Origin of the sequence: Pseudoalteromonas sp. NZS100 (genome assembly GCF_015864815.1) — a bacterium.
Lineage (GTDB): Bacteria > Pseudomonadota > Gammaproteobacteria > Enterobacterales > Alteromonadaceae > Pseudoalteromonas > Pseudoalteromonas distincta.
In genome coordinates this window covers 1-57671 of the sequence record NZ_JADYWM010000017.1, presented here as the reverse complement: position 1 = coordinate 57671, position 57671 = coordinate 1, and the positions used below count along the sequence as shown (strand labels likewise).

Below are 57671 nucleotides of genomic sequence, written 5' to 3'. Positions count from 1 at the left end.
AAAAAATGTAGATTATATTGCTTATGTTGCACAACATACGAGCCCACAACAAATTCAAATTTATTATCAGTTACTGTTAAATGGTAAAAAAGATTTACAATGGGCACCAGAGCCTCGCTTAGGTTTTGAAATGATAATGCTAAGATTATTAGCATTTAAGCCTTCAGATGTGCAACAAACTGTACACACAGCAAACGAAGAGCCGGCCCCAAATAAACAAGGCCGTGCAAATGCACTGCGAGATATATTAAATAAAAATAAAACATCGCAAAACACCGTAGATGGCCAAAGTAGTGTCCCTGTAAACAATACTAAGCCAGTTAGCAATGCAGAGCAGCCTAAAACCGTTGAGATAGAGCCTTCAGCTAACGCTGCCGCTCAGTCATCAAATAATGAAGTTGTGCAAAGTAATAATGAGCCTGCTCAAGTTGCAGTAGAGCAACCGGTTCAACAAAGTGAAAACGCTTCAAAGCAACAGGCTTTAGCTAAAGAGCAACCACAAACCAATGTTGTTTCAGATGCTCAAGCCCAGCGACAAAGTGAAGATGAAGCTTATATGCTCCATAGTGATGCTGAACAAACGCTGGCCTCGCAATTTGACGATATAATGAGTAGCGCTGTAGATCAGGGTTTTAAACCTGCACCTACTGCAAACTCAGAGTCTTCACCAGAGCCCTTAACAAATCACAATGCAAGTACGCCAATAGCTGAACAAGAAGCGCAGGCGCAATCTGCCATTGCTCGTATTTTACGTGACAGAAACATATCCGGTGCGGGTAGGTTATCAAGCAAGAGTACAAGCACCTCTGCAAATAATGTAGCAGCGCAGCCAAATCAAGCGCCCGCTAAAAAGCCAGAACATCACGCAAGAATGCCTAAAGCTCAAAGTGTTAACCAAGGTAGCACCGCTGAAAATACAAACGAGCTCAACAGCGTTTCAAGCGTAGCACCTAGCGATCCCCCACCTTGGGTGACTGATAGTGCAGGTGCAAGTGAAAAAAAGCATGAGCTCCCACCAACAGGGAGCGAAAGCCAGGCACATGGTCACGCTAATACAAAACCAGCACGAAAAGTTGATTTTAAAGAAAAACATCAAACAATTACCGAAAATTTAGCGCCAGAGCTACTTGAGCAAATAAATCCTCAAAAAGTACCTGAAGCAGCGCCCGAGGAAATTAGTATTCCCGTGCCTGATGATTTTCAAAGTCCAATCAGTGAAATTAGATTTGCACATCAACAAGATGAATGGGCTTATTTAATTAAACGTATGGGACTGGGTGGTCGTATGCGCCAATTTGCGTTGCATTCAATATTTACCAAGCAAGGCAACAGTTTACATATAGACGTTGATGAATCACAAAAGCATTTAGATACACCGATGCTTCGCCAAAGATTAGATGCCGCATTGTCGAGTATTTATGAGCATAACGTGTCGTTAAGTATTAATTTTGCTAAGGGAGTTATTGATTCTCCTTATCTTATTCAGCAAAAAATAGATGCAGGACGTCATCAACAAGCAATCGATGTGATCACATCGGATGAAAACATAGTACAATTTCAGCAAGTATTTAGCGCCGAAATTGACGAAAACAGTATTCAGGCATTGTAATTACTTACAATCGCCCTTATGTTCATGTTAATTAATGTATTAAAAGAAAGAGAGAAAGTTATGTTTAAAGGTGGAATGGGCAACATGATGAAGCAAGCGCAGCAAATGCAAGATCGCATGCAAAAAGCCCAAGACGAAATCGCAACTCTTGAAGTTGTTGGTGAAGCCGGTGCAGGTTTAGTTAAAGTAACTATGCTTGGTAACCACAATGTACGTCGTGTTCAGCTTGATGAAAGCTTGATGGAAGACGACAAAGACATGATTGAAGACTTACTTGCAGCAGCATGTAACGATGCTGTTCGCCGTGTTGCAGAAGAAACACAAGAGCGTATGGGTAAAGTAACTGGCGGTATGCAATTACCACCAGGTATGAAAATGCCGTTTTAAGTAAATAATGCAACTTTCAGATAGTTTAAATCAGCTTATAGAAGCACTGCGCTGTCAACCGGGCATTGGTCCAAAGTCAGCGCAACGTATTGCTTTTCACCTGCTTGAGCGCGACCGAAAGGGAGGCACTCAGCTGGGCAATGCACTCACTAAAGCAATGACCGCCATAGGGCACTGTCAGTCTTGTCGTACTTTTTGCGAACAAGCTCAGTGCGATATTTGTTTAAGTACAAAACGCCAAGACAGCGGTATATTATGTGTTGTTGAATCGCCTACTGACGTACTTGCCATCGAGCAAACAGGTCAGTATTTAGGTCTATACTTTGTATTAATGGGTCACTTATCGCCAATAGACGGTATTGGTCCTAAAGAGATTGGCTTAGATGTTTTAGAGCAAAAGCTTGCCCAAGGCGATATTAATGAGGTTATTTTAGCGACTAACCCTACCGTTGAAGGCGATACTACCGCACATTATATTGCTCAGCTTTGTCATAAATACAAAGTCGGCGCTTCACGTATTGCCCATGGTATTCCTGTGGGAGGTGAGCTTGATTTAGTAGATGGTAGAACACTTATGCATGCCTTTAGCGGCAGGCGCCTAGTTACTCAAGACTAGCTCTAAGTCACTATTTGAAAACAAATTACAAAAGCCTACATGATTAAATCATGTAGGCTTTTTCGTTTTTAAGGTAAGCTTAGAAACAATTTAATATATTTTTGGGCTATGTCTCTAATTAGTAAGGAATACAATGAAAGATAACCAACCCTATCAAGGTGCATTACTAGGTAGTAAGCGTTTTTTACCGCTTTTTATTACGCAGTTTTTCTCAGCGATAAACGATAACGTGTATAAGCAATCAGTGCTTATTCTATTAATATTTCAGGCTGCAACGCTTGCAGATGGCGCACTTTATTCAAATATTGCTGCTGGGTTATTTATTCTTCCGTTCTTTTTATTTTCAGGGATGGCAGGGCAGCTTGCAGAAAAAACAGAAAAATCAAAATTGATTAGAATCGTAAAACTATGTGAAATCCCTATTATGGTTGTAGGGGCAGTTTCTATTTTAACGCAGTATGTGTGGCTAATGTTAGCCACCGTATTTTTAATGGGCGTGCAAAGTACGTTTTTTGGTCCATTAAAATATTCTATTTTACCGCAGCACGTAGCACCTAATGAATTAACAAAAGCGAATGGTTTGGTTGAATCAGGCACGTTTGTGGCCATACTAATGGGTACAATTTTTGGCACTTATTATATTACTCAATCAGTAGGGCCTACGCTTATAAGTATTGCAGTATTAGTATTGGCTGTGATGGGTTATGTGAGCAGTCGCTTTATACCCACTAGTGAAGCGAACGAGCCTAACTTAAAATTTACCTATAATATATTTTCATCCACAAAAAACGTATTTTCAGCACTTAATTCGCAAACAGAATCAGTTGGTAAATCAGTCCTCGGGATCAGTTGGTTTTGGTTAATTGGCGCCATCGTTTTAACATCCCTACCAAATTATGTAAAACACACAATGGGTGGTGATGAACTGGTTGTCACTAGCGCGCTTGTTGTGTTTTCACTAAGTATTGCGATTGGTTCGTTACTGTGTGAAAAGCTTTCTCGCTCACGAATAGAATTAGGAATTGTGCCTTTTGGCGCTATTTTAATTACCTTGTTTTTATACTTACTGAGCCAAGAGCCAGCCATTAGCTCTTATTTACCGCAAAACCTTGAGTTAATGACGCTTCAGGAGCTATTAAAAACAGGCGATATGGTGTGGCACTTTGTATGGATGGCAGGCATTGGTATTGGCTCTGGTTTTTACACTGTACCGCTGTATGCGCTTATTCAACAGCGTACTGAAGAGTCGAGTCGCTCACGAGTTATAGCGGCTAACAATGTATTAAATGCACTGTTTATGGTGGGCAGTGCTGTTTTAAGTATTGTTACGCTGTCTGTTTTTCAGTGGAGTATTTCAGAGTTGCTACTGTTACTTGCTGGGCTAAACTTACTTATCTCTGTTTATATTTATACCAAAGTACCAGAGTTCTTTTTACGATTTATTATATATATTTTAGCTATTTGTATGTACAGAGTGCGTACAAAAGGTGAAAGTAATATACCTGATGCAGGCGCTGCGGTTGTCGTGTGTAATCATGTCAGCTTTGTTGATTGGATGTTTATTTTAGCCGCATCACCAAGGCCTATCCGGTTTATGGTATTTGCCCCTATTTATTATTCGCCGGCCCTACATTGGTTATTTAAAATGGCCAAGGCTATTCCCATTAACAGTGAAAAAACGAATCCAGAAGCGTTTAAAAAAGCCTTTGACGAAGTGGCTGCTGCGCTTAATAAAGGCGAACTTGTTGGTATTTTCCCTGAAGGAAAACTAACCAGTGACGGCTCAGTGGATATTTTTCGCCGTGGAATAGAGCGCATTATTGAGCGCTCACCTGTGCCCGTTATTCCTGTGCACTTAGGGGGTTTATGGGGCAGCATGTTTAGTCGTAAAGCTAAATGGCAATTGCCTCGATTAAAATGGTCTTTGGTGTCGGTTGCAGTCGGTGCCCCGATTGCTGCTGATAAAGTAGTAGCAGATGATTTACGTGAAAAAGTATTGGCTTTAAAAGCGCTTCATTCAAAAGATAGTGACTAATTTAATGATTAACTTAATGGCTAACTCAACATCACATACACCTTCAGAACAACCCATTATAGTTGATGATTTTGTAGCCCCTAAGTGCGACGGGTTTATTGAAATATTATATCAAGATGACGATATTTTACTGATCAATAAACCCAGTGGACTATTAAGTTTATCAGGTAAAAACCCGCTTAACTGGGACTCAGTGCATTACCGCTTAGTAAATGGTCAAAAGGGCTTAACAGCTGCATTTGCAGAGGCTAAGTTACCGCATCGGCTAGATTTGGGCACATCGGGCATTATGATTGTTGGATTAAACGCGATTGCGTCAAAGCACCTTAATAAGCAATTTCAAGCGCGTACTATTCAAAAGCGTTATGTAGCCATATTAGAGGGATGCTTGGCTGTTGATGAAGGGCAAATTACTGCGCCAATTGCTAAAGATAAACTGCTTTTTCCGCGTGTTAAAATTTGCCAATCGACAGGTAAAACAGCGGTGAGTGAATATAAAGTACTTGAGCGGCTCAGGCAACCGTGCAGAACCTTAGTGCAATTTACACCTATTACTGGGCGTACTCACCAATTAAGGATACACAGCCAGTTTATAGGGCACCCAATTTTAGGCTGTGATTTATATAAAAGTGCGCAAAGTGAACATATGGCAGGGCGGTTACAATTACATGCCAGCGATTTATATTTTGAACATCCAACAACAGGTGAAAAGATTCATATTAATTGTCCGCATTCGTTTTAAACAAATTAATGGTTCTTTGTTTTCGTTTCACCTTTTTTAAATTTTTCCCTTGAAGTTCTAACACCTCACCCCATATTAAGTGCATAACGCAGACACTTTGCAAATTGGAGATATATAAATGACTGCAGCACAAAAAGAAACATTAGGCTTTCAAACAGAAGTAAAACAATTATTAAACTTAATGATTCATTCTCTTTATTCTAATAAAGAAATATTTTTACGTGAGCTTGTGTCAAATGCATCAGACGCAGCAGACAAGTTACGCTTTTTAGCATTATCTCAAGGTGACCTTTACCAAGGTGATGCCGATTTACGTGTTCGTATTAGTGCAGATAAAGAAGCAAATACAATTACCATTTCAGATAATGGTATTGGTATGACGCGAGATGAAATCATTAGCTCATTAGGTACTATTGCAAAGTCAGGTACTGCTGAGTTTTTCAAAAACTTAACAGGCGATCAAAGTAAAGATTCACAGTTAATTGGTCAATTTGGTGTAGGTTTTTACTCTGCATTTATTGTTGCTGATTTAGTAACTGTTCGTACACGCAAAGCCGGTGAAACAACCGCATACGAGTGGGAATCTCAAGGTGAAGGCGAATACACACTTCAAGAAATTGAAAAAGAAGGCCGTGGTACCGACATTATTTTACATCTTCGCGATGAAGAAAAAGAATTTGCTGATGACTGGCGCCTACGTAGTATCGTTACTAAATACTCTGATCACATCTCAACGCCAGTACAAATGTTTAAAGCAGAAGTGCCAGAATCTGAAGGTGAAGACGGCGAAAAAATTCCAGCAGTACCAGGTGAGTGGGAAAGCATTAACCGCGCGACTGCATTGTGGACACGCGATAAATCAGAGCTTTCTGATGATGAATACAAAGAGTTTTACAAGCATGTAAGCCATGATTGGGAAGAGCCACTTAGCTGGGCACATAATAAGGTTGAAGGTAAAACTGAATACACTAGCCTTTTATATATTCCTAAAAAAGCACCTTTCGACTTATGGAACCGTGAACGTCAAAGTGGTTTAAAACTTTACGTACAACGTGTGTTTGTAATGGATGATGCTGAGCAATTCATGCCAAGCTACCTTCGCTTTGTAAAAGGCTTACTAGATTCAAACGATTTACCACTGAACGTATCTCGTGAAATTCTACAAGACAACAAAGTAACGCAAGCTATTCGTAAAGGGTGTACATCGCGTATTATTAAAATGCTTGAGCGTATGGCTAAAAACAAAGCTGACGATTACCAAGTATTTTGGAACGAGTTTGGTCAAGTAATGAAAGAAGGCCCAGCTGAAGATGCTGCAAATAAAGAAGCTATTTGTAAGCTACTTCGTTTTTCTTCGACACACACTGATTCAGAAACACAAGATGTGTCGCTTGAGCAATATGTTGAACGCATGAACGAAGGCCAAGACAAAATTTACTACGTAGTAGCTGATACATTCACCGCTGCGAAAAACTCACCGCATTTAGAGATTTTCCGCAAAAAAGGCATTGAAGTATTACTACTAAGTGACCGTGTTGACGAGTGGATGATGAGCCACTTAACTGAATTTGCTGATAAGCAACTACAGTCGATCACACGTGGTGACTTAGATTTAGGTAAGCTTGACGACGAAGAAACTAAAAAAGCGCAAGAAGAGTCTGAAAAAGAAATGGCTGGCCTTGTTGAACGTATTAAAACAGCACTAGGTGATGACGTTAAAGAAGTGCGCTTTACGCACCGCTTAACAGATTCTCCAGCATGTGTTGTAAGCGACGACAACGACATGAGCTCACAAATGCAAAAGCTAATGGAATCTGTTGGTCAAGCAGCCCCTGAAGCAAAACCTGTGTTTGAGCTAAACCCAGAGCATCAACTTGTTAAGCACTTAAATGACGAACAAGATGAAGATAAGTTTGCGCAGTGGTCACACGTTTTACTAGATCAAGCACTACTTGCAGAACGCGGTACACTTAAAGATCCAACAGGATTTGTTACTCGCTTAAATAAATTGATGCTTGAACTAAGTAAATAAGTAAATAAGCAAATAGCTATTTACTCAGTTAATAAAGTATAAATTATGTACTTTAAATAAAAGGGAACGTGTGTTCCCTTTTTTAATGCCCTGTAAACACCCAACGGCTCATCAATTAGTATAAGTTGCTTGAGTATCGGCGGCGCTTGTGGAAGAATTCAGGCTTTAAAATAAATATCCATACTAGGGGACAATAATATGCGCATTATTCTTTTGGGCGCGCCGGGTGCAGGTAAAGGTACTCAAGCTCAGTTTTTAATGGACAAATACGGTATTCCACAAATTTCTACTGGCGATATGTTACGTGCGGCAATTAAAGAAGGCACGCCACTGGGTCTAGAAGCAAAAAAAGTAATGGATGCTGGTCAACTAATTTCTGACGATATTATTATTGGTTTAGTTAAAGAGCGTATTACTAAAGCGGATTGTGAGAAAGGTTTTTTACTTGATGGCTTCCCGCGTACAATCCCGCAAGCGGATGCAATGAAAGAAAATGGCGTAGTGGTTGATCACGTTATTGAATTTGACGTGGCTGATGAAGTCATTGTTGAGCGTATGGGCGGACGTCGCGTTCATCCTGGTTCTGGTCGTGTTTACCACGTTGTTTATAATCCACCAAAAGTGGAAGGTAAAGACAACGAAACTGGGGATGACTTAATTGTTCGCGCTGATGATACTGAAGAAACAGTACGTAAACGTTTAGGTATTTACCATGAGCAAACTATGCCATTGGTTGATTACTATCAAGCAGAAGCGGCTGCTGGTAATACTCAATACCATAAACTAGATGGTACACAAGCTGTTGAAACTGTTAGCCAACAACTTGGTGAACTTTTAGGTTAATTATAAAAGCACATTAAAAAACCGCCAATTGGCGGTTTTTTGTTTTAAGGCTATTTAGCATTGCTTAATTAGTGCTACTTAATGGACTTTACAATGTTTTAAGTTTCTCAATTACGCTGTTGTATTCTGGTTCAGTTGAAAGGCTACTAACTAACTGTTTATAAATGACGTTATGGCTTTCATCTAAAATAAAGACTGTTCGCGTTAGTAAGCCCATATCTTTAATAATCAATCCGTATTTCTGACCAAAATCACGCCAAACAGAATCTGATAACGTAGTGATTTTATCGATATTTTCAGCTTTGCAAAAACGCTTTTGAGCAAATGGTAAATCAGCACTAATTGTTAGCATAACTACACTTGGGAATTGTGAGGCTACTTTTTCATTAAAGTGCTTAGTTTGCAGGCTACAAATGCCTGTATCTAGGCTGGGTACTACACTTATTAATACAGCTTGGCCTTTATAATCCTCAAGTGTCACTGGAATAAAGTTGTCATCAACAACTTTGAAATTTGGCGCACTATCTCCAATTGAGATACCTTGACCTAATAAAGTGACTGGTTTGCCTTGCGCGGATACTTTTCCTGCATCAAGTGTGTTTTCTGGATAGTCGGCTGCAATAGCCACAGAACAAAATGCACTCAAAGCAAAGGCAAGTGAACGTAACATAAGGTATTTCCTTTTAAATTAACGCAATGGGCGTCAGTGTATTATACTGGGCTTTAGTTACCAAGTGATTAAACCTGCTTAATAGAGTGGGTATTAGCTCTGAAATATAAAAATTGTAACTATGCTAAACTTTGATTAACATGAAGTTACAAAAGATATCTTCAATAATAAAAATAAAAACCATCATAAAATGATTTTAATGCTCATTACTGGTTTAGAAACAGAGAGATAATATGTCAACATCGGTATTAATATGTGATGACTCGAAATTAGCTAGACGTCAGTTGGCTCGCTCATTACCTGAAGATTGGGACATTAAAGTAGAATTTGCACTTGACGGCGTTGATTGTATAAAGCAAATAAAGTTAATTGAACCAGAGATACTTTTTCTCGATTTAAACATGCCAGAAATGGACGGTTATGAAGTATTAATCGCTATGAAAGAACAGGGGCTTAATATTCTCACTGTTGTTGTCTCTGGTGATATACAACCAAGTGCACACCAAAGAGTGCTTGAGCTTGGTGCTATCGATTTTATTCAAAAACCATGTTCCCCCGAAAAACTAGCCAGCATAATTGAACACCATGGGATTAAAGATAAAGCCATGCGTGAGCGTCTCTCTCATTCGCTAGGAGAGCAAGTCGACCCTGATGTTCGGGATATATACCAAGAGCTAACTAATGTTGCTATGGGGCAGGCTGGGGATTTACTTGCACGTCTTCTTAATGTATTTGTAGAGTTACCAATTCCTAATGTGAATATTTTGGAAGTTAATGAACTCGATATGGCGCTGCAGTCTATAGATAATAACGCAGCTACATCGGGTGTGTGCCAGGGCTTTATTGGCGGTGGTATTTCGGGCGAGGCGCTATTACTTTTAAATGATTCAAGCTTTAAAGAAATAGCTTCTTTGATGAACTATGACGGCGAGTTAAACGATAAAGTTGAACTTGAGCTGCTTATGGATATTAGTAATATTTTGATAGGCGCTATTTTAACGGGTCTTTCAAAACAGCTCGATATGTCATTTAGTCAAGGGCACCCGATTGTACTTGGCCAACACAGAGATGTGTCTGAGCTGGTTAAATCAAACAAGTCACGTTGGCAACGCACCCTTGCAATAGAGATTAGTTACGGTATTGAAAACCATGATATAAATTGCGACCTCATGCTGTTATTTACTGAAGATTCACTTAAAACTTTGAAATACAAAGTTGCTTACCTATTAGAAGATTAAGTTATGGCCGCTGATTTAGAAATGAATGAGATCCATTGGTTAATGGATATGTTTAATACCGTTGATGTAGGCCTTGTGGTACTCGATAGGGATTATAAGGTGTGTGTATGGAATGGTTTTATGGAAAACCATTCAGGGCTTCTACCAAGCGCAGTAAAAGATAAAGATCTATTTGATTTATTTCCAGCAATAGACGAAAAATGGTTTAGAAGTAAATCTGAGTCGGTTTTTGTTTTAAAAAACCGCTCTTTTACGATTTGGGAGCAGCAGCCATACATTTTTAGGTTTAAAAATTATCGACCTATTACTGGTAAAGCTGATTACATGTATCAAAATGCGACATTCATCCCTCTTACCAATACGATGGGCGAAGTTAGCCACATTTGTATTATTTTATATGATGTAACAGATGTCGCGGTAAATAAAAAAGAGCTTGAAGAGTTAAATAAAAAATTAGAACAAGTAAGTCAAACAGATAGCTTAACGCAGCTTGCAAACCGTGGACACTGGGAAGGTACGCTACGCCAAGAGTTTTTAAGAGTTAAGCGAAGTGGTGGCTGTAGTACATTATTAATGTTTGATATTGATCACTTTAAAAAAATAAATGATGAATATGGTCATAGCTGTGGTGATGAATCGCTTCGTCATTTGTCTAACTTACTACGTACGACGCTGCGCGAGACTGATGTTGCAGGGCGTTATGGCGGTGAAGAGTTTGCAGTGACATTGCTTGATACAGATAAAGAAGGCGCTTTTGTATTTGCTGAGCGTTTAAGGGTATTGATTGAAACTAACCCTGTTAAGTATAAACACTTTGAAATAACAATGACGGTAAGTATAGGGCTGGCTGGTAGCAGTAATGATTTTAAAAATCATGAGCGCTGGATAGAGGCTGCAGATAAAGCACTGTACCAGTCTAAAAATACAGGGCGAAATAAAGTAATAGCTTACGAAGATATAAAAAATGACGCTTAAGCGTCATTTTTTATATCCAGAATTTAGGGTTAAATAATACCGTGTTTTTATAATTTGCTGAGCAAACCCAATCAGTATGAAAATTATATTGCCCTTTATTATTGTGTTGTGTGTCGAGAGTCATCTATTGGGCATTGATCAATCATTGAAACCTCACCAGAATTTGACTCTTGCTCTAGTTTTACTTTAAAGCCCCATAATCTGTAAAGATGCTTAAGCACTTCCTCGTGCGAGTTTGCTAAAGGAATATTGTTATGAGGTACATAGCGTAGGGTTAATGAACGGTCACCTCTAATATCAACATCATACACTTGAATGTTAGGCTCATGATTACTTAAATTGTACTGCGCTGAGAGTGCTTCTCTCACTGCCTTATAGCCGTTGTCGTTATGTATTGCGCCAATTTCTAAATGGGGATTATTAGTATGATCAATAATAGTAAATAATTTAAAATCACGAATTAACTTAGGCGATAAAAACTGGCTAATAAAACTCTCATCCTTAAAGTTTTCCATTGCAAAATGCAGTGTATCTAGCCAGTTACTACCTGCATATTCAGGAAACCAGCGTTTATCTTCTTCAGTTGGGTGTTCACATATTCTGCGAATATCAACCATCATATTAAAGCCTAAAGCATATGGGTTAATGCCTGAATAATATTTACTGTTATAAGGTGGCTGATAAACTACGTTGGTGTGGCTTTGTAGAAACTCTAACATGAAAGAGTCGGTGAGCTTTCCCTCATCATATAAGTGATTAAGGATGGTGTAATGCCAAAAAGTTGCCCAGCCTTCGTTCATTACTTGAGTTTGTTTTTGTGGGTAAAAGTATTGCGAAATTTTACGTACAATACGTATCACTTCACGTTGCCAAGAATCGAGTAATGGGGCATTTTTTTCAATAAAATACAAAATATTTTCTTGAGGTTCAGAAGGGAAATGGCGGACTTTCTTTTTGGTTTCTTGCTGTTGCTCAGGAATAGTTCGCCATAATTCGTTTACTTGCGATTGAAGGTAGTCTTCGCGCTCTTGTTGGCGTTTTTGCTCTTCAAATAGCGATATTTGTTGTGGACGTTTGTAGCGATCGACCCCGTAATTCATTAATGCATGACATGAGTCGAGTAGGGCTTCTACTTGTGTAATACCATGCTTTTCTTCACAGCGGCTTATGTAGTTTTTAGCAAATACCAAGTAATCAATAATTGAACCTGCATCGGTCCAGGTTTTAAATAAGTAATTACCTTTAAAAAATGAGTTATGTCCGTAACACGCATGTGCCATTACAAGCGCTTGCATAGGTAGGGTGTTTTCTTCCATTAAGTACGCAATACAAGGGTCTGAATTTATCACTATTTCGTAAGCGAGACCCATTTGTCCGCGCTTATAATTTTGCTCTGTTTGAATGAACTTTTTACCGTACGACCAATGACTGTAGCCAATAGGCATACCAACACTTGAGTAAGCATCCATCATTTGCTCTGCGGTTATCACTTCAATTTGATTAGGGTAGGTGTCTAACCTATAGTGAGCTGCAACACGAGCAATTTCACCTTGGTACTCATCTAATAAATCAAAGGTCCAATCTGGGCCATCACTCAATCGTTTATCATTCATAATGTTACCTCGCTTTTGGCTATGCAGAGTTTTGCTGTTGACGACCTTTTTTAAATAGCTCCCTAAAAATTGGGTAAATATCTTCAACGCTTTGAATATGCTGTATGGCGAAATTATTATGGCTGTGTGTTATAGATTCATATTCGCGCCATAGGCTTTGATGAGCACGAGTGGTTATTTCAATATAAGCAAAATAACGTACTGCGCTTAAGAGCTTATTACGTAATATTTCACCACACTGCGGGGTGTCGTCCGCCCAGTTATCGCCATCAGAGGCTTGTGCGGCGTATACATTCCACTCATTTGCGTGATAACGCTCTTTTATTATTTCGTTCATTAATTTAAGTGCGCTTGAAACAATAGTGCCGCCAGTTTCTTGGGAGTAAAAAAACTCTTGTTCGTCTACTTCTTTAGCTTGTGTGTGGTGGCGAATATAAACAACTTCTATGTCTTTATAACTGCGGGTTAAAAATTGATAGAGCAAAATATAAAAACGCTTTGCCATGTCTTTTGTTGGCTGATCCATTGAGCCTGACACATCCATAATACAAAACATCACGGCTTTGCTGGTGGGGTGAGGGCGCTTTTCGTAATTACGAAAACGTAAATCGTAGTTATCAATAAACGGAACTGACTTAATTTGCACTTTTAATGCTGCAATTTCTTTTTGTAACAAAGCAATTGCCGCTTTATCGTTATGTGGACCAGCAAGCAGCAGAGCAAGTTGTTCTTCGAGCTCTTTTAAACGGCGTTTTTTACCTGCACTCATGGCAACACGCCGTGCAAGCGAGCCTTGAAGAGAGCGTACAATGTCAATATTACTTGGCATGCCGTCGCTACAAAATCCTGCGCGATGGGTTTTCATTTGCACTAACTTATCAAGTTGGTTTTCTTGTAAGTTAGGAAGTTCTAGATCTTCAAACAGTAAATCAAGGTATTCATCTTTTGATATTGAAAATACAAACTCATCTTGTCCCTCGCCCGAATCGCTGGCGTCACCTTCACCGGCACCACCGCCTTGTCCGCCTTTAGGGCGCTCAATTTTATCACCTGTAGAAAACTGATCGTTACCAGGGTGAATTTGTTCTCTATTCCCGCCTTGCCCTTGATGAAATGTAGGTTCGCTGATATCGCGTTGTGGAATAGAAATACTCTCACCAGAGCTTGAATCGGTAACGCTGCGTTTGTTAATCGCATCTGAAACCGCTTCTTTAATTTGTTTTTTATAGCGCCTAATAAAGCGCTGGCGATTAAGCGTACTTTTATTTTTTCCGTTTAAACGCCTATCTATAAAATGCGCCATATTGACCTCCTATATACTACGACTATGAAGGTTATTGCGATTTTCTAACCCGTAAATACCACTCAGAAAGCAAGCGAACTTGTTTTTGTGTATAGCCTTTTTCGACCATACGGTTCACAAAGTCTTCGTGCTTTTGCTGATCCTCTGCAGACGTTTTAGTATTAAACGAAATAACGGGTAGTAAATCTTCGGTATTAGAGAACATTTTTTTCTCAATCACCGTGCGTAGTTTTTCGTAGCTTGTCCATAGTGGGTTTTTGCCGTTGTTGTGTGCACGGGCACGCAGTACAAAGTTCACTATTTCATTACGAAAATCTTTAGGATTAGAAATACCCGCTGGCTTTTCTATTTTTTCAAGTTCAGCGTTTAGCGCTGCGCGGTCAAATAGTTGTCCTGTATCGGGGTCTCGATATTCTTGGTCTTGTATCCAAAAATCTGCATAAATAACATACCGGTCAAAAATATTTTGTCCGTATTCTGAGTACGATTCTAGATAAGCGGTTTGCAGTTCTTTACCTATAAACTCGATATATTGTGGAATTAAATAGCCTTTTAAAAAGCTTAAATAACGCTCTTCTATTTCACTTGAAAATTGCTCGCGCTCTATCTGTTGCTCAAGCACATAGAACAAATGCACCGGATTTGCAGCAACTTCAGTGGTATCAAAGTTAAACACTCGGGACAAAATTTTAAACGCAAAGCGGGTAGAGAGCCCCGTCATACCTTCATCAACACCTGCGTAATCACGATACTCTTGATACGATTTTGCTTTAGGGTCGGTGTCTTTTAGGGTCTCGCCATCGTATACCCGCATTTTAGAATAGATACTTGAATTTTCTGGCTCTTTTAAACGTGATAGCGTCGTAAATTGCGCCAATGTTTTAAGTGTACCCGGTGCACATGGCGCGTTGTATAGCTCGCTGTGCTCAAGTAATTTGTCGTAAATTTTAATTTCTTCAGTTACACGTAAGCAATAAGGGACTTTTACAATATAAACACGGTCTAAAAATGCTTCGTTGTTTTTATTGTTTTTAAAGGTTTGCCACTCAGACTCATTCGAGTGAGCGAGGATCATGCCATTAAAGGGCAGGGCACTAATGCCTTCTGTGCCGTTATAGTTACCTTCTTGGGTGGCGGTAAGTAAAGGATGCAGCACTTTAATAGGCGCTTTAAACATTTCTACAAATTCCATCAGCCCTTGGTTAGCTAAACATAAAGAGCCAGAGTAGGCGTATGCATCAGGATCGTTTTGGGCAAAGTGCTCAAGCTGGCGAATATCGACCTTACCAACCAGTGCTGAAATATCTTGGTTGTTTTCATCTCCTGGTTCGGTTTTGGCAATGCCTATTTGGTTTAAAATAGAAGGGTAGCGTTTAACCACTCTAAACTGGCTAATATCACCATTGAACTCTTTTAAGCGTTTGCCAGCCCAAGGCGACATAATGGTTTTTAAGTAGCGCGGTTTAATATCGTATTCTTTGCTGAGTACGTCTGCATCTTCGATAGGATCAAACAAGGAGAGGGGGTGGTCGTTTACAGGAGACCCTTTAATTGAATAAATAGGCACTTGTTGCATTAAATACTTTAGTTTTTCAGCAATGGATGATTTACCCCCACCAACAGGTCCAAGTAAATAAAGCACTTGTTTGCATTCTTCTAGCCCCTGAGCCGCATGTTTTAAATAAGAGACTATTTGCTCAATGGCGTCTTCCATACCATAAAAATCAGCAAAGGCAGGGTAGCGCGCAACTACTCTATTTGAAAATAATCGACTTAGTCGTGCATCCGTTGCGGTATCTACCATGTGTGGTTCGCCAATTGCCATGAGTAGGCGTTCTGGTGCGCTGGCGTAGGCAGACTTATCGGTTTTACAAATCTCAAGAAATTCAGCGATACTGTATTCTTCTTCCTGTGCCGCTTCGTATCGTGCTTGGTAATGCTCAAAAATCGTCATAATAACCTCCGAAACCCACTGTAAAAAGGTGCTTACCTTTTAAAGTCTAGTCACGAATGTGTATTTTTGTGCAATAAAATTAAAAATTTAAGTGAAAAAAGATCATGTTACTAAAAGCGTTTTATTAAATGATGAGGCGCTTAGGTGTGATAAACAAGAAACAAAAAAAGACGCCTAAGCGTCTTTTTTACATTAGCGTTTAAAGGCTAATTAAGCGAAGTTAGCGTTCGCGAATTCCCAGTTAACAAGCGACCAAAAACCTTTAAGGTAATCTGGACGAACGTTACGGTAATCGATGTAGTAAGCGTGTTCCCATAAATCCACTGTAAGGATTGGAGTAACGCCATCATCAGTTAATGGTGTAGCAGCGTTAGATGTATTAACGATGTCTAGTGAACCATCAGCAAGCTTAACTAACCACGTCCAGCTTGAACCAAAGTTATTTACTGCTTTGTCATTTAATGCATCTTTAAACGCATCAAAAGAACCCCATTTAGCGTTGATTGCATCAGCAACTGCGCCAGTAGGCTCGCCGCCGCCGTTTGGAGATAAGCTGTTCCAGTAAAAAGTATGGTTCCAGATTTGTGCTGCGTTGTTAAATACGCCGCCTTCTGATGAACATACGATCTCTTCTAGAGATTTGTTTTCAAACTCAGTACCAGGGATTAAACCATTAAGCTTAACCACGTAAGTGTTGTGGTGTTTGCCATGGTGAAACTCTAGCGTTTCTTTTGAAATATGTGGCTCAAGTGCGTCGATTGCATATGGTAGTGACGGTAGTTCAAATGCCATTTTTTTATCTCCATCTTCTTTGGTTGATAGTCCATTTGGTAATACGTAATGCCTGTTGAAACAGAGCAGTTACCTATACCAAGCGGTAATATAGTGTTACTATAATTGTTGAGTATTTTACTCAAGTTTAAGCAAACAGCAATGCTATTGCGAAAGACTATTTCAATTGCGGCTTTATTTGCCCATTTTAAGTTATATATTTGTGGTCACGATGAGTTATTTTCAAGACCTAAATATATTTAGCTATCGTTACTTTGAGGTTGTAGATGGAAACCATTGATAAAATTAAACAGCAAATTTCAGAAAATCCAATAATCCTTTTCATGAAAGGGTCACCAAAATTACCAAATTGTGGTTTTTCTTCACAAGCATCGCAAGCGTTAATGTCATGTGGTGAACCATTTGCATACGTTGATATTTTACTTAATCCAGACATTCGTGCTGAGCTTCCAGCATACGCAAATTGGCCAACATTCCCACAACTTTGGGTAGATGGCGAATTAGTTGGTGGTTGTGACATTATTATCGAAATGTTTCAACGCGGTGAATTACAGCCGTTAATTACTGAAACTGCTGCTAAATACAAAGAAGCTGACGCAGAGTAATTTATTACTCAACCTGAACTCAGGTTATTAAGCTCTTTAAACACAAAGTCACTTTTTTAAGTGGCTTTGTTGTTTTTAATTTGTGTGAATTTATGAATAAGGAAGGCTCACTTGTACGTTTAAGCCGCCCTCTATTTTGTTATGTAAACTTATATGCCCTTGGTGCGCTTCTGCTATTTCTCTGCATAAAGCTAGCCCTAAACCACTCCCCGTACTTTTTGTAGAATAAAAGGGCACTAAAGCATTTGCCATTACTTGCTCGCTCATTCCTTTACCGCAGTCGCTTACATTTATAATACAAGCTTGGGGTACAAACTCGACCTGAATATGTATTTCATTGGCGTTGGAGCCTGACTCGTGTGAATTTTTTAATAGGTTTATGAGCAGCTGCTCGAGTTGTGTTTGATCAGCTTGTAATTCATTGTGTGAATTTTTTATTTCGTAGCTAAATTGCCAGTGATTTTTTAAATTATCGAGTGTGTTTTGCCAGTTAATCCGCGTTTTTTGTGGCTGAGGTAATTTAGCAAACTTGCCATAGCCTTGTACAAATTCAGTTAAGTGACTAATTCGCTCATCAATAGTTGCAAATACACGGGCAAGGCGAGGCTCATCAACTTTATTTGCGAGCAATTGTGCGCTGTGTAGCATGGATGACATAGGGCCGAGTGAATTATTTAATTCGTGGCTAATAATGCGTATTACTTTTTTCCACACGGCAACTTCTTGGCGACTAAGTTCACGGGTTAACTGTTTAAATATATATAAATGATGCTTTTGATTATTGAGTAAAAACTCCCCAGTGGCTAAATGCCAAGTTTGCGAGTCTTGATTCTCTATTTCTATATTAAAGAGGCCATCAATACCGTGCTCTATAGCTGCTACTAATTGCAGAGGCGAATTTTCGAGTAACTTACTTAGTTGCAAACCTTCAAGGCGAGTTGCGCTATTAAATAAACTACGGCTAATTAAATTACTAAATACCACCGTATTATTATCATTGACCAGCAATAACGCTTGCGGCGAGCTTTGCAATACTTTATCAAGCATTAACTCGCGCTGGTAAATCCATTGTTTTTCTTGGCGAAGCTGTTTTGCGGTTTGATTATAAAGTTGGCATAGTTTTCCAAGTTCATCATTACTTTTATACGCAAGCAAACTGGAGAGCTCACCATCTTTAAAATTAAGTAATCCGGTTTCAAGCGATTGCATGCCAAGCTTTATTGGCTTGGAGAGAGCTCTTGAAAGCAGGGTGCTAAATGTAAGCGTTAGTAATATTAAAAACAGAGTGTAGTAAATATCAAAGCCACTTAGCGCGGCAATAATAACAACAGGCAGCGCGCTACAAAACCCGCAAATTAATACAACCTTTTGGCTTAGGGTAAAGTTGCTAATAATGCTCGGCATTAATAATCAATACCCATTTTTTGTAACCGCCTGTAAAGTGCTTGTCGGCTTAAACCAAATTCACGGGCCACTTTGGCTATAACACCTTGATGAGCGCGCATTGCGTGTTCTATTTCTTGTTTGGTCGGCTCTGCTTTTGCTTCTTGTTGAGCAGTAACCGGTGACGAAAGTACAAAGTCATCGACTGTAAGCGCACCTGTAGGTTTTAGTACCGCTACGCGTTTACAAGCGTTTTCTAGCTCTCGAACGTTACCCGGCCATTTGTAATGTTGAAGTGCTTGCTCTGTGTTTATAGTCAGCTCTCGGTGAGGTAAAAAATGGCTAATAAGTGCTAAAACATCATCTTGTCTTTCGCTTAGGGCAGGCACATTGAGCTCAATTACATTAAGGCGATAATATAAGTCTTCCCTAAATCTACCTTGTTGAATTGCTTGTAGTAAGTTTTCGTTAGTGGCCGATATAACCCGCACATCTACTTTTCGTGTTTTTGTTGAGCCTAAACGTTCAAACTCGCCGGTTTGTAGTACGCGTAGTAATTTTATTTGTCCTGAAAGTGGTAAATTACCAATTTCATCTAAAAATAACGTACCGCCATCAGCTGCTTCAAATCGACCAATACGTTGTTTGGTTATCCCCGTATATGCACCGGCTTCAGCGCCAAAAAGCTCGGCCTCTATAAGTTCTTGCGGTAGTGCGCCTGCGTTTACCTTAATAAAAGGTTGCGATACAAGTGGGGAGTTTTTTTGAATGATATGCGCAATGCACTCTTTACCACTCCCATTAGGGCCTGTAATTAATGCAGATATATCAGATTTAGCTACTTGTAGCGCCATAGTGACCAGTCGTTCCATAGCCGTGCTTTTAAATATTAGCCCGGCAAGGTCTGCGCTTTTAAATGTACCTTCACGCTCTTGTTGATGGCGATTATGTGTAGCAACTATTTTTTTAGCACTGCCTAGCTCTATTAAGTTAGCGATACAAACTAGTAGTTTTGCATCATCCCAGGGTTTTGGTAAGTAATCAGCAGCACCGGCTTTTACAAGCTCAATGGCGGTGGCAAGTTCGGTCCAGGCTGTAATAAGTATAATAGGGAGGTGTGGGTTTATTTCTCGTAGTTCATAAAACAAGGCTTTACCTTCTTCACCAGAGGTGGTGTCACTGGTAAAGTTCATGTCTTGAATTACAAGCTCAATTCGCTGATAGCGAACTATTTGCAGAGCATCAAACGGATTTGTTGCAGTGACTACCGAAAAGTCGTGGATCTCGAGCAACAATGAAAGTGCGTCGAGTACTGCTTGGTTATCATCAACAATGAGTATTTTATGAGTCATAGGTTATTTTTATAATTTTTTAATGGCTACACTGCCTTACTAAGCAGTGTAGCATAGTGATTTACATATTATTAAATAGTGCGAGTTGCGATACTGGGCGAAATATTAGCAGCGCGTTTAGCCGGCGCTAATACCGCAAGTAAGCTCATTAAAAATACGGCAATGGCGGTAACGGCTATATAACTTGGCGGTAGTGCAGCTACAGAAAAATACTGCATTAACATTTTCCCAAGCAGTATTGCTGTTACTACACCTAAGGCTAAACCTAGGCTACAAATTAATGCATTTTCTACTAAAAAGTAGCTAACAATAGCTGACTTTCTTGCGCCAAGTGCTCTGCGTGTACCAATTTGCTTAGTACGTTTGCTAATATTAAATAAGGTTAAGCCAAAAATACCGAGAGCGGTTATAAGCACTAAAATAGTGATTAATACTATGAGCATGCGCATCATAAGGCGATCTTGAGCGGTATACTCATTTTTTAATTCATCAAGCCCTTTAATGTTGTTAATAACGCGTTTGCTGTAATTTTCGAGCATAGCATTTTCTATTTCTTTCATTACAGCTGCTCGCTGACCAGGCTCTGTACGAACGGCAACTTGTGCATAACTTGCTGCTTTAATATAAGGAATAAACGCAAGATTATCGGGTTTACTGTCTTTGAGCCACGGGCCTTTCATTTTTCCGATCACGCCAATAATTTTAAGCGGTAGGTCGCCAAAATAAACTATTTTCCCTAAACCATTTCCCTCAGGATATAGCTCATCAAGTAGGGCTTTAGTGACTATAGTGACATTGGTGCGCTTTTGTGTAATTTCGTTTGTAACGAGCACTTCATCTTCGGTAAAATTTCGCCCAGCAATTAAGTTAACGCCGTAGGTATTAATAGCATGGTCATCTATAAAGAAATAAGCGGTTCTTACACTTAGGCCTTCTTGAGGAGCTGGTTTTAAATTAAAACTAGAGGCACTACCACCGCCGGATAGCGGGATGCTACTGCTTAATGCGGCATCGACTACGCCTGGCATTTCTCTGATCATGGTTTCATCAAGCTCAAATTGTTGACTTAAGTTAATATCCTTTCCAAAAGTCATTACATTAAACTTAAATATATCTTGCTCAGGGTAGCCTGTTTCTTGGTTTAAATAGCTAATTCTATCTTGAATAATAAATGCAGCATTACTGACAATTGCCGTGGTGATTGCAATTTGAATTAGCAGTAAAACAGCGCCTACCTTTGAGCGACATAAGGCATTAAATATAGGTTTTATTTCTAACATTGTGGTATTCCCTTACTGGCTCTTAAGATAAATAGCAGGATTGGTTTTGCACACTAACCAAGCAGGGTACAAACCAGCCAAAATGCAGGTTGTAATTGCAATCAATGGGGCGCTTAAGAGCATGGTTAAATCCATTGTCGCTAAGTTTTCATAGTAGTCGTAGCTTTGCCCTACGCCCATTAAGCCAAGTTGTGCGAGTACAATTCCTAACATGCCACCTATAAAACCAAGCATGGCGACCTCAACTAAGTGCTGTAAAAATATTTGCCTTTTACTAGCACCTAATGCGCGCCTTACACCTACTTCTGGCGCTCTGCGTAAAAACTTAGCTAAAAGTAAACCTAAAATATTGGCTAAGCAGACACCTAAAAACATAAAGCTCAGGCCCACTAAAATTTTATTGTCTTCGGTGACGACGTTGTTGTATTGCATCCATTGGTTTACATCGCGAAGTTTATACTCAAGTTCTTTACGATTAAATCGTCCACGCTTTTGTTGTTCTTGCATATAGGCTAATAAGTAATTTTGATAGGCTTGTTTTTGTTCAAGCGTATTTAGCTCTGCCCAAAACTGGATCCATACTTGCTCAGATTGCAGTTTATCTGCAAAGGTTGGTGTGTTTTCGTGTTTCCATCCATTGCTATTGCCCCAACTTACGAGCTCTTTTGCCTTTATTAAGCTAAAGGGCATAAATAACTCTTCTACTTGATTAAATGCACCGTTATTTAAATCATAATACTTAATATTGAGAGGCCAATGGTTAATAACACCAACTACTTGATAGCTTGCATCATCTAAGTAAATCAGTTCTCCGACGGAGTTTTTTCCTGCAAATAGTTTATCGTTTATCTCTTGGGTAATAACAACGACAGGTGCGGCTGAGTCTTCTTGCTCTTTGCTCCAAGCCCCTCCGTATAGAAATGACAAATTAAACATGCTAAAAAAGTCAGGCGTTGTCATGCGGGCACTGCCAATAAAAGGTTTTATTTTGTCTGAGTCTAGATAAACTGAAAAGCCGGTACGCATCATAGCCACTTTTTTCTCTGACGTGGGTGTGTTTAATAAGTTCTCAGCATCTTGATAGGTCAGTTGCAGTGGCATGTTATCTTCTGTCCACCACGTACTACCATCGTCCATTGTTTGTAATTGCACACTGTAAAGTTGGCTGCTTTTTTCTGGGATAGGATCGGCCGACATCATGTGATAAACACTAAGGCTGGTCATTGTTATGCCTATACCTATCGCAATGGCAAGTACCATTAAAAAGCTAACCAGTGGGGTGCGCTTGAAGCTGCGCCAACTTAAATCTAAATAATGAATAAACATTAGTTAAACCCCCGATGCTGTTTTTATAGTTTGCGCGCCCTGATAAAGCGTAAAGTCGGCAAGCTGTCCATCAACTACTTGAATATTACGCGGAGCACGGCGGGCTAATTCGCTATCATGCGTTACCATTACAATAGTGGCACCGTCGCGATTTATTTGTTCAAGTAACTCCATAACTTGGCGCGCCATTAAGCTGTCAAGGTTACCTGTTGGCTCATCGGCAAGTAAAAAACGAGGTTCACCGGCAAGCGCACGAGCTATTGCCACACGTTGTTGCTGGCCACCAGAGAGTTGCTGAGGTAAGTGTTTAGCGCGAGATGCTAAACCAACTTGTTCAAGGCATTGTTCAATTCGACGTTTTCGCTCATTTGCTTTAATCCCTCTGTAGCGAAGAGGAACTTCTATGTTTTCATATAAATTTAAATCGGGGATTAAATTAAAGCCTTGGAATATAAAGCCAATTTTTTGATTACGTAAATCAGCACGTTGGTTATCGTTTAGGCTGCCAACATTAACACCATCCAACAGGTATTCACCTTCGTTAAAAGGCTCGAGCATACCTGCAATATTTAAAAAGGTTGTTTTTCCTGAGCCGCTAGGACCGGTAACAGCAATAAATTCGCCTTCGTTTACTTGCAGGTTAAAGTCTCGAAGCGCATGGGTTTGTACCATTTCTGTTTGGTATACTTTACTTACATTGTTCATTTGTAACATGGTTGTTCCTAATTATTTTTAGCGTTGGTTGAGAACGTCTGTTTAATTTAATAAAATCGTATCGGCTTGCTTAAAGTCGCTGTAGCTTGAAATAATAATTTCATCGTTTTCTTTTAGTCCGCTCAAAAGCTCAACCGCATTAATGCTGGTGGCGCCTATTGTAATAGGTATACGCTTTGCAATATTGCCTTCTACCTTATAAGCAAAAATTCCGCCTTGCTGCATAAAAGCGCCGCGTTTTACCTGCATTACACCTTCTCGGTTGTCGAGTAAAATACGTGCAGTTAAGCGTTGGTTTTGACGAATGTTGTTAGTAACACCTTTAAATCGGACGCGTGCTGTTACTTCACGATTATTAACTTCTGGTGATATGGCGGATAAATTCCCCATCACTGTTTCATTGCCTAACTTAAGCTCTACTTCCATACCGAGCCCTAATTCGTTTGCGTAACTTTCAGGTACTTGAAGTTCCGCTTCGAAATTACTTAAGTCGACGAGTGTCATAAGAGGTTGGCTTTGTGTCACAGCGGCTTTTTGTTGCACAAGTAGGTTACCCACGATCCCAGTAACGGTAGCCTTAATAGATAGGTTGCTTACTTTTCTGATTAAGTCATCAACAATAAGTTGTTGGCGGGTCACATCACTTTTAGCAGCTTGTAGTTCAAAGGCGAGCGTGTCTTTGGCAAGCAGTACCTCTTGTTGTGCATGTTTATATGAGAGCTTTGCACGTGATAAATCATCAACTGCTTTTTCAAGATCAATTTGGCTAATTAAGTGCTTTTGAATTGATAACTGCGCGCGACGATTTTCGCGCTCAGCGGCATTAAGCTCAACTTGTGCCATATCGAGTGTTTTATTTAAAGTGAGTGTTTGGCGTCTTGCTTGCAAATGCTGCCTTTGCTGCTCGCCTTGTAGTCTTTTAAGTACAGACTCCTGTTGCTTTAATTCGTTAGTTAACTCAGGGCTTTGCAGCAGGGCAAGTGTATCGCCTTGCTTTACTGTATCGCCGGCCTTTACTTTTAAATCTATAAATCCACGTTCTGGGCTGTAGATTTTAGGAGCATTAGCAGCAACAATTTTACCACTGGCGGCAATGTCTCGAATGAGCGCTTTAACGTGTACTTTGGCAACCTGTACTTTTGAGCGGCTAATAGAGCTTTTAGCGCTATGACTCGTTAAAAAAATATAAGCAATTGTAGAGGCTGCAATGAAAATAACCGCAGTGATTATCGCGTATTTTTTATAGCTTATAGGTGCCTTTACTTGTACGTCTTGTGCGCTGGTATCTTTAATCATTTAATTTCCCCTAAATTGCTTTTATGTATTTTTCGCACAGCAGTAATAAAGCTGCAGTGCAAATAGCGGCAATAGGAGAGAGTAAAAATAAGCTTAGAGTAAACATAGTAATTCCAATTAGCGATTATATATAAAGCTATACGATTAATATGCCAATTATTATCCTATTGATATTTAAGTTATTTTATTTTTTTTGTTATTGAAATTTATGTCCGCGGACAGTTTATGTGTCCGCATCGGACACCGCTTTAAATAAAAATTCACTATTAACGTACAAAAAATGACATGAACTTTCATAACTATACTAATGAGCAGCAATAATCGGGGATGTTAAGCCATTAAAGTAATGAAATAGCATAAAACTATCTAAATGTTAACTGAATAGCGCTTCACGCGTTGAATACTTATTCACTTTTGCTCGACTTTACGTTTACGTAAGCTGCGACTTTGAGCGCTTGTGTTTTTTACAATATGTTAAACTTGACACCAGTGTCATGAAAAAATAGTGGTTAAAATAACGCTAAATGTTAAAAATAATGATAAAAAGAAATCTTGCTATGAAGTGAGAAATATTCAAGAATGTGAATATGTATTCAAAGTGCTATTGACTCTATTTAAGATAGAGGCTAGTTTTGTCCGTCTGTTAGCAAATCGTCGAGCAGTTCATCCACGCTAACAGTGCAGCAAGGGGAGGGGTCTATGTTATACGACTCAAAGTTAGAAAAAGAAAATTGTGGCTTTGGCTTAATAGCCCAAGTTAATGGTCAAGCTAGTCATAGGCTTATTCGTACTGCTATTACGGGGCTTGATCGCATGCAGCACCGTGGCGGTATATCTGCCGATGGTAAAACAGGTGATGGCTGTGGTTTATTATTACAAAAACCAGATAGCTTTTTCCGTGCAATTGCCAGTGAACATAATTGGCACTTAGGCAAAAACTATGCAGTGGGTATGATATTTTTAAATTCAGACCCTGTTTTAGCACAAGCTGCAAAACAAATACTTAGCGAAGAATTAGAAAAAGAAACGCTAAATATTTTAGGTTGGCGTGTTGTACCGACCGACCCATCTATGTTGGGTCCTATTGCTGTACAGCAATTACCAGGTTTTGAACAAATTTTTGTTAGCGCGCCAGAAGGTTGGCGTTCTAAAGACTTAGAGCGTCGCTTATATGTAGCACGCCGCCGCGCTGAAAAGCGCATTGTTGATGATGAAGCTTTCTATATCGCAAGTTTATCTGGTTTGGTAACTATCTATAAAGGCTTAATGATGCCTGCGGATTTACCTAATTTTTACCTAGATTTAGCTGATATTCGTATGACGAGTGCGATTTGTGTTTTCCATCAGCGCTTTTCTACTAATACTCAGCCGCGTTGGCCTTTAGCTCAACCTTTCCGCTATTTAGCACACAATGGTGAAATTAATACTATTGAAGGTAACCGCCAGTGGGCACGCGCACGTTCTTATAAATTTGCGTCACCGCTTATTCCTGATTTACAAAGCGCAGCGCCGTTTGTAAACGAAACCGGTTCTGATTCATCAAGCCTAGATAATATGCTTGAGCTATTTTTAGCTGGCGGCATGGATTTATTCCGCGCTATGCGTATGCTCGTGCCGCCTGCATGGCAGAAAAACCGTGCAATGGACGACGATTTACGTGCATTTTACGACTTTAACTCTATGCATATGGAACCATGGGATGGCCCGGCAGGTATTGTTATGTCGGATGGTCGTTTTGCGGCGTGTAACCTTGACCGTAATGGACTTCGCCCAGCACGTTATGTAATTACACAAGATGGTTTTATTACGCTTGCATCAGAAGTGGGTATTTGGGATTACACTGCCGATGAAGTGGTTGAAAAAGGCCGTGTTGGTCCAGGTGAATTATTAGTTATTGATACTAAACTTGGCAAAATCTGGCACTCGGATGAAATCGATCAAGATTTAAAATCTCGCCATCCTTACAAGTCATGGCTTGAAGAAAACGTTAAACGTTTAGTTCCATTTGAAGAACTTACTGAGCAAGACGCTGGTAATCGCTCATTTGATGACGAAACGCTAGCTAAATATCAAAAAATGTTTGGTTATACCAACGAAGAGCTTGATAGCGTTATTCGTGTAATGGGTGAAAACGGCCAAGAAGCGACAGGCTCAATGGGTGATGACACGCCATTTGCTGTGCTTAGTGAAGGGCATCGTTCACTTTATGATTACTTCCGCCAAAAATTTGCGCAAGTAACAAATCCACCTATCGATCCACTACGTGAAAACCATGTAATGTCGCTTGCAACCTGTATTGGTAGTGAGCAAAACGTATTTAACGAAACAACGGGCCACGCTAAGCGCCTACAGTTTGATACACCAATTTTAATGTACGCAGATATGCAGCAGCTATTAAATGCTGATGAAGCGCACTACAGCTACTGTAAAATTGATATTACCTACACAGTTGAAGAGGGTTTAGAAAACGCGGTTACGCGTATTTGTGACCAAGCACAAGAAAAAGCAGCTGCGGGCTGTATCATGCTTATTTTAACTGACCGTAACTTTGATGAAATAAATTTACCAATTCCAGCTGCTATGGCTGTAGGTGCGGTACAAAAGCGCTTAGTTGATAACAACTTGCGCTGTGAATCAAATATTATCATTGAAACTGGCAGCGTGCGAGATGCGCACCAATTTGCTGTGCTATTAGGTTTTGGTGCTACGGCAATTTATCCATACCTTGCGTATGAATCGTTAGTTGCGATGAGCGACAGCAAAATTATTGATAAGTCGTATTGCGAAGTGACCCTTGCTTATCGTAAAGCCATTAATAAAGGCTTGTACAAAATTATGTCTAAAATGGGCATAAGTACGGTTGCGTCTTATCGTTGTTCAATGTTGTTTGAAGCGGTGGGATTATCTGATGCGATTATTGAAATGTGCTTTAAAGGCGTTGCAAGTCGCATACAAGGTGCATGCTTTACCGACTTTGATGACGATCAGCAAAGTTTGCACAAACTTGCTTTAAGTAAGCGTAAATTATTAAGCCACGGTGGTTTATTTAAGTACGTTCACGGTGGTGAGTATCATGCTTATAATCCAGATGTTATTCAAACCCTGCAAAAAGCGGTTCGCTCAGGTGATTATAAGGACTACAGTGCGTACGCTGATTTAGTTAATAATCGTCCAATAGCGACTTTGCGCGATATGTTAGCGCTTAAATTACCTGAGCAAGGTATAAGCATTGATGAAGTAGAGTCTGCAGAAAACCTATACAAGCGTTTTGACTCAGCAGCAATGAGTATTGGTGCGTTATCACCAGAAGCGCATGAAGCGCTAGCAATTGCAATGAACCGCTTAGGTGGTTGTTCAAACTCTGGTGAAGGCGGTGAAGATAAACTGCGTTATGGTACAGAGAAAAACTCGCGTATTAAACAAGTCGCTTCAGGTCGATTTGGTGTAACGCCTCATTACTTACGCAGTGCTGACGTTATTCAAATTAAAGTAGCGCAAGGTGCAAAACCAGGCGAAGGTGGACAATTACCAGGTGAAAAAGTAACGCCGTATATTGCTAAGCTTCGTTATTCGGTACCAGGTGTTACGTTAATTTCGCCACCACCGCATCACGATATTTACTCAATTGAAGATTTAGCACAGCTAATTTTCGATTTAAAACAAGTAAACCCTAAAGCACTTATTTCTGTAAAACTGGTTTCAGAGCCAGGTGTGGGAACCATTGCAACAGGTGTTGCTAAAGCATATGCCGATTTAATTACTATTTCTGGCTACGATGGCGGTACAGGCGCAAGCCCACTTACTTCTGTTAAATATGCGGGTAGCCCATGGGAGCTTGGACTTGCTGAAACACAGCAAGCACTAGTTGAAAATGGCCTTCGTCATCGTATTCGTCTGCAAACAGATGGTGGCTTAAAAACAGGTTTAGATATTATTAAAGCGGCAATTTTAGGTGCTGAAAGCTTTGGCTTTGGTACTGGTCCAATGGTTGCCCTTGGGTGTAAATACTTACGTATTTGTCACTTAAATAACTGTGCGACCGGTGTTGCAACACAAGACGAAACACTTCGTCAAAAGCATTATCACGGTTTACCAGAAATGGCGATGAACTACTTTAAGTTTATAGCGCAAGAAGCTCGTGAAATTATGGCTAGCCTAGGCGTTGCAAATTTAACTGATTTAATTGGCCGTTTAGATTTATTAGAAGAAATTGAAGGCAAAACTGCAAAGCAGAAGAAAATTGATTTATCGTCTGTTATTGCTCAGCCGAACAACCCAACTGGCGAAACGCTTTATTGTAGTGCGCCTAACAGTTCACATTACCTAGGTAAGTTAAACGAAAGTTTATTAGCTAAAGCGCAAGAGGCAATTGATACGTCAAGCGGTATCTCGCTTGTGAGTCGTATTTGTAATACTGACCGCTCTGTAGGTGCAATGCTTTCGGGTTATATTGCTGATAAACACGGTAATCAAGGTATGGCGGCAGACCCAGTAGCAATTGAATTACACGGTACTGCGGGTCAATCGTTTGGTGTATGGAATGCCGGTGGTCTTGAAATGACATTGGTTGGCGATGCTAACGATTACGTAGGTAAAGGCATGGCAGGCGGTAAGTTAGTTATTCGTCCACCACTTGGCTCATCTTTTGAAAGCCATAAAGCAACCATTGCCGGAAACACATGTTTGTACGGCGCTACAGGCGGAAAACTGTTTGCAGCGGGTTGTGCCGGTGAGCGCTTTGCAGTTCGTAACTCAGGTGTGCAAGCGGTTGTTGAAGGTGTAGGTGACAACGGTTGTGAATACATGACCGGTGGCGTTGTGTGTGTACTTGGTAATGTAGGTGTTAACTTTGGCGCGGGTATGACTGGTGGTTTTGCTTATATTTTAGATGAGCGAAATGATTTTGAAAAACGCATTAATCCAGAGCTTGTAGAAATAGTAACACTAGACGAATTAACGTCGCATCAAGAACATTTACGCGGCTTAATTGCTGAGCATTTAGAGCTTACGGGTTCGTGCAGAGCAGAAAGCATTTTAGCTAACTTTGAACTGTACTTACCGATGTTCAAATTAGTAAAACCAAAATCAAGCGACGTAAAAAGTTTACTCGGGCATCGCGCTCGCAGTAGTGCCGAACTACGTGTTCAGGCGCAATAAGGGGGCAGTATGAGCGAAAATGTATATCAATTTATAGACGTGCAGCGTGTAGACCCACGCAAAAAACCAATCTCGTCACGTAAAAAATCTTTCGTAGAAATTTACGAACCCTTTTCAGAGAATCAGGTTAACTCACAAGCTGATCGTTGTTTAGATTGTGGTAACCCGTATTGTGAGTGGAAGTGCCCAGTACATAACTACATTCCACAATGGTTAAAGTTAATACGCACAGGTCGTATTATAGAGGCAGCAGAGCTTTCTCATCGTACAAACAGTTTACCAGAAGTGTGTGGTCGCGTTTGCCCACAAGATCGCTTGTGTGAAGGCTCGTGTACATTAGATGAAGAGTTTGGTGCTGTAACAATTGGTAATATTGAGAAGTATATTACCGATGAGGCATTTAAAATGGGCTGGAAGCCTGATATGTCTTATGTAACATGGACCGACAAAAAAGTGGCTATTATTGGTGCGGGCCCAGCTGGTTTAGGGTGTGCTGATATTTTAGTACGCAATGGTGTTAAACCAGTAGTGTTTGATCGTCATCCAGAAATTGGCGGACTACTCACGTTTGGTATTCCTTCTTTTAAACTTGAAAAAGAAGTGATGCAAAAGCGCCGTGAAATTTTCACTGAAATGGGCGTGGAGTTTAAGTTAAATGTTGAAGTAGGTGTTGATATTACGCTTGATCAAATTTTAGCAGATTACGACGCCGTATTTTTAGGAGTTGGTACGTATCAAAGTATGCGTGCAGGTCTTGAAAATGAAGATGCACCAGGTGTTCACGATGCACTCCCGTTCTTGATTGGTAACACTAACCGTGTAATGGGCTATGACGAGACTAAGCAGCCGTGTATTGATATGGCTAACCAAAAAGTAGTTGTACTTGGTGGTGGTGATACAGCGATGGACTGTGTGCGTACGTCTATTCGTCAAAATGCTGCAAAAGTAACGTGTGCTTATCGTCGTGATAAAGAAAATATGCCTGGTTCTAAACGTGAAGTTAAAAACGCCAAAGAAGAAGGCGTTATATTTACCTATAACGTTCAGCCTAAAGGCATTGTATTGAACGATAAAGGTAAAGTAACTGGCGTTAGAATGGTTAAAACTAAATTAGGCGAACCTGACGCAAATGGCAGAAGTCGTGCTGAAGAAGTACCTGGTTCAGAGCATGTGATAGAAGCTGACCAAGTTATTATGGCATTTGGTTTCCAGCCTCATAAAATGGATTGGTTAGAAAAATACGATGTAGAAATAAACCACTGGGGCGGCATTAATGCTCCAGAACAAGGTGAATTTACACATCAAACAACGAACCCTAAAATATTTGCTGGTGGCGATATTGTGCGTGGTTCAGATTTAGTGGTAACCGCTATTTTTGAAGGACGTAATGCTGCAGAAGGTATTATGGATTACTTAAAAGTTTAATTGTTCGTATTAATAAAGTGATGTAAGAAGCAAGCCAACTGGCTTGCTTTTTTATTTGTTTTATTCGAATGTAATGTCAACGTAGTTAGTAACAAACGGTATTATATTAATATCACCTGTAGCATAGCTTTCTTTAGCGACACCTTCCGTTCTTACTTTCATATAGTAACTACCAGAAGGAACTACCTTGTCATAGTGGGTTGTTCTTGTTTCGAGCCAAATACGGTTGCTTTGGGCATCTATTAACCAGCCTTGCGGGCTAATCTCATACATATAAGCCTTACATTTTACTTCACCTACACGAGGATGCAGGCACTTATTTATAGCAACTCGAGTTTGTTTTTTTGGATTTTCAGCAGTACTAGCTAACGTTATTTGGCCATAATCTCTAGCTTCTTTTGTTGCTTTATACGCTAAAACTTTTGTTTGCGTCGTTGTATAAGCACTTTGATTTGAAGAGTTAATTGATTGGTTGCTAGAGCTAGATACACTATTTACAGCACCGTTAATACCATCTTTAACTGCGCGAGTTATATCATTACTTTTACAGCCACTCAGTACTATTAGTGCAGGAACAAGAAGAGCAAGTTTATTCATTTTTAATCCTTAACGTTATTGTTTTATCCTAGGCTTTATTTTTTTAAATAAAGCGTATTACATCATGGGGTCATACATTACAATAACCGTATTCATCCCTGATAAAGGTAAATAATGACTAAAATATACGCTTTTATCAAGCCTAAATAACTAATCTTAAGAGTTGATTTAAATATAAAGTTGGTTCATTATCGCACGCTGTTTACGGTTTGCTTACTTTTTACATACAAGTAGGCTTTTATACATTAATAAAATAAATAGAAATTATGTACGAATATTCAAACAAATCGGAAAGGAAACTCATTGTTCGATTCTTCTCTTCAATAGGGTTTATAGCAACGTTTTCGATGGCTAGCTTAGCATTTATTAATAGCAGTTATTTATTAGCGTGTACTCTGGTTGTTTCTTCGTTTGTTTATTTATTGGCATTTAGCATAAGTAGGGGAGTAGAGAAGTCAGGCACTATAATTTTATACAACCTTTATGCACTAATGTTTTACCTAGTTCTCACTGGTGGGGCACAAGGAACAGGGCCTATATGGATATTCATAGTGTCTCCTGTTACTTATTCAATACGCGGACTTAAACGAGGTACATTTGATATAATTTTGTTTTTATTAGCGATTGTTTTAGGCTTTTACTGTGCTGATATATTCAACATATATGACTATAGTCCGGAACAGTTTCCTATAAGAATAATAATTTCCTTTATGATTGTCGCGTCGCTGAGTGGCTACTACGAGTGTTTAAGAGAAAAATACAGCAATAAAATAATTGCTTTGAGTCAAAAAAATGAATTTTTAGCAACTATAGATCCACTCACCAACCTGCCAAACCGTCGCTATACCATGAATAAGCTTGTGGCTTTTAAAAGTGAGCTGAAAGATAATAATACTACTTTTGTAATTTTATTAGCTGATGTAGATAATTTTAAAAAAATTAATGATCAATTCGGCCATGATTTTGGCGATGAAGCACTTATTCAGTTAGCTAAAACCTTTGATAAAAGTATTCCAAAAAATGCGATTGCATCACGTTGGGGCGGAGAGGAGTTTTTAATTGTTATTCCAGATGCAACAGTTGAGCAGGGGGAGCAAGTTGCAGAAAAAATCCACAACGCCCTTAAAGCTTCAGTTGTGAGCTTATTTTCAGATAGTACCAATATTACGCTAAGTATTGGTGTTATCTCTGCAAGTGCCGAACGCTCAATTGATCTTGATATCAAGCGTGCTGATGAACTACTTTATAAAGCAAAAGCGCAAGGTAAAAACAGAACGTGTTCTTCTTAAAGGTTTATCTACTTTAATCCATTGAAAACGAATCAAGTGATGGCTTTATTTTAGCCTTTCTGCGCTTTACGCTCATGTAACACATTGCATTGCAGGCAATCTGCATTGTAATTAATAGCCAATAACTTATCCCTAAGTCACTTAGGTTATTTACTTTTTCGCTAGTAAAGTAATAGGCTACAGCGATTATCTGAAGAACTAAAAAGCTATTTAAAAACCTCAGTAAACGCTGTTTAAAGTAAATATGCTTATATTTACTAAAAATAATTAAACAGCTGCTTAGCGCTAATAAAAACCAACTTAAAATGATACAAAAATTAACTAAAGTACTGTGCATTATTTAATCCTTCAAAGCTCTATTAACCAATATTAGGCATGGGCCATTATTAGTTCTTTAGCATTCGCTTTAGCTGTTTTACTGATATTATCACCACCAAGTAAGCGAGCTATTTCATTAATACGACCATCTTTATTCAAAGGCAGCATATGAGTGAACGTTTCGCCTTGTGCTATTTCTTTAGCTACAAAAAATTGTTGGTGTGCGCTACTAGCAACTTGCGGTAAATGGGTAACACAAATCACTTGAGTAGACTTACCTAACTGGCGCAATAGTTTGCCTACGGCTGATGCTGTAGGGCCAGAAATACCTACATCAACTTCATCAAAAATAAGCGTTGGGGTTGTTACTTTTTGGGCAATAATTACTTGTATAGCAAGGCTAATTCGCGAAAGTTCACCACCTGAGGCTACTTTAGCTAACGGCTGAAGTGGCTGCCCCGGATTAGTTGATACTAAAAACGACACATTATCGTACCCTAAGCTATTAGGTGCGCGGCTACTCTCTTGAGTTAAAGCTATTTCAAATACACCGTTTTCCATCGATAAATTAGCCATGCTTTCACTTATTAGTGTGTTAAGTGTATTCGCATACTCATAGCGACTTTTACTTAGTTCATCGGCAGCTTGCTTATAACTAAGTAACGCGCTTTCTATTTCTGACTCTAGTTGCTCCAGACGATTACTATTATTACTTATTGACTCAAGCTCCTGAGCAATCGATTGATGAAACTCAACTAGCTGCTGTGGTTTTATGTGATGCTTACGCGCTAAATCCATCGCACCGCTTAGTCTATTTTCTACTTCACCTAAACGAGCAGGATCTAAATCTGCTTGCTCAGTATAATTTCGAACTTCACGGCTTGCTTCTTCAACTTGTACTGCGGCTTCACTAAGAAGGGCTGCTACGCCCGCTAAGCTTTCGTCGTATTGAGCCAGCTCAGCGAATTGTTGGGCACTGTGCTGCAGCATTGAACAAGCATTTTGTTCATCACTTTCATATAAGTATTGTAATTCACGTTGGCACGATTCTAATATTGTTTGGCTATTACTAAGTTTGTAATGCTCGGCCTCAATTAAATCAAATTCACCTTCTTGTAAGGCAAACTCATCGAGCTCTGCAACTTGGTATTCTAACAATTGTTTTTGCGCTGCTTGTTGCTGCTGTTGTTGCTCTAAATGTTTAAATTCTTTTTGTAAGTTAGCAAACTGTTTATAGTTGTTATTTACATCATTTACTAAGTTGTGATGCCCTGCATAGGCATCTAAAAGCTGTAACTGATGCTCAGCTTTTAATAAGTGTTGGTGGGCATGTTGTCCATGAATAGATATTAAATATTGACCAAGTTCTTTTAATTGTGATGCGGTAACGGCACTGCCATTAATATAGCTTTTACTGCGTCCATTTTTGCAAACAACACGACGCAATAGACATTCATTATCGTCATTGTTTAGCATATGTTGCTCTAAAAACGATTGAGCTAGCGGTAAATCTGTTAGGTCAAATTGAGCGCATACTTCTGCTTTATCAGAGCTTGGGCGCACTGCTGATGCTTCAGCTCGTTCACCTAAACATAATGATAGCGCATCAATAGCAATAGATTTACCAGCACCTGTCTCGCCAGTGATTGCGGTCATACCGCTGCGCCATTCTGTGCTTAAATTACTAACAATTGCAAAATTTTTAACTTCTAAACCAATTAACATACTGTTTATCCATCCAGTCAATTAACTGTTAATTTATACAGTGTTTTGTTTTTTTGCAAATTAATTTTTTATTATTTATGCAACGCTTACATCTTGAGTAAATTGTGTGTCAGAAGTTTTTGGGGAGGTATCAATTTGATCATCAACAATATCAGTAGCTTGTATAACGTCTTCGGTTTTAAGTAGCCCGATAAGTGGAGGTAAAGTATTTAGGTAAAAACTCTTATTGTATAAAATTCCTTGCTGAGGTAACTCAGATACAAAGTACTGTATATTATCAATCAATGGTTGGATTACATTCGTTTGATTAGCTTTAATTAACTCATTGGACAACGTATTAATTAGTAGGTCAGCGGTATCTTCAAGTTGTTGCAAATTCTCGTCTGTATGCGATTGCACAACAAAAAAATTATTTACAATAGCTTGAATACGAGGAACGTATTTTGGGCGAATTATTTTAGCATCAAGAAGATCATTAAGCTTTGCTTTAAGGCGTGAATTTACATGCGAAACACGTTCATTAAATAGCTTTTTTCTAGCTTCGATTGCTTTTTTGCGATTACTCTCAATTTTGAGGTAACTGTATAAAAGTGTAATTAATAGCAGTAAAGCAAAGAATACTACATAAGTCATTGCCGTTTGTTCCTGAAATGTTTAATTTTTAGTTGTTACTAATATTTTGCTCTATCGTTTAACTTTTGGCAATAAAATTAGTACAAACGACTACCCCAATTTAGTTTTGTACGTAAAACGTTGTAGTACGAGTAATTTTTTGGATGAATTAAGCGCAATTGTTTATCCGCTTTTTTAATTACTACCTCATCGCCGGGTAATACGGCAAGCACAACATGGCTGTCGCAACTTACTTGTAGGCTATCTGTATTTTCTAGGCTTAGCTTTAAACGAACTTCATTATCGGCATCGACCACTAAAGGTCTACTAGATAAGGTATGAGGAAACATAGGTACTAACGATATTGCATTTAGCTCTGGCGTTAAAATTGGCCCGCCACCTGAAAGTGAATATGCCGTAGAGCCAGTAGGGGTTGATACTATTAAACCGTCAGAGCGCTGAGAAAACACAAAGTCATTATTTATAAAAGCTTCAAACTCAATCATATGCGCTACTTTATCGGCATGAAGTACCGCTTCGTTAACGGCTGAGTTTGCACTCTTTAATTCGTTGTGGCGATATACTTCTACTTCTAATAAAAAGCGTTTTTCTTCAAGGTACTCACCACTGAGGACTTGCTCTAAGCTCGCTTCAAACCCTTCAGGGTTTAAATCAGTTAAAAAGCCAAGGTTACCTCTATTTACACCAATAACAGCAATGTTAAAGCGCGCAAGCACGCGTGCAGCACCAAGCATGTTACCGTCACCGCCTACAACAATAGCTAAATCTGCTTGTTCTCCTAAGTCGACTAACTTAACAAGTTTGTCATGCGGGATATCGTCTAATTGACTCCCTGTGCGTTTTTCTACTATTACCTCAAAACCAAGCGCAAGTAAAAATGTATGTAAGCGCTGAAGGGTAGCAGCGGCTCCCGGGTGATTAGGTTTGCCAATTAGGCCTATGGTATTAAAAGGAGAGTCCATAATGTACGCACAAAAAGATTTAATAATTGTAGAGTAACTCAAAACAGAAGTGTTTGAAAATACAGATTATAGCAATATTATAAACCTTCAATTTTATTCGCAGTGAGTTAACTGCACGACTTGAAAAACAACTAAACGCCCCGATATCTCTTTCATGCAACAAGATGTAGATACCATGAAACTAAACTCACGAGATCAGCAAATTTTTTCAGCTGTTATGAACATGTACTGTAATGGTGAAGGCTTGCCTGTTCCATCAACAAAAATTGCCAAACTCAAAGGCATGGCAGTATGCTCGGCTACGGTTCGTAATGCTATGGCTCGCTTAGAAAAAGTGGGGTTATTGTATTCACCTCATACATCTGCAGGACGAGTGCCCACAAATGAAGGGTTTGATTATTGGTTTGATGAGTTTTTTCCACTCGCTGACATTGCTAATTATTGGCAACCAGAGCAATCACAACTCGTTGAACTAGCACATGGTTTGAGCCAAAAATACCAAATATGTTGTTGTGTTGGTTTACCACAAGCCAGCTCGCAGCAAGTGTTTAGAGTAGAGGTGCTTGATTTTGATTCTACCGACTGGCTTATTCTATTAATAGACAGGGCTGGGCAGAGCCACAACATTTGTATTGATAAACCTCATGATTCGTCAGATTCTGTTCGTTATCAGTTTGCAACATGGTTGAACACCGTATTTAGCCAACAAACTCTTATGGAGGGTTTGTATCGTATGCAAGCGATGGCAAATACAGCGCCTCGAAATTGTCATGATTCGCTTAATCAATGGACGCGACAACTAAGTCAAAAATTAGGCTCAGATAATAGTATTGTAGTTGGCGAAAATTACCTCTATAAACAAATCGATTGTGAGCAAAGTTTAAATATTGGTGTTTCGTTTTTAAATTATGTAGAAGATAAACTCGCTTTTAAAAACGGTGTCTCGGTACTTAATAGCGAAAAATTGCCTTTTACTGAGTGTGATGAATTGATTGTAATAAGCGTGCCGTACTTTCAAAACCAAGAATACCAAAGCCGCTTTTGTATAATTTGCCCTAAATCAGCGCAAATCGAAGAAATAATTCGAGAATTTAAATTAATTGAGGCATCTAACTCTTGAATCTTTTTATTCAATCCCCATAATTACCGCAGTTGTAAAGAATTGGAGCACGTATTTTATGTCTGAGCAGACACAAAACCCTGAGCAAGAAGTAGAATTAAACGAAGAAATTTCTAAAATGCAGGCTGATGTAGAAGCAGCAGTAGAAGCCGCTGATCAACATGCAGAAGAAGAGCAAAGCCCTGAAGCAGAAATAGCTATGCTATATGCAGAGCTTGAAGCTGCTAAACAAACTATTGCTGATCAAAAAGATGGTGTTGTTCGTGCTGCAGCAGACGTAGACAACATTCGTCGTCGTGCAGCACAAGATGTAGAAAAAGCGCATAAGTTTGCACTAGAAAAATTTGCCAACGAATTACTACCTGTAATTGATAATCTTGAGCGTGCTATTGAGTTTTCTGATAAAGAAAATGAGACTTTAAAGCCGTTGCTTGAAGGTATCGATATGACAGTTAAAAGCTTTAACGATGCTGTTGCAAAGTTTGGTGTTGAAATTGTAAACCCACAAGGTGAGCAGTTTAATCCAGATTTTCATCAAGCAATGTCAATTCAACCAAGTAACGATGTAACACCTAATACAGTACTTGCTGTTATGCAAAAAGGTTACACATTGAATGGTCGTTTATTACGCCCTGCAATGGTTATGGTTTCTAAAGCTGCTGATGCTTAATTGAATTATTAGTTTTAAAAAATGCCTCATATTGAGGCATTTTTTTTGTCTTTTTTATAGTGAATTAACTGTACGAGCATAGTAAGCAACACAGCGCTAAACATTAAACTTGAAAACGGCACTGCGCTTTTTGCATGCATAATAGCGAGTAGTGGGCCAACTAATGCGCCACTGCCAAAACGAAGTGTACCAATTACGGCCGTTGCCGTGCCTGTGTTTTTTTCAAACTTCATTAAAATTAACGAGTCAGCATTACTTGCTGTGACGCCTAAACTCATCATTAATGGCGCAATAGCAGCCACAATATAATAAAGTGATAAATGCAATAAGCTAAATGTTAATAGCGCAAGCCCCGATACAAACCCACATACAAGCCCAATATAGAGCATTTTTCGAGAGCCCAGCCTTGGTACAATTCGCGTATTTAAAAAGTTACCAAACATCAGCGCCATTACGTTAAAAGCAAATAACACACCAAATAACTGTTCTGACACTTCATATAAATCTAAATATATAAAAGGTACTGATGTTAAAAAGCAAAAAAATCCAAACGATACAAACATAGAACTGAGTATGTCGGCACGTGCATCTTTATTACTGAGTACTGTTTTATAGCTATCAAAAAATAGAGCGAGACCCTTTTTTTCGTTTTTGTGAATAGGAATATCAATTAGATACACTTGCACAAACGCCAATATTAAAAAGCTATACCCAGCAAGAACCAAAAATATGGTTGACCAAACAGAAAATCCTAAAATAAACGAGCCAACAGAGGGGGCAACTAACGGCGCTACCATCATAATCATCGATACATATGACATTCCTTTAGCTGTATTTTGCTGATAAATATGGCGAATAATACCCGGTACTACTACCGTTGCTGCCGCTCCCGTAAATGCTTGCACTGCTCGAAGAGTCCAAAAAGCATGGATTTCGGTGGTAAATGCCAGTGCAAGTGAGCTTGCACCAAATAAGGTTAAGCCGATACGTGCAAGCTTACGGCGGCCAATTTGATCGGCAATGGGGCCAAAAAATAGCATCCCTAATGAATAGCCTGCTAAGTAAATACTCAACGATATTTGTACATTGGGCATATTAGTGTGTAAATCGTTTGCAATTACCAGCATGGCAGGTAAGTACATATCTATCGCCAATGGCGTAATCGCCACGATACTGGCTAATAAAGGCAATAAAATACGGGTATTAAAAGACGAGGCTGAGGCGTCCATGTGTAAACTCAACAATCACTAAAAACAAGGGTTATAGTGTAACAGGGCATTGTATTTGGATAAACTTAGTTTGCCCGCTAAGTTTATCGTCATATTGCTTTTTTTTAATATAACGGTACATAAAGCAAATATTTTAAATTGGTACTGTGTTTGCTATTCTACAAGCAATAAAAAATTCATTACTTAAGAGAATTATCATGAAAAAACTAGTACTTGCAGTATTAGCGACAGCCGTTTTAGCCGGTTGTAAAACGTCACCAACAGGACGTACTCAAATAGCGCTTTACTCAGATCAACAAATGAGTGAAATGGGCACAGCTAGCTTTGCAGATATGAAAAAAAGCCAACCAATTAATAAAGATGCAAAAACAAATGCATATGTAAATTGCATTGCTGAAAAAGTAGTCGCTGTATTACCAAAAGAATACGCGTCGCAAAATTGGGAAGTCGTGGTATTTGAAGATGAATCTGCTAACGCTTTTGCACTACCTGGTGGTTACATTGGGGTTCATACGGGCTTATTAAAAATAGCCACCAATCAAGACCAACTAGCAACAGTACTAGGGCACGAAGTAGGGCACGTAATTGCTGAGCATTCTAATGAGCGTGTTTCACAAAGCTCTATTTTAGATACCGGTATGCAGCTTGGTAGTGCTGCACTTGAAATGGGTAATATTCAATACCGTAACGAAATTATGCAAGGCTTAGGTTTGGGCGCACAATATGGAGTTGTTTTACCATTTAGCCGCTCTCACGAATCAGAAGCCGATACTATAGGTCTGGATTTAATGGCACAGGCGGGTTTTAATCCACAAGAGTCGGTTACACTTTGGGAAAATATGAGTGCAGCGGGCAGCGGTACAACCCCTGAGTTTTTATCTACTCACCCAGCGCCAAGTAACCGTATTAAAAATCTACAAGCGCAAATGAGTAAAGCACTTAGCGAGCAAAGCACTGCTAAAGCACAGGGTAAAAACCCACAATGCACACTGTAGTTAAGCGCTTTACTATCTGAAGTAGTGTACGTTTAGTATTAATGCGTAATTAAAATAAAACCCCTGTAAGTATTTACCTACAGGGGTTTTATTTTAGTTTTTAAGCGTGGTTATTCAGCAGCAAGTGCTTGTTTAAATACATTTTTAAAGCGTTCGAAATCTTCAATGTGCGGTAGGTGCCCTAAATTATCCAGTTCAAATAATTGTGCGTCAGGGATAAGTGTTGCAGCGTGTTTGCCTAATTTATCATATCGACCAAGCTCGTAATCAACACCGTCTTTTTTCCAGTTACGGCCAGGGCCGGTTCTATCGCGTGTACCAATAATTAATTTAACCGGTACTGCTAAATCTTTAAATTCGGTTATTACAGGTTGAGTGAAAATCATATCGTATGTTTTTGCATTTACCCATGCCATTTGTTCTTTATCTGGGCCTTGTATTTGCCCTGTTATAAAGTCGGTTAAGGCTGAATATGTGGCATTCCACTTACCATCGTAGTAATTTTTTTGTTGGTATTTTCTTACGCCTTCTGGCGTTTTTGAAAATTCGTTTTTATAGAAAAAATTTGTATCTTTGTAATCAACATACTGCAGATAGTTTTCAAGCCCAATAGGGTTAAGTAAAATTAATTTACTAGTTGTGTTTGGGTACATTAATGCAAAACGACTCGCTAGCATCCCACCCATAGAGTGCCCTAATACAATTGACTCTTTTATATTAAGTGAGTCCATTAACGCATGAGTATGGTTAGCAAGAGCCGCAAATGAATACTGGTAATTAGTTGGTTTAGATGATTTTCCAAAACCAATTTGATCAGGGATTAATACGCCGTAGCCTAAAGATTGCAGGTATTGCGCAGTAGTAGTCCAGTAATCTGCATTAAAATTTTTGCCGTGCATAAGCGTCACTGTAGGCATGTCGGATTTGGTGGGCTTTAAGTAAATATAGGCCATTTTAAGAGACTGTTTTTGTGACTCAATGTTAAAGTAATTTACTTTAAAATCGTACTGGTAACTGCTTAAAAGTGCATCATAAGAAAGTGAAGAGGTATCTTGCGTTGTGCTCGCTAATGCATTGTTTGTTAATAACAATAAAGTAGAAAAGCAAATAACTTTAATCGACGACATTTGGTTACTCCAATTAAGGACAAATAATATGAGCTCTAATATATAAAACTCAGAATAATTCATTATAGTAACCAAACATTAAGTACTATTCAATTGAGGCTTTGTCATGCTCAACGTTGTTTAATTTGGAGATGAAAAAAGCGAAGCTAAAATAGAGCTTCGCTTATTAATGTAGGGTAAGACGAGTATTGTTAAAGCTTAAAACGTCCACTCAATATGGATTTGTGGCACTGACTCAGTGACTTCAGTACCTAGTTTATTGTGCCAGTATTGTAATTCCATACCCAACAGTAGTGTGTTTTCTTTCATTTGAAGAGCGTGGCCCATATCCCATACTAAAATAGGCTGTGCGAGTATCCACGCCTCTACATCGTTACCAAATTCATCTTCACGTTCTGCAATGTATTCAGCGTGGCCTTTAAAGCTAAATTTTTGTGAGCCAATATTAAAAGGGTATTCAAAGGCAACATCAAGCATCCAACTATTTGTTTCAATAGGAGCCCCGCCTTTTGCTACCCCTTCACTATCGTCAATGTAAGCTGTGAACAGCGTTTGAAAAAAGTTAAACCCAGGTACATCCCAGCTTAATTTAACACCAGGCAAGTATTTCATTACTTTAGCGTCGCCAGCAACGTTAATACCACCGGTAAGGCCCACATCTAATAATGCGCCTGCGCTAATTTTTTCGCCGCTAATGGCCGATAAGCTTACCGTTGAATACCACTCACCATAAAAATCAGCATCTTGGTAACCATCATCGGTATCGTCTTTACTGTAATCGATAAAAAAGAAGTTATCGCCGTAATCGTAACCCGATGCATGTTGAACCGAGTAAACAGTGGTGTTTGACTTTTGCTCAGTGAATGGGTTTTTTTGGTCGCCATTATTAATATGTAGTGCTGTGCTGCTCCAATTAGCCGCAAAAGCAGAAGACGATAAAGCAATTGATGTAAAAGTAACGAGAGGAAGTAATTTTTTAAATTTCATATCTGTATTTAACTATAATTTTAGTGACACGCGAAGGCGCGCATTATAGCAAAAGTGATTGATATGTAGAGTGTTATTTTAACATATGTTGCAGCTTACTTATTAAGCTGCAACATAGTATCGGTGTTTAAATTATGCTTTATTACGACGCAAGCAAATAACTGCAATGGCTGTAAATGCTAAAATAAAACAGTAGTATGACGAGGTAGATACTTCCCACGGGCTAATCTTAAACGTAGCGCCTAATAACAATGCTTGGGCACCGTATGGTAAAGAACCCTGTGTAACACAGGCAAATATATCAAGTAAACTGGCTGAACGTTTACCGCTTATTTCACCGTCATCTGCTAGTTTTTTAGCAATAGGGCCGGCCACAATAATAGACACTGTATTATTAGCAATACATACATTACTTGTTAAAACTAACGCAGCGATACCTAATTGGTCAGCCACTTTACGGTGCCATTTTGCAATGATTTTAGTAATCGCTTGAATTTTTTGAGCAATGTAATCAAGACCACCGTTAATACGAATAAATTCAGATAAGCCACCAATAAACATAGAAAGTAAAAATATTTCCTGCATATCAGTAAAGCCTTTGTAAATGTCTTTTACAAAGCTTGCGCCTTCGTAACTTCCTGTAAAGCCCATTAATGCGGCAAAAATAATACCGCTAAACAACACTACAAATACGTTCAAGCCGGCAACTGCTAACACTAAAATAAAGGCATAAGGAAGTACTAACCAAATATCATAATCTTTAGTTTCAACTACTTGTGCCGCAGGTGTTAAATAAAACAACAGGGCGATTGTTAGAATGGCTGCAGGGACTGCAATTTTAAGATTTTCTTTAAACTTGTCTTTCATTTCACAACCTTGCGTGCGCGTAGCTGCAATAGTGGTGTCTGAAATAATAGATAAGTTATCGCCAAACATAGCGCCAGATACAATCGTACCGGCCATTAATGCTGGATCTATACCCGTTTTAATTGATACCGCATAAGCGATAGGGCCAATGGCGCCAATCGTACCCATTGACGTTCCCATTGCAGTAGAAACAACGGCCGCAATTAAAAACAAACCAGGGAGCAATAACGAAGGTGGAATAAGCGATAAGCCTGCATTTACTACCGCATCTACACCACCGGTTGCACTTGCCACAGCCGAAAAAGCACCTGCAAGTAAGTAGATTAAACACATGGTAATAATATTGTTGTGTCCGGCACCTTTAATAAAGGTCTCTACACATTGGTTTACCGTGCCTTTATTTAAAATAAACGCAAGCATGATGGCGGGCAATATAGCAACAGGTGCAGGTAGTTGGTAAAAAGCATAATCAACCCCTTGCGATTGCAAATACAAACCTGAGCCTAAAAATAGCGCTACAAAGGTAAGTAGGGGAAGTAAAGAAAGTATTGCTTTGTTTTTATTAAATGATGGCTGCATCATAATCCTCATAACCAGTAAAATTTATCACAGCCAAAACTCCTCTTTTAGCTGAATTTAGCAGTACAACTTTTTATTTTAAAAAGTTGTTAGCCGCAGCGTCCGCAAGCCAAAGACCAAATCGACGCGAAAGAGAAGTTTAAATGTATAGATGGCTAAAGTAAACTGGTATTGTTATTATTATTAAATTAAAAGGTCACCTGACTATTGCATGACTTTTAGATAATATCTATAAAGCAACGCGATTTTCAGCGATTAATATTTATCCAACTGCATAAAAATACCCACCTGCGTATTTTTAATGCCCGGATATATGGCTAATAAACGGATTCAAATTAAATTAGGTAAAAACCATGACTACAAATCGAATAGGTGTTTTTGGTGCTAACGGCAGAATGGGCTTAGCCCTATTAGAAGCCGCGACAATTAAAGAGCAAACACAACTTACAGGCGCATATGTTCGTAGTGGTTCATCGCTATTAGGCATTAATGTAAATCAAGTAAATAGCGCAGCCGATAACAGTGTTAGCTTTAGCGACGAAAGTACAATAGATGATGTAGATGTTTTAATCGACTTTACGCTGCCAGCGGGTATGAAAAACCATTTAAAAACAGCTGTTGCACAAAAAATTCCTATGGTAATTGGCACAACAGGTTTAACAAATGATGATATGGCGCTATTACACGATGCCGCTAAACATATCCCTATTGTATTTGCGCGAAATTACAGCGTAGGTGTCAATGTATTACTTAACCTTGTGCAAACTGCAGCGACTAAGTTTGGTGACGATTTAGATATCGAAATATTTGAAGCGCATCACCGTCATAAAATAGATGCACCATCGGGTACTGCACTGGCAATAGGTGAGTCAATCGCGCAAGCGAAAGGCTGGGATCACGACCAGGTTGCGGTATATGACCGAAGCCAAATAGAAACAGCGAAATCTCAAAATGAGATTGGTTATTCTGTCCTAAGAGGGGGCGATATAGTAGGTGAACATACCGCATACTTCGCTACAATGGGCGAAAGGCTTGAATTAACACATAAAGCAAGTTCGAGAATGACGTTCGCTCTAGGTGCTATAAGGGCTGCAAGCTGGTTAAAAAACAAACCTGCTGGACTTTATGATATGCAAGATGTGCTAGATCTTAAGTAGTTTAGTTACTATTTTAACTGTTTGGGTCTAATTTCACCTACAGTGACTTATTTGTAACAATTAACCAAATAATGTTAGACCTAAATAGCAACTTCATGTAATATGCAGCCAATTTGCCAAAAATTACTAAATGCGTGTTTCCAATTATACCCAAGTGGCTAGTAAATCCAGGGTTTCAGTGGGAATGAAAATAGTTTTAGGCAAGAAAAATGATTGAAGGTTGAATGCTTTACATCTGCATCATTTAAGACTGCGTAAAACAATTTAAGCTCACAAAAATCTGGTTTTGACGATCCCTCTGGGTATTGGCGGGGTGTTAAGCAATTGCTTACTCCCGTTTTTTACTGTTAGGAGGTTTAACTTGACTAAATCCGCTCTGTTAGTCCTAGAAGACGGCACAGTGTTTCGCGGTACTGCAATCGGCGCTGACGGCATGTCAGTCGGTGAAGTGGTATTCAATACGTCTATGACTGGTTATCAAGAAATTTTGACTGATCCATCATACGCGGAACAAATCGTAACTTTGACGTACCCACATATCGGTAATACGGGTACCAACAGCGAAGACGAAGAAGCGAATCAAATTTGGGCTAAAGGCCTAGTGATCCGTGATTTGCCACTGCTAGCAAGTAACTTTCGTAACGAGCAATCGTTAGATGATTACTTAAAAGAACGTAATATTTTAGGTATTGCGGACATCGACACCAGAAAGCTAACTCGAATTTTGCGTGACAAAGGCGCACAAAACGGGTGTATTGTTGCCGGTGACGAGCTAGACGAAAATAAAGCGTTACAAGCCGCGCAAGCCTTCCCAGGTTTAAAAGGTATGGATTTAGCAAAAGTTGTCTCAACCAAGGAAAATTTTGAGTGGCGCGAATCAAGCTGGACATTAGGTGAAGGATTTAAAACCCTTGACGCTGCTGATGAAAAGTTTCATGTTGTTGCCTACGACTTCGGTGTAAAACGTAATATTTTACGTATGCTTGTAGACCGTGGTTGTAAACTTACAGTAGTACCAGCGCAAACTTCTGCCGCTGACGTACTTGCTTTAAACCCTGATGGTATCTTCCTATCTAATGGCCCTGGTGATCCTGAGCCATGTACTTACGCTATTGAAGCCATTCAAGCCTTTTTAGAAACCGACACACCTATTTTTGGTATCTGTTTAGGTCATCAGTTATTAGCCCTTGCTTCAGGTGCTAAAACAGAAAAAATGAAATTTGGCCACCACGGTGGTAACCACCCAGTTAAAGACCTAGACCGTAATGTAGTTATGATCACAGCTCAAAACCATGGTTTTGCAGCTCAAGAATCAAGCCTACCAAGTACGCTTCGTGCCACGCATAAATCGTTATTTGATGGAACGCTTCAAGGTATTCATCGTACTGATAAGCCTGCGTTTAGCTTCCAGGGTCACCCTGAAGCAAGTCCAGGTCCACACGATGCAGCACCATTATTTGACCACTTCATCGATTTGATGCAAGCGCGTAAACACTAATTTAACTGGAGTAATAATGCCAAAACGTACCGACATAAAAAGCATTCTTATCTTAGGCGCAGGCCCAATTGTAATTGGTCAAGCTTGTGAATTTGACTACTCTGGTGCTCAAGCGTGTAAAGCACTTAGAGAAGAAGGCTATAGAGTTATATTAGTTAACTCAAACCCTGCAACTATCATGACCGATCCTGAAATGGCCGATGCTACCTACATCGAACCAATTCACTGGGAAGTGGTAGAAAAAATTATTGAAAAAGAAAAGCCAGATGCAGTATTGCCTACAATGGGTGGTCAAACAGCATTAAACTGTGCACTTGATTTAGACAAGCATGGTGTATTGGCTAAGCACGGCGTTGAGCTAATTGGTGCAACGGCGGATGCAATCGACAAAGCAGAAAATCGTGAACGCTTTGACGTAGCAATGAAAAACATTGGCCTTGAATGTCCTCGTGCTGAAATTGCTCACTCAATGGAAGAAGCTAAAGATACAATGAGCCGAATTGGCTTACCATGTATCATTCGTCCTTCTTTCACCATGGGTGGCACCGGTGGCGGTGTTGCTTACAACATGGAAGAGTTTGAAGAAATTTGTGAGCGCGGTTTAGACTTATCGCCAACAAACGAATTATTGATTGATGAATCACTCATTGGTTGGAAAGAGTACGAAACAGAAGTTGTACGTGATAAAAACGATAACTGTATTATTGTTTGTACCATTGAAAACTTTGACCCTATGGGTGTTCACACTGGCGATTCAATCACCGTTGCACCAGCGCAAACGCTAACCGACAAAGAATACCAAATTATGCGTAACGCCTCTATGGCGGTATTACGTGAAATTGGTGTAGAAACTGGCGGTTCTAACGTGCAGTTTGGTATTAATCCTGAAGATGGCCGTATGGTTATCATTGAGATGAACCCACGTGTATCACGTTCATCTGCACTTGCATCAAAAGCAACGGGTTTCCCAATTGCTAAAATTGCTGCAAAGCTAGCAGTAGGTTACACGCTTGACGAGCTTCAAAACGATATTACTGGCGGTAAAACTCCAGCATCTTTTGAGCCTTCAATCGATTACGTTGTAACAAAAATTCCTCGCTTTAACTTTGAAAAATTTGCCGGTGCTAACGATCGTTTAACTACGCAAATGAAATCGGTTGGCGAAGTAATGGCGATTGGTCGTAACCAACAAGAATCATTACACAAAGCATTACGTGGTCTTGAAGTGGGCGCAACAGGTTTTAACCCAATAGTTGCACTTGATGACCCTAAAGCGAAAGAAAAAATCATTCGCGAATTACGCGAGCCAGGTGCTGAGCGTATCTGGTACATTGCCGATGCAATGCGCCATGGTATGAGCGTTGATGATGTTTATGAGCTGACTAAAGTTAATCGCTGGTTCTTAGTACAAATAGAAGATATTTTAAAAGACGAAGCAAAAATTGGTGAAGTAGGTATGGCTGGTTTAAATGCCGACTTCCTACGTAAACTTAAACGCAAAGGTTTCGCAGATCCACGTATAGCTGAAATTGCTGGTGTATCTGAAGCTGAAATTCGTAAAAAACGCCACCTATTGAACATCGTGCCAGTATACAAGCGTGTTGATACGTGCGCCGCAGAATTTAGCTCAGACACAGCTTACATGTACTCATCTTACGATGAAGAGTGTGAAGCAAACCCAACAGATAAAGATAAAATCATGGTTATTGGTGGCGGTCCTAACCGTATCGGCCAAGGTATTGAATTTGATTACTGTTGTGTACATGCCTCGCTTGCGCTTCGCGAAGACGGTTATGAAACCATTATGGTTAACTGTAACCCTGAAACGGTTTCTACCGATTACGATACATCTGATAGACTATACTTTGAGCCAATTACACTTGAAGACGTACTTGAAATCGTACGTGTTGAAAAGCCAAAAGGCGTTATCGTGCAGTACGGTGGTCAAACACCACTTAAATTAGCGCGTGAGCTTGAAGCGAATGGCGTTCCAGTAATTGGTACTTCACCTGATGCGATTGACCGTGCAGAAGACCGCGAACGTTTCCAACAACTTGTTGAGCGTTTGAACTTACTTCAGCCAGAAAATGCAACAGTAACTTCAACTGAAGAAGCACTACTTAAATCAGTTGAAATTGGTTTTCCGCTAGTTGTACGTCCGTCGTATGTACTAGGTGGTCGTGCAATGGAAATTGTATACGATGAAGACGATTTACGTCGCTACATGACCGAAGCTGTATCTGCATCAAACGAAGCACCTGTATTACTTGACCGTTTCTTAGATAACGCAATTGAAGTTGACGTTGACGCAATTTGCGACGGCGAGCAAGTAATTATTGGCGGTATCATGGAGCACATTGAGCAAGCCGGTGTTCACTCTGGTGACTCAGCATGTTCATTACCAGCACATTCTTTATCGCAAGAAGTGCAAGATGTGATGCGCAAGCAAGTAACCGATATGGCGCTTGAGCTTGGTGTTGTTGGCTTAATGAATACACAGTTTGCTGTAAAAGATGGCAAAGTGTACTTAATTGAAGTTAACCCGCGTGCCGCTCGTACTGTACCGTTTGTATCAAAAGCAACCGGTGTAGCGCTTGCAAAAGTGGCGGCTCGTTGTATGGCGGGTCAGTCTTTGGCAAGCCAAGGTATCACTAAAGAAGTGATCCCTCCTTATTACAGCGTTAAAGAAGTTGTTTTACCATTTGCTAAGTTTCAGGGTGTGGATCCAATTCGTGGCCCTGAGATGCGCTCAACGGGTGAAGTGATGGGTGTTGGTGATACTTTCGCCGAAGCATTCGCAAAAGCACAATTAGGTGCAAGCAACACTTTACCACGCGGTGGTCGCGCGTTATTATCTGTTCGTAATAGCGATAAGCCACGCATTGTTGAATTAGCCAAGATTATGACCGACTTAGGTTTTGAACTTGACGCAACGGGTGGCACGGCACACGCTCTTGAAGAAGCTGGCATTGAAGTACGACGTGTAAACAAAGTATATGAAGGCCGCCCGCATATTCTTGATTATATCAAGAATAAAGAGTACAGCTATATCGTTAATACCACCGAAGGTCGCCAAGCGATCGAAGATTCGAAGGTGTTACGTCGTGGTGCATTGCAAAATAAAACCAACTATACGACAACCTTGAACGCGGCTTTTGCTAACTGTACTGCTAACAAAGCAGATGACCGTAGTAAAGTAACGTCAGTTCAAGAGCTACACCTGCGATTGAACTAAGGAAATGTGCCAAGGCCAACTAGGGCCTTGGTGTTAAGTGAGAAAAGTATGCAATCAATTCCGATGACAGTTCGTGGCGCAGATTTACTGCGCAAAGAGCTTAACGAATTAAAAACAGTTACCCGTCCAAAAATTATCGCCGACATTGCTGTTGCGCGTGAACACGGTGACTTAAAAGAAAACGCTGAGTACCACGCTGCACGTGAGCAACAGGGTTTTTGTGAAGGTCGTATTCAAGAAATTGAAGCTAAACTTTCAAATGTTCAGATAATCGACGTAACTAAAATGCCAAATACGGGCAAAGTTATTTTTGGTACTACCGTAACTATAGTAAATGTAGATACGGATGCTGAAGTAAAATACCGTATTGTAGGCGATGATGAAGCAGATATTAAAAACAACTTAATTTCTGTTAATTCACCGATTGCACGTGGCTTAATTGGTAAACAAGTAGACGATGCAGTGTCTATCCAAACGCCAAAAGGTATCGTTGAGTACGAAATCATTGAAGTTGAGTATCTTTAACGCATAACTCACTTTAACGTTTTAAATAAAAACCGATGTATTTACATCGGTTTTTTTATGCCTTAAATAAATCACTATACTGATAAGGGTGTTCATATTGCATAAAGAGTGAGCATGATGATATAGGTACATAATCACTTCATTAAAAGGAACACTCAATGGCTAATATACTTTACCCAGCGCCTTTAAAAGTAGGCTCTAAAATTGCTATTTGCTCGCTTTCATCTGGGCTAAAAGAAAAGTATCACGGACGATTAGATATTGTTATAAATGGACTAAAACAACGAGGGTATAATGTTGTTGAAGGCGAGTTTTTACGTCAAAACAAACCACGTGAACAGCTTAATGCTAAAGCGCATGCTAAGCAGCTAATGGGTTTTTTATTAGATGATGAAATAGATGCGATTATGCCGCCAATGGGGGGGGAGCTGGCAATGGAAATACTGCCACTACTTGATTTTAACGCCATTAAAGAAGCAAAGCCTAAGTGGTTAGTTGGTTTTTCTGATGTGAGTACTATTGCATGTGCACTCACTGCTAAGTGCCAATGGGCAACCCTTCACAGCGCCAATCTTATGCAGTTACACCCAGATGAAAAAAATCCGTATAGCTTACAAATATTTGAAACTCTGACTTACGAAGCCGGTAGTAAATTTGAGCAAGGTCCTTCTTCTTTATACCAAAAAAATAAGCCTAATTACGCGAAAAACCCGAACGAATTACTCAGCCCGAGTGAGCCCACAAACTGGCAATGTTTAAACTACACAGATAAACGTACCATAGAAATGTCTGGTCGGTTATTTGGTGGGTGTTTAGATACCGTAGGTTTATTGCTCGACTCGCCATTTTTAGCGCTGCATGAGTTTAAAAAGGACAGTGCGCCCGAAGGGCTTATTTTATACCTCGAAAACTCAGAACTTACACCAACAACCGTTGCACGATTTTTACTGTCATTAAAATTAGCCGGTATATTCGATGATATCAATGGCTTGGTTTTAGGGCGAAGTGAAATAACACAAGGTCATTACGATGCCTTTGATTATCGCCATGCGTTAGATGTAGCGCTAGGTGGGTGTTTATTTCCTGTAATTTTTGATGCCGATATAGGGCACGTTCAACCTAACTTAAATTTGGTCAATGGTGCTACCTGTACGCTAGTTGCTGATATAAACGAAGGTATAGTAGATCGCGCATCGTTAAATATTCAACTTTAGTAGTTTTTATTGTATTTAGTTTTGAAAAACAAATAAATACAAGCGTATAATATGCCTACAGTAAGTGCTAATGCTTACTGTAAATTCTCAGGGCGGGGTGAAATTCCCCACCGGCGGTATGTTTAATGTTTTTTATGACTTAAACGAGCCCGCGAGCGCTTTATTTAACTTATTTTAGGTTAAGTAAAGGTCAAGCAGATCTGGTGAGATGCCAGAGCCGACGGTTACAGTCCGGATGAAAGAGAATATGGCTTATTATACTAAAACCAATTTTATTAAAGACATGATCCTTGTATCGCGTTAAGTGAGCTATTTTCTTTGCGCTATAATTAGTCACTAATTTAATGTTATTGGTATAACAGTGTGCGCTGCTTTTTGCTGCGTGCTTTTTGTTATTTTATTTAAGCTATTTTGGTAGTGATCGCTTTAAATTTAAGTGATGTATTACTGATCCTTTCACAGTCCTGAATCTATTATTTTTATTTGGAATATAATGATGATTCAGTCTCTACTTACTCAATTCGGCGAAAGCCATACCCGCGTACAAAGTGCAATCACTGCACTACAGCAAGGCCAAGGCGTACTTGTTGTTGATGATGAAAACCGTGAAAATGAAGGCGACTTTGTTTTTTCAGCTGAGCATTTAACGACTTCTCAAATGGCCGAAATGATCCGCGAAGGCAGCGGCATTGTTTGCTTATGCATGGGGGAGGAACGCATTAAACAGCTCGATTTACCGCAAATGGTAGCTAACAATACGAGTCAAAATAACACCGCTTATACAGTCACTATTGAAGCTAAGCATGGCGTTACAACAGGCGTGTCTGCTGCTGATAGAGTAACTACTATAAAAGCAGCGACAGCAGATAATGCAAAACCAAGTGATTTATCGCGCCCAGGGCATGTATTTGGTTTAAAAGCACAAACGGGTGGCGTATTAGTGCGTCGCGGTCATACCGAAGCATCCGTTGATTTAATGCAACTTGCCGGCTTAAAACCATTTGGCGTAATTTGCGAACTAACAAATCCAGATGGTTCAATGGCGCGCTTACCTGAGGTGAGTGATTATGCTAATAAACATAGTATGACCGTGGTTTCTATTGAAGATTTAGTGCAATACATTCAGGCTGCACAGCGCAAAGTAAGTTAAACTGCTTTAAAGCAAAAAAACCACTTATTTAAATAAGTGGTTTTTTAATATTGTTATCATTTAAGTTTATAACGTATTACTTATAAAATCTGAATAACTTGCTCTTTTGCTAAGCGAGATTTAGGTAATTTAGCATTATAATCTTCAGCGCTATCATGATAGCCAAGTACTAATGCGACGTCGCATACGTAACCATCAAGTTCTTTTTCAAAGACTTCGCCAATCAGCTCGGCATCTACGCCTTCCATTGGGGTTGAATCAATGCCTAAACGTGCAGCGGCATGCATAGTGTTACCCAGTGCAATGTAAGTTTGTGCTTTAGTCCACTCTTCATTACTGCCTTGCTCATCAGTATTCATATCAACAAACGCATAAGCACCAAAAGCTTGTTCGCGATTTTCTGCTTTAGTACGGCCATTTTTAATATCTGCATCAATAACTTGTGCGTAGTCATCGCGGGTATATTTAGGATTGTGAGCGAATAATATTATATGCGAAGCTGTTTTAATATGTGGCTGGTTAAACGCAAATTTATTAGCAAATGTACTATGCATACGCTCTTTTGCCTCATCTGATTCAATTACGATGAATTTCCAAGGCTGCGAGTTAATAGATGAAGGAGACAGGCGCATAGCTTCGTAAATAACGGCTAAATCGTCTTGAGATACACGTTTCGTTGCATCGTAACGTTTTGCTGTGTAGCGCTTTTCTAAGTCATTAATAATAGGGTGAGTCATTAGTTTCTCCGTTGAGTAGGTGTTTTACCAGTATTTACTATGTTGAGTCAGTTTTAGTAAAAACAAACCCTTTTAAAAATTTATTACAAAAATAATATCGTGTTTTTAAATCACTCTACTTATTTAATTCAATTGATATCTACGTAAAGTAAGGCCTATCAATATAGCTAGGTACGGATAGTAGTGGGTTATTACAATATGATAAACAGGTATATGGTTGAATCATTATCAAATATTATTAGGTAATAGTTTCTTTAATAAATATAAATACAGCCATAGCCACCCCGAAATATTGGCTGAAGACACCAATTACATTGGTACCTTCAATTAATTCAGGCAGCGCGTATTTAGTATTTATGGAATTAAAAACCTTCCAACACTATTTTGCCAATAGAGCGACCTTCTTCAAGTTCTGCGTGTGCAATACGCAGGTTAGCCGCATTTATAACGCCTAAATTTTTACCAATCGTTGTTTGAATATGGCCCTGATCAATTAACTCAGCAACATGATTTAATAACTTGCTTTGCTCAATTAAATCTTTGGCATTAAACATTGAGCGGGCAAACATAAATTCCCAATGTAGCGATAAGCTCTTCATTTTTAATTTACTCACATCTAATGACTCAGGATCGTCAATCATTGCAATTTTACCAAAGGGTGCAAGTACCTCTGTATACGCTTCAAAATAAGTATCAGTACTGTGCAGACTTGCTACATGTGTTATCGAGCCAATGTTTAATGCATCAATTTGAGTGGGTAATGGTTTTGTATGATCAACAACATAATCTGCGCCTAGTTTTTTAACCCATGCTTGTGAGCTTTCACGCGATGCAGTGGCAATCACAGTTGCGCCAGTAATCGCTTTAGCAAGCTGGATAAAAATAGAACCAACGCCGCCTGCGGCACCTGTTACTAAAATAACTTCGTCTGATTTTGTTGTTGAATCAGCTGCTTGTTTTACAATGTTTAAATGCTCAAATAATAATTCGTACGCTGTTATTGCAGTAAGGGGTAATGCAGCAGCTTCAGCATCGTTTAAGCTTTGTGGTTTGAACCCTACAATGCGCTCATCCACTAATTGAAATTCTGCATTACTACCTGGGCGGGTAATATCACCTGCGTAGTAAACAGCATCGCCAGGTTTAAATGCCGTTACAGCATCGCCGATGGCAACAACTTCACCAACGGCATCCCAACCAATAACTTTTACTTCACCATCAGCAGGGGGCATAGATGCACGCACTTTGTAATCTGCTGGGTTAACTGCAATAGCTTTAACTTTAATTAATAAATCGCGACCTGTTGCAACTGGCTGTGGTAATTCAACATCAATTAACGATTCAGGATTAGAAACAGGAAGAGATTTTTTATAACCAATGGCTTTCATAATAAGTGTCCTAATTTGTTTACATATAAGGTGCAAGCCATGCTTTGGCTAGCTGATGGATATAATAGTAGACCTTGCTTTAATATAGATAAACCGCATAATTGTTGAATCATTATCAAATATAAATAGATAATATGAACATAGAAGATTTAAAACTTATTTTAAAAGTCGCTGAGTTTAGAAGTATTACGCTCGCAGCTGCTAAGTTAGATATGCGTACAGCCACAGCAAGCGCGGCTATTAAACGTGTTGAGGCAGCCCTTGGTAGCGAGCTGTTTGTTCGTACAACACGTCATTTAAGGTTGTCGGCTGCTGGAGAGCGCTACATACCACAATGTGAGCAGGCTATAGCTGTACTTGAGCTTGCAAAGCAAAATCTAAAAGGTGAACACGACGAAATAGAAGGCGAGCTGCGTGTTGCCCTTTCATCTGACTTAGGCCGTAACTTAGTGATCCCATGGATTGATGAACTCATGGACACTTATCCAAAGCTAAGTTTAAGAACGCATATAAGTGATAGTAATATCGACTTTTACCGTGACTCAGTTGATATAGCACTTCGTTATGGCTCGCCTAATGATGCTAGCGTTTATGGTTTTAAAATTTGTAACGTACCGCGCTTGTTATGTGCAACTGACGAATATCTCTTACAAAACGAGGCTCCCATGCATCCCGATGATTTAGCGTCGCATCAAGGTTTGTTTTATCAGTTGCAGGATATTATAAATAATACGTGGGAATTCAGTGATGGTGAGTCAAAATATAAAGTTAAAATGAATGGCAGGCGCGCCTCAAACGATGGCGATTTAGTAAGGCGCTGGTGCGTTGCGGGTAAAGGCTTGGCTGTAAAATCAGCCCTTGATATAGCCGATGATTTACTCAATGACAGGGTGGTTACTGTAATGCAAGATTATCAACATGTTAATGGTGAACTTTGGCTTATTTGCCCAAGTAGGCAGTCAATAACCCCAGCGGTGCGTTTACTACGTGATGCATGCAGAGCAAAATCCCAAGCTATTTTGCAGCAGTTGGTAAATAAAGGAATTATTGATAAAAGCGTACTGAGCTAATTAAGGAAGAGTTATGCAAGTTGATGATATTAGAGTTTTTATTCCCTGTAAAAATTATGAACAATCTCAGTGTTTTTATAAAGCGCTTGGATTTAAGATTGAAGATGCCTCAAATGATTTATGTGTGTGTACCTTTGGCGAATGTACGTTCTTTTTACAGCGTTATTATAATAAAACGTTTGCTGAAAACTTAATGCTGCAACTTTGTGTGTTAAATATAGATGAAGCATATGAACTCATTAGTAACCTAAACGGTTTTGATATCCGCTTTGAGGGTATAAAACAAGAACCTTGGGGTAGCGTTATTTACTTATGGGGACCATCGGGTGAGCTTTGGCACGTAACTGAATTAAATTAAAAATAAAAAGGAATAAATGTGAAATTTAATAAATATATAATTATTTTTATGGCGACCTTACTTGCTTCTTGTAGTTCGCTTGTGAGTAACAATACAGGTAAAAATACGCAATCTAGTAGCTTAATGGACTTCTTATATCCTGATCAACAAAGCCGCTCTACCTATAAACCTGAGATACCTGTTTTAAAACTCCCTGTTACCGTCGGAATTGCATTTGTACCGTCTAAAAACTGGCAGCCAGACGGGTTAGAGACCCAAAACCAAGTCGAGTTACTCGAAAAAGTAAAAAAGTCATTTCTACAATATGATTACATTGACCGCATTGAAGTTATACCAAGTACCTATTTAAAAGGAGGTGAAGGTTTTGCAACACTCGAGCAAGTTGGGAGGCTTTACGATGTAGATGTAATGGCACTGGTTTCATATGATCAAGTTACGCAATCGTATGAAAATAATGCAGCCTTACTTTATTGGACAATAGTGGGTATGTACGTTATTCCAGGTAATGAAAATACAATTCAAACCTTTGTGGATACAGCTGTTTTTGATATTAAAAGTAGAAAAATGCTATTTAGAGCACCAGGTATAAGTAAACTTGAAAAAAGAACAACAGCAATAGGTATTGATGAAACGTTATCTGAAAAGTCGGCTGAAGGTTTTAATCTAGCAGTTAGTGATATGACTACTAATTTAGATGCAGAGCTATCAAGGTTTAAAACACGTGTTAAAGAAGAAGAAATTGCAAAAGTCGAAAATAAAGATGGCTCTAGTAGCGGTGGCTCTTTGAGTATTTATTTACTCGTTTTGTTGTCGTTATTAGGGCGTGTTGATCTTTGTGGTATGAAAAACAAACAGCATGAAGATAAGGTATAATTGAATTCGCCAGAAAACTTT

At 39.3% G+C, this 57671-nt stretch carries 47 protein-coding genes and 1 riboswitch (1 of these 48 running past the window's edge); of the genes, 25 read left to right on the top strand and 22 right to left on the bottom strand.

The features are described from left to right. The 7 genes from dnaX to adk all read left to right on the top strand — a co-directional run. Positions 1-1609, top strand: partial view of a DNA polymerase III subunit gamma/tau gene (dnaX, locus tag I6E69_RS15880; protein ID WP_197121635.1) — the 3' portion only. 917 nt of this gene lie to the left of the window's left edge; only the last 1609 of its 2526 coding nucleotides appear in the window; its start codon lies off the left edge, out of view; it ends in the stop codon at positions 1607-1609. 60 nt (positions 1610-1669) lie between these two features. Further along, entirely contained in the window at positions 1670-1996 is a 327-nt protein-coding gene (locus I6E69_RS15875) for a YbaB/EbfC family nucleoid-associated protein (protein WP_002962306.1), read from the top strand. Positions 1997-2003: 7 nt separating this feature from the next. Further along, positions 2004-2612: a recombination mediator RecR gene (gene recR, locus I6E69_RS15870; protein ID WP_002962308.1), complete on the top strand. Its 609-nt coding sequence runs from the start codon at positions 2004-2006 to the stop codon at positions 2610-2612. Positions 2613-2745: 133 nt separating this feature from the next. Continuing rightward, positions 2746-4647, top strand: coding sequence for an MFS transporter (locus I6E69_RS15865; RefSeq protein WP_197121634.1), 1902 nt, complete (start codon positions 2746-2748; stop codon positions 4645-4647). Between the two features lie 4 nt (positions 4648-4651). Next, positions 4652-5389, top strand: a complete 738-nt coding sequence (locus I6E69_RS15860) for an RluA family pseudouridine synthase (protein ID WP_182673524.1) — start codon at positions 4652-4654, stop codon at positions 5387-5389. 118 nt (positions 5390-5507) lie between these two features. Then, positions 5508-7421, top strand: a complete 1914-nt coding sequence (gene htpG, locus I6E69_RS15855; protein WP_138489320.1) for a molecular chaperone HtpG — start codon at positions 5508-5510, stop codon at positions 7419-7421. Positions 7422-7619: 198 nt separating this feature from the next. After that, the gene (gene adk / locus I6E69_RS15850) at positions 7620-8264 is read left to right on the top strand and encodes an adenylate kinase (RefSeq protein WP_039487425.1); all 645 of its coding nucleotides are present in this window, start codon (positions 7620-7622) and stop codon (positions 8262-8264) included. 88 nt (positions 8265-8352) lie between these two features. Here adk and tpx read toward each other — a convergent pair whose 3' ends face one another. Continuing rightward, a complete protein-coding gene (gene tpx, locus I6E69_RS15845) occupies positions 8353-8934 on the bottom strand; it encodes a thiol peroxidase (RefSeq protein WP_002962322.1) in 582 nt (193 codons plus the stop codon). Positions 8935-9167: 233 nt separating this feature from the next. Here tpx and I6E69_RS15840 point away from each other — a divergent pair, with 233 nt between their 5' ends. Further along, the gene (locus I6E69_RS15840; protein WP_024590825.1) at positions 9168-10172 is read left to right on the top strand and encodes a response regulator; all 1005 of its coding nucleotides are present in this window, start codon (positions 9168-9170) and stop codon (positions 10170-10172) included. Positions 10173-10175: 3 nt separating this feature from the next. After that, positions 10176-11147, top strand: coding sequence for a diguanylate cyclase (locus I6E69_RS15835; protein WP_024592692.1), 972 nt, complete (start codon positions 10176-10178; stop codon positions 11145-11147). Positions 11148-11245: 98 nt separating this feature from the next. On the opposite strand, the gene I6E69_RS15830 is transcribed toward I6E69_RS15835, so the two are convergent. From I6E69_RS15830 to I6E69_RS15815, 4 genes are all read right to left on the bottom strand, one after another. Beyond that, complete coding sequence (locus I6E69_RS15830; protein WP_197121633.1) at positions 11246-12760, bottom strand: SpoVR family protein; 1515 nt, start codon at positions 12758-12760, stop codon at positions 11246-11248. 19 nt (positions 12761-12779) lie between these two features. Further along, positions 12780-14063 carry a YeaH/YhbH family protein gene (locus I6E69_RS15825; RefSeq protein ID WP_007375849.1) on the bottom strand — a complete coding sequence of 428 codons (1284 nt, stop codon included), beginning with the start codon at positions 14061-14063 and terminating at the stop codon, positions 12780-12782. A gap of 31 nt (positions 14064-14094) precedes the next feature. Further along, complete coding sequence (locus tag I6E69_RS15820; RefSeq protein ID WP_197121632.1) at positions 14095-16017, bottom strand: PrkA family serine protein kinase; 1923 nt, start codon at positions 16015-16017, stop codon at positions 14095-14097. A gap of 210 nt (positions 16018-16227) precedes the next feature. After that, positions 16228-16809 (bottom strand): superoxide dismutase, encoded by a 582-nt coding sequence (locus I6E69_RS15815; protein WP_002960323.1) that lies wholly within the window; start codon positions 16807-16809, stop codon positions 16228-16230. Between the two features lie 266 nt (positions 16810-17075). Here I6E69_RS15815 and I6E69_RS15810 point away from each other — a divergent pair, with 266 nt between their 5' ends. Next, the gene (locus I6E69_RS15810) at positions 17076-17414 is read left to right on the top strand and encodes a Grx4 family monothiol glutaredoxin (RefSeq protein ID WP_004335359.1); all 339 of its coding nucleotides are present in this window, start codon (positions 17076-17078) and stop codon (positions 17412-17414) included. Between the two features lie 90 nt (positions 17415-17504). On the opposite strand, the gene I6E69_RS15805 is transcribed toward I6E69_RS15810, so the two are convergent. From I6E69_RS15805 to I6E69_RS15780, 6 genes are all read right to left on the bottom strand, one after another. Next, positions 17505-18818 carry a PAS domain-containing sensor histidine kinase gene (locus I6E69_RS15805; RefSeq protein ID WP_197121631.1) on the bottom strand — a complete coding sequence of 438 codons (1314 nt, stop codon included), beginning with the start codon at positions 18816-18818 and terminating at the stop codon, positions 17505-17507. Beyond that, positions 18818-20149 carry a sigma-54 dependent transcriptional regulator gene (locus I6E69_RS15800; RefSeq protein WP_197121630.1) on the bottom strand — a complete coding sequence of 444 codons (1332 nt, stop codon included), beginning with the start codon at positions 20147-20149 and terminating at the stop codon, positions 18818-18820. The genes I6E69_RS15805 and I6E69_RS15800 overlap by 1 nt, the downstream gene beginning before the upstream one ends. 71 nt (positions 20150-20220) lie before the next feature. Further along, positions 20221-21429, bottom strand: coding sequence for an ABC transporter permease (locus I6E69_RS15795; RefSeq protein WP_197121629.1), 1209 nt, complete (start codon positions 21427-21429; stop codon positions 20221-20223). 12 nt (positions 21430-21441) lie between these two features. Beyond that, the gene (locus I6E69_RS15790; protein ID WP_197121628.1) at positions 21442-22755 is read right to left on the bottom strand and encodes an ABC transporter permease; all 1314 of its coding nucleotides are present in this window, start codon (positions 22753-22755) and stop codon (positions 21442-21444) included. 3 nt (positions 22756-22758) lie between these two features. Then, positions 22759-23469, bottom strand: coding sequence for an ABC transporter ATP-binding protein (locus I6E69_RS15785; RefSeq protein WP_004335374.1), 711 nt, complete (start codon positions 23467-23469; stop codon positions 22759-22761). 42 nt (positions 23470-23511) lie between these two features. Continuing rightward, complete coding sequence (locus I6E69_RS15780; protein ID WP_197121627.1) at positions 23512-24765, bottom strand: efflux RND transporter periplasmic adaptor subunit; 1254 nt, start codon at positions 24763-24765, stop codon at positions 23512-23514. Positions 24766-25464: 699 nt separating this feature from the next. Between I6E69_RS15780 and gltB the strand changes: the two genes are divergently transcribed. Together gltB and I6E69_RS15770 are read left to right on the top strand one after the other, a co-directional pair. Next, on the top strand, positions 25465-29922 hold the full coding sequence (gene gltB, locus I6E69_RS15775) for a glutamate synthase large subunit (protein WP_004335377.1): 4458 nt from the start codon (positions 25465-25467) through the stop codon (positions 29920-29922). Positions 29923-29931: 9 nt separating this feature from the next. Further along, positions 29932-31347 (top strand): FAD-dependent oxidoreductase, encoded by a 1416-nt coding sequence (locus I6E69_RS15770; RefSeq protein ID WP_004335378.1) that lies wholly within the window; start codon positions 29932-29934, stop codon positions 31345-31347. Between the two features lie 60 nt (positions 31348-31407). Here I6E69_RS15770 and I6E69_RS15765 read toward each other — a convergent pair whose 3' ends face one another. Next, positions 31408-31944 carry a hypothetical protein gene (locus I6E69_RS15765; RefSeq protein ID WP_039487450.1) on the bottom strand — a complete coding sequence of 179 codons (537 nt, stop codon included), beginning with the start codon at positions 31942-31944 and terminating at the stop codon, positions 31408-31410. 266 nt (positions 31945-32210) lie between these two features. Between I6E69_RS15765 and I6E69_RS15760 the strand changes: the two genes are divergently transcribed. Continuing rightward, positions 32211-33233 carry a diguanylate cyclase gene (locus I6E69_RS15760; RefSeq protein WP_231619804.1) on the top strand — a complete coding sequence of 341 codons (1023 nt, stop codon included), beginning with the start codon at positions 32211-32213 and terminating at the stop codon, positions 33231-33233. Between the two features lie 13 nt (positions 33234-33246). Here the strand turns inward: I6E69_RS15760 and I6E69_RS15755 are convergent, their stop codons facing one another. The 4 genes from I6E69_RS15755 to nadK form a co-directional block, all read right to left on the bottom strand. Next, positions 33247-33570, bottom strand: coding sequence for a hypothetical protein (locus I6E69_RS15755; protein WP_149602431.1), 324 nt, complete (start codon positions 33568-33570; stop codon positions 33247-33249). Between the two features lie 32 nt (positions 33571-33602). Beyond that, the gene (recN, locus tag I6E69_RS15750) at positions 33603-35276 is read right to left on the bottom strand and encodes a DNA repair protein RecN (protein WP_197121626.1); all 1674 of its coding nucleotides are present in this window, start codon (positions 35274-35276) and stop codon (positions 33603-33605) included. 75 nt (positions 35277-35351) lie between these two features. Beyond that, complete coding sequence (locus I6E69_RS15745) at positions 35352-35909, bottom strand: hypothetical protein (protein WP_149602433.1); 558 nt, start codon at positions 35907-35909, stop codon at positions 35352-35354. Positions 35910-35986: 77 nt separating this feature from the next. Continuing rightward, a complete protein-coding gene (nadK, locus tag I6E69_RS15740) occupies positions 35987-36871 on the bottom strand; it encodes an NAD(+) kinase (RefSeq protein ID WP_004335384.1) in 885 nt (294 codons plus the stop codon). A gap of 154 nt (positions 36872-37025) precedes the next feature. Between nadK and I6E69_RS15735 the strand changes: the two genes are divergently transcribed. Both I6E69_RS15735 and grpE read left to right on the top strand, forming a co-directional pair. Next, positions 37026-37991, top strand: a complete 966-nt coding sequence (locus I6E69_RS15735) for an HrcA family transcriptional regulator (protein ID WP_004335385.1) — start codon at positions 37026-37028, stop codon at positions 37989-37991. A gap of 58 nt (positions 37992-38049) precedes the next feature. After that, on the top strand, positions 38050-38661 hold the full coding sequence (grpE, locus tag I6E69_RS15730; protein ID WP_024597391.1) for a nucleotide exchange factor GrpE: 612 nt from the start codon (positions 38050-38052) through the stop codon (positions 38659-38661). 26 nt (positions 38662-38687) lie between these two features. Here the strand turns inward: grpE and I6E69_RS15725 are convergent, their stop codons facing one another. After that, positions 38688-39890: a Bcr/CflA family efflux MFS transporter gene (locus tag I6E69_RS15725; RefSeq protein WP_004335389.1), complete on the bottom strand. Its 1203-nt coding sequence runs from the start codon at positions 39888-39890 to the stop codon at positions 38688-38690. Positions 39891-40087: 197 nt separating this feature from the next. Between I6E69_RS15725 and I6E69_RS15720 the strand changes: the two genes are divergently transcribed. Continuing rightward, positions 40088-40885, top strand: coding sequence for a M48 family metallopeptidase (locus I6E69_RS15720; RefSeq protein WP_138489307.1), 798 nt, complete (start codon positions 40088-40090; stop codon positions 40883-40885). A 110-nt stretch (positions 40886-40995) separates the two neighbouring features. Here the strand turns inward: I6E69_RS15720 and I6E69_RS15715 are convergent, their stop codons facing one another. From I6E69_RS15715 to I6E69_RS15705, 3 genes are all read right to left on the bottom strand, one after another. Beyond that, on the bottom strand, positions 40996-42012 hold the full coding sequence (locus I6E69_RS15715) for an alpha/beta fold hydrolase (RefSeq protein WP_197121625.1): 1017 nt from the start codon (positions 42010-42012) through the stop codon (positions 40996-40998). A 198-nt stretch (positions 42013-42210) separates the two neighbouring features. Then, a complete protein-coding gene (locus tag I6E69_RS15710; RefSeq protein ID WP_197121624.1) occupies positions 42211-42999 on the bottom strand; it encodes a nucleoside-binding protein in 789 nt (262 codons plus the stop codon). 132 nt (positions 43000-43131) lie between these two features. Beyond that, on the bottom strand, positions 43132-44445 hold the full coding sequence (locus I6E69_RS15705; RefSeq protein WP_004335396.1) for a Na+/H+ antiporter NhaC family protein: 1314 nt from the start codon (positions 44443-44445) through the stop codon (positions 43132-43134). 353 nt (positions 44446-44798) lie between these two features. Here I6E69_RS15705 and dapB point away from each other — a divergent pair, with 353 nt between their 5' ends. From dapB to ribB, 6 genes are all read left to right on the top strand, one after another. Further along, positions 44799-45602: a 4-hydroxy-tetrahydrodipicolinate reductase gene (gene dapB, locus I6E69_RS15700; protein WP_197121623.1), complete on the top strand. Its 804-nt coding sequence runs from the start codon at positions 44799-44801 to the stop codon at positions 45600-45602. Positions 45603-45963: 361 nt separating this feature from the next. Next, the gene (carA, locus tag I6E69_RS15695) at positions 45964-47100 is read left to right on the top strand and encodes a glutamine-hydrolyzing carbamoyl-phosphate synthase small subunit (protein WP_004335400.1); all 1137 of its coding nucleotides are present in this window, start codon (positions 45964-45966) and stop codon (positions 47098-47100) included. A 16-nt stretch (positions 47101-47116) separates the two neighbouring features. Beyond that, positions 47117-50335, top strand: coding sequence for a carbamoyl-phosphate synthase large subunit (carB, locus tag I6E69_RS15690; RefSeq protein WP_197121622.1), 3219 nt, complete (start codon positions 47117-47119; stop codon positions 50333-50335). 48 nt (positions 50336-50383) lie between these two features. Continuing rightward, entirely contained in the window at positions 50384-50860 is a 477-nt protein-coding gene (greA, locus tag I6E69_RS15685) for a transcription elongation factor GreA (protein WP_004335404.1), read from the top strand. Between the two features lie 158 nt (positions 50861-51018). Further along, a complete protein-coding gene (locus I6E69_RS15680) occupies positions 51019-52074 on the top strand; it encodes a S66 peptidase family protein (protein WP_197121621.1) in 1056 nt (351 codons plus the stop codon). 79 nt (positions 52075-52153) lie between these two features. Beyond that, a riboswitch (FMN riboswitch) is annotated at positions 52154-52325 on the top strand. Between the two features lie 245 nt (positions 52326-52570). Beyond that, positions 52571-53224, top strand: a complete 654-nt coding sequence (gene ribB / locus I6E69_RS15675; RefSeq protein ID WP_197121646.1) for a 3,4-dihydroxy-2-butanone-4-phosphate synthase — start codon at positions 52571-52573, stop codon at positions 53222-53224. An 80-nt stretch (positions 53225-53304) separates the two neighbouring features. Here the strand turns inward: ribB and I6E69_RS15670 are convergent, their stop codons facing one another. Continuing rightward, positions 53305-53961: a nitroreductase family protein gene (locus I6E69_RS15670; RefSeq protein ID WP_197121620.1), complete on the bottom strand. Its 657-nt coding sequence runs from the start codon at positions 53959-53961 to the stop codon at positions 53305-53307. A 362-nt stretch (positions 53962-54323) separates the two neighbouring features. Further along, positions 54324-55349 carry a zinc-binding alcohol dehydrogenase family protein gene (locus tag I6E69_RS15665; RefSeq protein WP_197121619.1) on the bottom strand — a complete coding sequence of 342 codons (1026 nt, stop codon included), beginning with the start codon at positions 55347-55349 and terminating at the stop codon, positions 54324-54326. Between the two features lie 134 nt (positions 55350-55483). Between I6E69_RS15665 and I6E69_RS15660 the strand changes: the two genes are divergently transcribed. Genes I6E69_RS15660 through rhlP form a run of 3 tightly spaced genes read left to right on the top strand, consistent with a single transcriptional unit; the run spans position 55484 to position 57650 of the window. After that, a complete protein-coding gene (locus I6E69_RS15660; protein WP_197121618.1) occupies positions 55484-56419 on the top strand; it encodes a LysR family transcriptional regulator in 936 nt (311 codons plus the stop codon). Positions 56420-56432: 13 nt separating this feature from the next. Further along, a complete protein-coding gene (locus I6E69_RS15655; RefSeq protein WP_138489301.1) occupies positions 56433-56777 on the top strand; it encodes a lactoylglutathione lyase in 345 nt (114 codons plus the stop codon). Positions 56778-56825: 48 nt separating this feature from the next. Then, on the top strand, positions 56826-57650 hold the full coding sequence (gene rhlP / locus I6E69_RS15650; protein WP_197121645.1) for a rhombotarget lipoprotein: 825 nt from the start codon (positions 56826-56828) through the stop codon (positions 57648-57650). Positions 57651-57671: the final 21 nt, after the last annotated feature.

Coding starts and splice junctions, on each gene's coding strand:
- I6E69_RS15725 (WP_004335389.1), bottom strand. CDS start 39,890: ATGGACGCCTCAGCCTCGTCTTTTAATACCCGTATTTTATTGCCTTTA.
- adk (WP_039487425.1), top strand. CDS start 7,620: ATGCGCATTATTCTTTTGGGCGCGCCGGGTGCAGGTAAAGGTACTCAA.
- htpG (WP_138489320.1), top strand. CDS start 5,508: ATGACTGCAGCACAAAAAGAAACATTAGGCTTTCAAACAGAAGTAAAA.
- I6E69_RS15800 (WP_197121630.1), bottom strand. CDS start 20,149: ATGACTCATAAAATACTCATTGTTGATGATAACCAAGCAGTACTCGAC.
- I6E69_RS15770 (WP_004335378.1), top strand. CDS start 29,932: ATGAGCGAAAATGTATATCAATTTATAGACGTGCAGCGTGTAGACCCA.
- I6E69_RS15755 (WP_149602431.1), bottom strand. CDS start 33,570: ATGCACAGTACTTTAGTTAATTTTTGTATCATTTTAAGTTGGTTTTTA.
- I6E69_RS15715 (WP_197121625.1), bottom strand. CDS start 42,012: ATGTCGTCGATTAAAGTTATTTGCTTTTCTACTTTATTGTTATTAACA.
- I6E69_RS15705 (WP_004335396.1), bottom strand. CDS start 44,445: ATGCAGCCATCATTTAATAAAAACAAAGCAATACTTTCTTTACTTCCC.
- I6E69_RS15680 (WP_197121621.1), top strand. CDS start 51,019: ATGGCTAATATACTTTACCCAGCGCCTTTAAAAGTAGGCTCTAAAATT.
- dapB (WP_197121623.1), top strand. CDS start 44,799: ATGACTACAAATCGAATAGGTGTTTTTGGTGCTAACGGCAGAATGGGC.
- recR (WP_002962308.1), top strand. CDS start 2,004: ATGCAACTTTCAGATAGTTTAAATCAGCTTATAGAAGCACTGCGCTGT.
- I6E69_RS15670 (WP_197121620.1), bottom strand. CDS start 53,961: ATGACTCACCCTATTATTAATGACTTAGAAAAGCGCTACACAGCAAAA.
- I6E69_RS15790 (WP_197121628.1), bottom strand. CDS start 22,755: ATGTTTATTCATTATTTAGATTTAAGTTGGCGCAGCTTCAAGCGCACC.
- I6E69_RS15765 (WP_039487450.1), bottom strand. CDS start 31,944: ATGAATAAACTTGCTCTTCTTGTTCCTGCACTAATAGTACTGAGTGGC.
- I6E69_RS15710 (WP_197121624.1), bottom strand. CDS start 42,999: ATGAAATTTAAAAAATTACTTCCTCTCGTTACTTTTACATCAATTGCT.
- I6E69_RS15720 (WP_138489307.1), top strand. CDS start 40,088: ATGAAAAAACTAGTACTTGCAGTATTAGCGACAGCCGTTTTAGCCGGT.
- I6E69_RS15815 (WP_002960323.1), bottom strand. CDS start 16,809: ATGGCATTTGAACTACCGTCACTACCATATGCAATCGACGCACTTGAG.
- grpE (WP_024597391.1), top strand. CDS start 38,050: ATGTCTGAGCAGACACAAAACCCTGAGCAAGAAGTAGAATTAAACGAA.
- I6E69_RS15760 (WP_231619804.1), top strand. CDS start 32,211: ATGTACGAATATTCAAACAAATCGGAAAGGAAACTCATTGTTCGATTC.
- I6E69_RS15735 (WP_004335385.1), top strand. CDS start 37,026: ATGCAACAAGATGTAGATACCATGAAACTAAACTCACGAGATCAGCAA.
- nadK (WP_004335384.1), bottom strand. CDS start 36,871: ATGGACTCTCCTTTTAATACCATAGGCCTAATTGGCAAACCTAATCAC.
- I6E69_RS15865 (WP_197121634.1), top strand. CDS start 2,746: ATGAAAGATAACCAACCCTATCAAGGTGCATTACTAGGTAGTAAGCGT.
- I6E69_RS15875 (WP_002962306.1), top strand. CDS start 1,670: ATGTTTAAAGGTGGAATGGGCAACATGATGAAGCAAGCGCAGCAAATG.
- carB (WP_197121622.1), top strand. CDS start 47,117: ATGCCAAAACGTACCGACATAAAAAGCATTCTTATCTTAGGCGCAGGC.
- I6E69_RS15780 (WP_197121627.1), bottom strand. CDS start 24,765: ATGATTAAAGATACCAGCGCACAAGACGTACAAGTAAAGGCACCTATA.
- I6E69_RS15825 (WP_007375849.1), bottom strand. CDS start 14,063: ATGGCGCATTTTATAGATAGGCGTTTAAACGGAAAAAATAAAAGTACG.
- I6E69_RS15805 (WP_197121631.1), bottom strand. CDS start 18,818: ATGCCGAGCATTATTAGCAACTTTACCCTAAGCCAAAAGGTTGTATTA.
- greA (WP_004335404.1), top strand. CDS start 50,384: ATGCAATCAATTCCGATGACAGTTCGTGGCGCAGATTTACTGCGCAAA.
- tpx (WP_002962322.1), bottom strand. CDS start 8,934: ATGTTACGTTCACTTGCCTTTGCTTTGAGTGCATTTTGTTCTGTGGCT.
- rhlP (WP_197121645.1), top strand. CDS start 56,826: ATGGCGACCTTACTTGCTTCTTGTAGTTCGCTTGTGAGTAACAATACA.
- I6E69_RS15860 (WP_182673524.1), top strand. CDS start 4,652: ATGATTAACTTAATGGCTAACTCAACATCACATACACCTTCAGAACAA.
- ribB (WP_197121646.1), top strand. CDS start 52,571: ATGATTCAGTCTCTACTTACTCAATTCGGCGAAAGCCATACCCGCGTA.
- I6E69_RS15785 (WP_004335374.1), bottom strand. CDS start 23,469: ATGTTACAAATGAACAATGTAAGTAAAGTATACCAAACAGAAATGGTA.
- I6E69_RS15835 (WP_024592692.1), top strand. CDS start 10,176: ATGGCCGCTGATTTAGAAATGAATGAGATCCATTGGTTAATGGATATG.
- I6E69_RS15810 (WP_004335359.1), top strand. CDS start 17,076: ATGGAAACCATTGATAAAATTAAACAGCAAATTTCAGAAAATCCAATA.
- I6E69_RS15795 (WP_197121629.1), bottom strand. CDS start 21,429: ATGTTAGAAATAAAACCTATATTTAATGCCTTATGTCGCTCAAAGGTA.
- gltB (WP_004335377.1), top strand. CDS start 25,465: ATGTTATACGACTCAAAGTTAGAAAAAGAAAATTGTGGCTTTGGCTTA.
- I6E69_RS15655 (WP_138489301.1), top strand. CDS start 56,433: ATGCAAGTTGATGATATTAGAGTTTTTATTCCCTGTAAAAATTATGAA.
- recN (WP_197121626.1), bottom strand. CDS start 35,276: ATGTTAATTGGTTTAGAAGTTAAAAATTTTGCAATTGTTAGTAATTTA.
- I6E69_RS15820 (WP_197121632.1), bottom strand. CDS start 16,017: ATGACGATTTTTGAGCATTACCAAGCACGATACGAAGCGGCACAGGAA.
- I6E69_RS15660 (WP_197121618.1), top strand. CDS start 55,484: ATGAACATAGAAGATTTAAAACTTATTTTAAAAGTCGCTGAGTTTAGA.
- I6E69_RS15840 (WP_024590825.1), top strand. CDS start 9,168: ATGTCAACATCGGTATTAATATGTGATGACTCGAAATTAGCTAGACGT.
- I6E69_RS15665 (WP_197121619.1), bottom strand. CDS start 55,349: ATGAAAGCCATTGGTTATAAAAAATCTCTTCCTGTTTCTAATCCTGAA.
- I6E69_RS15745 (WP_149602433.1), bottom strand. CDS start 35,909: ATGACTTATGTAGTATTCTTTGCTTTACTGCTATTAATTACACTTTTA.
- I6E69_RS15830 (WP_197121633.1), bottom strand. CDS start 12,760: ATGAATGATAAACGATTGAGTGATGGCCCAGATTGGACCTTTGATTTA.